General features: G+C 68.0%; 53 protein-coding genes and 1 pseudogene (2 of these 54 cut by a window edge). 23 read left to right on the top strand and 31 right to left on the bottom strand.

Annotated elements, in window-relative coordinates:
- Positions 1-1,071, bottom strand: partial view of an ergothioneine biosynthesis protein EgtB gene (gene egtB, locus IDF66_RS09905; RefSeq protein ID WP_190266715.1) — the 5' portion only. The gene continues 186 nt to the left of window position 1, outside the view; only the first 1,071 of its 1,257 coding nucleotides appear in the window; it begins with the start codon at positions 1,069-1,071; its stop codon lies beyond the left edge, outside the window.
- 227 nt (positions 1,072-1,298) lie between these two features.
- Between egtB and IDF66_RS09910 the strand changes: the two genes are divergently transcribed.
- On the top strand, positions 1,299-2,036 hold the full coding sequence (locus IDF66_RS09910) for a Clp protease N-terminal domain-containing protein (RefSeq protein WP_190266716.1): 738 nt from the start codon (positions 1,299-1,301) through the stop codon (positions 2,034-2,036).
- Between the two features lie 39 nt (positions 2,037-2,075).
- Here the strand turns inward: IDF66_RS09910 and IDF66_RS09915 are convergent, their stop codons facing one another.
- Positions 2,076-2,594, bottom strand: a complete 519-nt coding sequence (locus IDF66_RS09915; RefSeq protein WP_164308231.1) for a DUF5709 domain-containing protein — start codon at positions 2,592-2,594, stop codon at positions 2,076-2,078.
- 660 nt (positions 2,595-3,254) lie between these two features.
- On the opposite strand from IDF66_RS09915, the gene IDF66_RS09920 reads away from it, so the two are divergent.
- Entirely contained in the window at positions 3,255-3,905 is a 651-nt protein-coding gene (locus tag IDF66_RS09920; protein WP_190266717.1) for a DUF2189 domain-containing protein, read from the top strand.
- Positions 3,906-4,021: 116 nt separating this feature from the next.
- On the opposite strand, the gene IDF66_RS09925 is transcribed toward IDF66_RS09920, so the two are convergent.
- A complete protein-coding gene (locus IDF66_RS09925) occupies positions 4,022-4,597 on the bottom strand; it encodes a DUF4282 domain-containing protein (RefSeq protein ID WP_190266718.1) in 576 nt (191 codons plus the stop codon).
- A 106-nt stretch (positions 4,598-4,703) separates the two neighbouring features.
- Here IDF66_RS09925 and IDF66_RS09930 point away from each other — a divergent pair, with 106 nt between their 5' ends.
- A complete protein-coding gene (locus IDF66_RS09930) occupies positions 4,704-5,297 on the top strand; it encodes a hypothetical protein (protein WP_164308228.1) in 594 nt (197 codons plus the stop codon).
- 42 nt (positions 5,298-5,339) lie between these two features.
- Here the strand turns inward: IDF66_RS09930 and IDF66_RS09935 are convergent, their stop codons facing one another.
- Complete coding sequence (locus IDF66_RS09935) at positions 5,340-5,909, bottom strand: HdeD family acid-resistance protein (protein WP_190266719.1); 570 nt, start codon at positions 5,907-5,909, stop codon at positions 5,340-5,342.
- Between the two features lie 67 nt (positions 5,910-5,976).
- On the opposite strand from IDF66_RS09935, the gene IDF66_RS09940 reads away from it, so the two are divergent.
- Together IDF66_RS09940 and IDF66_RS09945 are read left to right on the top strand one after the other, a co-directional pair.
- Entirely contained in the window at positions 5,977-6,855 is an 879-nt protein-coding gene (locus IDF66_RS09940) for an acyl-CoA thioesterase domain-containing protein (protein ID WP_190266720.1), read from the top strand.
- Positions 6,856-6,907: 52 nt separating this feature from the next.
- Entirely contained in the window at positions 6,908-7,981 is a 1,074-nt protein-coding gene (locus tag IDF66_RS09945; RefSeq protein WP_190266721.1) for a DUF4185 domain-containing protein, read from the top strand.
- Positions 7,982-8,046: 65 nt separating this feature from the next.
- Here IDF66_RS09945 and IDF66_RS09950 read toward each other — a convergent pair whose 3' ends face one another.
- From IDF66_RS09950 to IDF66_RS09960, 3 genes are all read right to left on the bottom strand, one after another.
- The gene (locus tag IDF66_RS09950; protein WP_190266722.1) at positions 8,047-8,667 is read right to left on the bottom strand and encodes a DUF305 domain-containing protein; all 621 of its coding nucleotides are present in this window, start codon (positions 8,665-8,667) and stop codon (positions 8,047-8,049) included.
- Between the two features lie 106 nt (positions 8,668-8,773).
- On the bottom strand, positions 8,774-9,196 hold the full coding sequence (locus IDF66_RS09955) for a hypothetical protein (RefSeq protein WP_190266723.1): 423 nt from the start codon (positions 9,194-9,196) through the stop codon (positions 8,774-8,776).
- Positions 9,197-9,206: 10 nt separating this feature from the next.
- The gene (locus IDF66_RS09960) at positions 9,207-10,514 is read right to left on the bottom strand and encodes a phosphatase PAP2 family protein (RefSeq protein WP_387998860.1); all 1,308 of its coding nucleotides are present in this window, start codon (positions 10,512-10,514) and stop codon (positions 9,207-9,209) included.
- Positions 10,515-10,690: 176 nt separating this feature from the next.
- Between IDF66_RS09960 and IDF66_RS09965 the strand changes: the two genes are divergently transcribed.
- Together IDF66_RS09965 and IDF66_RS09970 are read left to right on the top strand one after the other, a co-directional pair.
- The gene (locus IDF66_RS09965; protein ID WP_164308222.1) at positions 10,691-10,906 is read left to right on the top strand and encodes a hypothetical protein; all 216 of its coding nucleotides are present in this window, start codon (positions 10,691-10,693) and stop codon (positions 10,904-10,906) included.
- A 26-nt stretch (positions 10,907-10,932) separates the two neighbouring features.
- On the top strand, positions 10,933-11,703 hold the full coding sequence (locus IDF66_RS09970) for a deoxyribonuclease IV (protein ID WP_164308221.1): 771 nt from the start codon (positions 10,933-10,935) through the stop codon (positions 11,701-11,703).
- Here IDF66_RS09970 and IDF66_RS09975 read toward each other — a convergent pair.
- A complete protein-coding gene (locus IDF66_RS09975; protein ID WP_387998855.1) occupies positions 11,686-12,267 on the bottom strand; it encodes a TetR/AcrR family transcriptional regulator in 582 nt (193 codons plus the stop codon). The two genes, IDF66_RS09970 and IDF66_RS09975, sit on opposite strands and share 18 nt — an antisense overlap.
- An 84-nt stretch (positions 12,268-12,351) precedes the next feature.
- On the opposite strand from IDF66_RS09975, the gene IDF66_RS09980 reads away from it, so the two are divergent.
- Positions 12,352-13,290, top strand: a complete 939-nt coding sequence (locus IDF66_RS09980; protein ID WP_190267425.1) for a DMT family transporter — start codon at positions 12,352-12,354, stop codon at positions 13,288-13,290.
- Positions 13,291-13,413: 123 nt separating this feature from the next.
- Entirely contained in the window at positions 13,414-15,258 is a 1,845-nt protein-coding gene (locus IDF66_RS09985) for an acyl-CoA dehydrogenase (protein WP_164308220.1), read from the top strand.
- A gap of 92 nt (positions 15,259-15,350) precedes the next feature.
- On the opposite strand, the gene IDF66_RS09990 is transcribed toward IDF66_RS09985, so the two are convergent.
- Complete coding sequence (locus IDF66_RS09990; RefSeq protein WP_190266724.1) at positions 15,351-15,968, bottom strand: malonic semialdehyde reductase; 618 nt, start codon at positions 15,966-15,968, stop codon at positions 15,351-15,353.
- Between the two features lie 99 nt (positions 15,969-16,067).
- Between IDF66_RS09990 and IDF66_RS09995 the strand changes: the two genes are divergently transcribed.
- A complete protein-coding gene (locus IDF66_RS09995) occupies positions 16,068-16,451 on the top strand; it encodes a winged helix-turn-helix transcriptional regulator (RefSeq protein ID WP_164308218.1) in 384 nt (127 codons plus the stop codon).
- A 74-nt stretch (positions 16,452-16,525) separates the two neighbouring features.
- Here the strand turns inward: IDF66_RS09995 and IDF66_RS10000 are convergent, their stop codons facing one another.
- The 3 genes from IDF66_RS10000 to IDF66_RS10010 all read right to left on the bottom strand — a co-directional run bounded on the left by IDF66_RS10000 (position 16,526) and on the right by IDF66_RS10010 (position 20,569).
- Positions 16,526-17,302 (bottom strand): SDR family NAD(P)-dependent oxidoreductase, encoded by a 777-nt coding sequence (locus IDF66_RS10000; RefSeq protein ID WP_164308217.1) that lies wholly within the window; start codon positions 17,300-17,302, stop codon positions 16,526-16,528.
- 79 nt (positions 17,303-17,381) lie between these two features.
- Positions 17,382-19,082 (bottom strand): VanW family protein, encoded by a 1,701-nt coding sequence (locus tag IDF66_RS10005; protein ID WP_417398483.1) that lies wholly within the window; start codon positions 19,080-19,082, stop codon positions 17,382-17,384.
- A 191-nt stretch (positions 19,083-19,273) separates the two neighbouring features.
- Positions 19,274-20,569: an acetyl-CoA C-acetyltransferase gene (locus tag IDF66_RS10010; RefSeq protein ID WP_190266725.1), complete on the bottom strand. Its 1,296-nt coding sequence runs from the start codon at positions 20,567-20,569 to the stop codon at positions 19,274-19,276.
- A 145-nt stretch (positions 20,570-20,714) separates the two neighbouring features.
- On the opposite strand from IDF66_RS10010, the gene IDF66_RS10015 reads away from it, so the two are divergent.
- Together IDF66_RS10015 and IDF66_RS10020 are read left to right on the top strand one after the other, a co-directional pair.
- A complete protein-coding gene (locus tag IDF66_RS10015; protein WP_164308215.1) occupies positions 20,715-22,070 on the top strand; it encodes a 3-oxoacyl-ACP reductase in 1,356 nt (451 codons plus the stop codon).
- The gene (locus IDF66_RS10020) at positions 22,070-22,984 is read left to right on the top strand and encodes a MaoC/PaaZ C-terminal domain-containing protein (RefSeq protein ID WP_190266726.1); all 915 of its coding nucleotides are present in this window, start codon (positions 22,070-22,072) and stop codon (positions 22,982-22,984) included. Before IDF66_RS10015 ends, IDF66_RS10020 begins: the two co-directional genes overlap by 1 nt.
- Before the next feature lie 65 nt (positions 22,985-23,049).
- Here IDF66_RS10020 and IDF66_RS10025 read toward each other — a convergent pair whose 3' ends face one another.
- The 6 genes from IDF66_RS10025 to IDF66_RS10045 all read right to left on the bottom strand — a co-directional run bounded on the left by IDF66_RS10025 (position 23,050) and on the right by IDF66_RS10045 (position 26,130).
- Positions 23,050-23,661 carry a DedA family protein gene (locus IDF66_RS10025; RefSeq protein WP_164308213.1) on the bottom strand — a complete coding sequence of 204 codons (612 nt, stop codon included), beginning with the start codon at positions 23,659-23,661 and terminating at the stop codon, positions 23,050-23,052.
- A gap of 163 nt (positions 23,662-23,824) precedes the next feature.
- A complete protein-coding gene (locus IDF66_RS10030; RefSeq protein WP_190266727.1) occupies positions 23,825-24,355 on the bottom strand; it encodes an acetyltransferase in 531 nt (176 codons plus the stop codon).
- 22 nt (positions 24,356-24,377) lie between these two features.
- Entirely contained in the window at positions 24,378-24,557 is a 180-nt protein-coding gene (locus tag IDF66_RS10035) for a hypothetical protein (RefSeq protein WP_164308211.1), read from the bottom strand.
- A 2-nt stretch (positions 24,558-24,559) separates the two neighbouring features.
- Complete coding sequence (locus tag IDF66_RS23765) at positions 24,560-25,096, bottom strand: hypothetical protein (protein ID WP_223309405.1); 537 nt, start codon at positions 25,094-25,096, stop codon at positions 24,560-24,562.
- The gene (locus tag IDF66_RS23770) at positions 25,093-25,662 is read right to left on the bottom strand and encodes a hypothetical protein (protein WP_223309406.1); all 570 of its coding nucleotides are present in this window, start codon (positions 25,660-25,662) and stop codon (positions 25,093-25,095) included. Before IDF66_RS23770 ends, IDF66_RS23765 begins: the two co-directional genes overlap by 4 nt.
- A 72-nt stretch (positions 25,663-25,734) precedes the next feature.
- The gene (locus tag IDF66_RS10045; protein WP_190266728.1) at positions 25,735-26,130 is read right to left on the bottom strand and encodes a hypothetical protein; all 396 of its coding nucleotides are present in this window, start codon (positions 26,128-26,130) and stop codon (positions 25,735-25,737) included.
- A gap of 155 nt (positions 26,131-26,285) precedes the next feature.
- On the opposite strand from IDF66_RS10045, the gene IDF66_RS10050 reads away from it, so the two are divergent.
- Positions 26,286-27,953, top strand: coding sequence for an HNH endonuclease signature motif containing protein (locus IDF66_RS10050; RefSeq protein WP_190266729.1), 1,668 nt, complete (start codon positions 26,286-26,288; stop codon positions 27,951-27,953).
- Between the two features lie 68 nt (positions 27,954-28,021).
- On the opposite strand, the gene IDF66_RS10055 is transcribed toward IDF66_RS10050, so the two are convergent.
- Both IDF66_RS10055 and IDF66_RS10060 read right to left on the bottom strand, forming a co-directional pair.
- Positions 28,022-28,636, bottom strand: a complete 615-nt coding sequence (locus IDF66_RS10055) for a TetR/AcrR family transcriptional regulator (protein WP_164308208.1) — start codon at positions 28,634-28,636, stop codon at positions 28,022-28,024.
- 101 nt (positions 28,637-28,737) lie between these two features.
- Entirely contained in the window at positions 28,738-29,943 is a 1,206-nt protein-coding gene (locus tag IDF66_RS10060) for a glycoside hydrolase family 3 N-terminal domain-containing protein (protein ID WP_190266730.1), read from the bottom strand.
- Positions 29,944-29,972: 29 nt separating this feature from the next.
- Here IDF66_RS10060 and IDF66_RS10065 point away from each other — a divergent pair, with 29 nt between their 5' ends.
- The 3 genes and pseudogenes from IDF66_RS10065 to IDF66_RS24190 form a co-directional block, all read left to right on the top strand.
- Positions 29,973-30,479: a universal stress protein gene (locus IDF66_RS10065; protein WP_164308205.1), complete on the top strand. Its 507-nt coding sequence runs from the start codon at positions 29,973-29,975 to the stop codon at positions 30,477-30,479.
- Positions 30,480-30,534: 55 nt separating this feature from the next.
- The gene (locus IDF66_RS10070) at positions 30,535-30,735 is read left to right on the top strand and encodes a DUF2613 domain-containing protein (RefSeq protein WP_161060666.1); all 201 of its coding nucleotides are present in this window, start codon (positions 30,535-30,537) and stop codon (positions 30,733-30,735) included.
- Positions 30,736-30,812: 77 nt separating this feature from the next.
- Positions 30,813-34,115 (top strand): annotated as a pseudogene (locus IDF66_RS24190) (alpha-(1->3)-arabinofuranosyltransferase domain-containing protein); the annotation flags it as partial.
- An 845-nt stretch (positions 34,116-34,960) separates the two neighbouring features.
- On the opposite strand, the gene IDF66_RS10080 reads toward IDF66_RS24190, so the two are convergent.
- The gene (locus IDF66_RS10080) at positions 34,961-36,226 is read right to left on the bottom strand and encodes an acyltransferase family protein (RefSeq protein WP_190266731.1); all 1,266 of its coding nucleotides are present in this window, start codon (positions 36,224-36,226) and stop codon (positions 34,961-34,963) included.
- A gap of 119 nt (positions 36,227-36,345) precedes the next feature.
- On the opposite strand from IDF66_RS10080, the gene IDF66_RS10085 reads away from it, so the two are divergent.
- Entirely contained in the window at positions 36,346-37,620 is a 1,275-nt protein-coding gene (locus tag IDF66_RS10085) for a DUF3068 domain-containing protein (protein ID WP_190266732.1), read from the top strand.
- On the opposite strand, the gene IDF66_RS10090 is transcribed toward IDF66_RS10085, so the two are convergent.
- A complete protein-coding gene (locus IDF66_RS10090; RefSeq protein WP_190266733.1) occupies positions 37,547-38,782 on the bottom strand; it encodes a polysaccharide biosynthesis protein in 1,236 nt (411 codons plus the stop codon). The two genes, IDF66_RS10085 and IDF66_RS10090, sit on opposite strands and share 74 nt — an antisense overlap.
- Positions 38,783-38,899: 117 nt before the next feature.
- Here IDF66_RS10090 and IDF66_RS10095 point away from each other — a divergent pair, with 117 nt between their 5' ends.
- Both IDF66_RS10095 and IDF66_RS10100 read left to right on the top strand, forming a co-directional pair.
- The gene (locus IDF66_RS10095) at positions 38,900-39,820 is read left to right on the top strand and encodes an HpcH/HpaI aldolase/citrate lyase family protein (RefSeq protein WP_164308203.1); all 921 of its coding nucleotides are present in this window, start codon (positions 38,900-38,902) and stop codon (positions 39,818-39,820) included.
- 20 nt (positions 39,821-39,840) lie between these two features.
- A complete protein-coding gene (locus IDF66_RS10100) occupies positions 39,841-41,544 on the top strand; it encodes a hypothetical protein (protein WP_190266734.1) in 1,704 nt (567 codons plus the stop codon).
- On the opposite strand, the gene IDF66_RS10105 is transcribed toward IDF66_RS10100, so the two are convergent.
- Positions 41,459-42,649: a glycosyltransferase family 4 protein gene (locus tag IDF66_RS10105; protein ID WP_190266735.1), complete on the bottom strand. Its 1,191-nt coding sequence runs from the start codon at positions 42,647-42,649 to the stop codon at positions 41,459-41,461. The genes IDF66_RS10100 and IDF66_RS10105 overlap by 86 nt on opposite strands.
- A gap of 242 nt (positions 42,650-42,891) precedes the next feature.
- Here IDF66_RS10105 and IDF66_RS10110 point away from each other — a divergent pair, with 242 nt between their 5' ends.
- From IDF66_RS10110 to IDF66_RS10120, 3 genes are all read left to right on the top strand, one after another.
- The gene (locus tag IDF66_RS10110; protein WP_190266736.1) at positions 42,892-43,650 is read left to right on the top strand and encodes a TetR/AcrR family transcriptional regulator; all 759 of its coding nucleotides are present in this window, start codon (positions 42,892-42,894) and stop codon (positions 43,648-43,650) included.
- 8 nt (positions 43,651-43,658) lie between these two features.
- Entirely contained in the window at positions 43,659-44,414 is a 756-nt protein-coding gene (locus tag IDF66_RS10115; protein WP_164308199.1) for a class I SAM-dependent methyltransferase, read from the top strand.
- A gap of 90 nt (positions 44,415-44,504) precedes the next feature.
- A complete protein-coding gene (locus IDF66_RS10120; RefSeq protein ID WP_190266737.1) occupies positions 44,505-46,160 on the top strand; it encodes an acyl-CoA synthetase in 1,656 nt (551 codons plus the stop codon).
- A 27-nt stretch (positions 46,161-46,187) separates the two neighbouring features.
- Here IDF66_RS10120 and IDF66_RS10125 read toward each other — a convergent pair whose 3' ends face one another.
- Together IDF66_RS10125 and IDF66_RS10130 are read right to left on the bottom strand one after the other, a co-directional pair.
- Positions 46,188-46,910 carry a hypothetical protein gene (locus tag IDF66_RS10125; protein WP_190266738.1) on the bottom strand — a complete coding sequence of 241 codons (723 nt, stop codon included), beginning with the start codon at positions 46,908-46,910 and terminating at the stop codon, positions 46,188-46,190.
- The gene (locus tag IDF66_RS10130; protein WP_190266739.1) at positions 46,907-47,572 is read right to left on the bottom strand and encodes a TetR/AcrR family transcriptional regulator; all 666 of its coding nucleotides are present in this window, start codon (positions 47,570-47,572) and stop codon (positions 46,907-46,909) included. The genes IDF66_RS10125 and IDF66_RS10130 overlap by 4 nt, the downstream gene beginning before the upstream one ends.
- A gap of 58 nt (positions 47,573-47,630) precedes the next feature.
- Between IDF66_RS10130 and IDF66_RS10135 the strand changes: the two genes are divergently transcribed.
- The gene (locus IDF66_RS10135) at positions 47,631-49,259 is read left to right on the top strand and encodes an MFS transporter (RefSeq protein ID WP_190266740.1); all 1,629 of its coding nucleotides are present in this window, start codon (positions 47,631-47,633) and stop codon (positions 49,257-49,259) included.
- Between the two features lie 18 nt (positions 49,260-49,277).
- On the opposite strand, the gene IDF66_RS10140 is transcribed toward IDF66_RS10135, so the two are convergent.
- From IDF66_RS10140 to IDF66_RS10165, 6 genes are all read right to left on the bottom strand, one after another.
- Positions 49,278-51,836: an ABC transporter permease gene (locus IDF66_RS10140; RefSeq protein ID WP_190266741.1), complete on the bottom strand. Its 2,559-nt coding sequence runs from the start codon at positions 51,834-51,836 to the stop codon at positions 49,278-49,280.
- A 4-nt stretch (positions 51,837-51,840) separates the two neighbouring features.
- Entirely contained in the window at positions 51,841-52,710 is an 870-nt protein-coding gene (locus IDF66_RS10145; RefSeq protein WP_190266742.1) for an ABC transporter ATP-binding protein, read from the bottom strand.
- A 110-nt stretch (positions 52,711-52,820) separates the two neighbouring features.
- Complete coding sequence (locus tag IDF66_RS10150; protein ID WP_190266743.1) at positions 52,821-53,840, bottom strand: esterase-like activity of phytase family protein; 1,020 nt, start codon at positions 53,838-53,840, stop codon at positions 52,821-52,823.
- A 61-nt stretch (positions 53,841-53,901) separates the two neighbouring features.
- The gene (locus tag IDF66_RS10155; RefSeq protein ID WP_190266744.1) at positions 53,902-55,731 is read right to left on the bottom strand and encodes a phosphoenolpyruvate carboxykinase (GTP); all 1,830 of its coding nucleotides are present in this window, start codon (positions 55,729-55,731) and stop codon (positions 53,902-53,904) included.
- A gap of 176 nt (positions 55,732-55,907) precedes the next feature.
- Positions 55,908-56,357, bottom strand: coding sequence for a DUF6802 family protein (locus tag IDF66_RS10160; RefSeq protein ID WP_190266745.1), 450 nt, complete (start codon positions 56,355-56,357; stop codon positions 55,908-55,910).
- Positions 56,358-56,513: 156 nt separating this feature from the next.
- A protein-coding gene (locus tag IDF66_RS10165; protein ID WP_190266746.1) for a hypothetical protein crosses the window boundary here: on the bottom strand, positions 56,514-57,094 show its 3' end. 904 nt of this gene lie beyond the right edge of the window; 581 of the gene's 1,485 nt are visible here — the last part of the coding sequence; its start codon lies off the right edge, out of view; its stop codon occupies positions 56,514-56,516.

The raw sequence follows: 57,094 nt of genomic DNA on the forward strand, positions 1-57,094 counted from the left end.
CAGGTACGCGCTGGCGGTCCATTCCCAGACGTCACCGACCATCGACGTCGCCGCCCGGCCCGGATGGCATCGCGCCGGATCGAGCAGTTGTCCGCGCGCCTCACCCGCGGTGGCCGCAGCTGCCTCCCACTCGAACTCGGTTGGCAGGCGCGCACCCGCCCACCGGGCGTAGGCGTCGGCCTCGTAGAACGAGACGTGTACGACCGGCTCGTCGAGCGCCAGACGACGACGGCCGGACAGCGTGAACGTGGTCCACTCGCCGTCGCTGTACTGCCAATACTCCGGTGCTTGCCAACCGGTTTCGTGGATGTGTGCCCAGCCGTCGGACAGCCACAGCTCGGGTCGGCGATACCCGTCGTCGGCCATGAACTCGAGCCACTCGGCATTGGTCACCGCTCGTTCGGCGATCTCGAAATCCTCCAGGAAGACGCGGTGGCGCGGGCCCTCGTTGTCGTAGGCGAACGCTGCGTCGGGTCCTCGGTGGGCGCCGATCTCGGTGATCCCGCCGCTCAGTGACCGCCATGTGAGGGGTTCGGAGACCTCGGCGTCATCGGCCTCGCGATCGACGTAGGCGGGCGCGAAGGCGTGTGTGGAGAACAGATGCTTGATGTCCATCAGCAACAGTTCCTGGTGCTGTTGCTCGTGGTTGCACCCGAGCTCGACCAACGCGAGCAGGTCGTCGTCGAGGGCGCCGCGCTCGAGCGCGTCGACCATCGCACTGTCGACGTATTCGCGGTAGTGGGCGATGTCGGCGACGCCGGGACGCGTCACCAATCCACGCTCCGGACGCGGATGCCGGGCACCGACCGCCTCGTAATAGCTGTTGAACAGGTACCGGTAGGTCTCGTCGTACACCGCGTACGACGGGTCGGCGCGGAGGATGAACTCTTCGAAGAACCACGTCACGTGGGCGCGGTGCCATTTGGCCGGACTGGCGTCGGTCATCGACTGCGGCGTCTGGTCCTCGGCGGACAAATTCGCGGTCAAGGTGTCGGTCAGAGCACGGACATCGAGGAATCTGCCGGCCTGGGTCGGCGTAGACGTCGGTGTCACACGATTGGTGATGCTCACTGGTACCTCCCGTATGTCTGTGTGCCCCGGCACCTATTCGACCGGGAGGACGGGCAACCCTGGCATCCATCGTTGCGACGGTGTGCGCCGCTGTCAACGACGATGCCGGGACCGAAGCCCATCGCATCACATGGCACCGACAAGTTCGGGCCACCGGGATGGACCGCGACCGCATTCATCGTCAACTCAAGGTTGACCCGGTGTGCTCGTCAACCTAGTGTTGACGCATGCCGAAACCAGAGAAGCCCATCGTCCTGCAGAACACCCGCCTCGACGACCTGATCGCAGGCATCCGGACCGTGCACGACGATCCGCTCGACCAGCTCGCCTCCGCCGTCGTCACCGCCGAACACCTCGGCGAGGTCGCCGATCATCTGATCGGACACTTCGTCGACCAGGCCCGCCGCGCCGGGGCGTCGTGGACCGAGATCGGGTCGAGCATGGGCGTCAGCAAGCAGGCCGCGCAGAAGCGGTTCGTCCCGCGCACCCCGGATACACCGCTCTCCGAGGAGTCGAACCCGTTCGGGCGCTTCACCCCTCGAGCCCGGAACGTGGTGGCCGAGGCCAACAACCTCGCCATCGGCGAGTACAGCGAGTCCGTGACCCCGGAACACCTCGCCCGCGGCCTGGCCGTCGCGCCCGAGTCGGTGGCCGACCTGACACTGCGTGCGCAGGGCGTCGAACTGACGGAACTGGCCGCTGCGTGCACGCCGGAGACCCCGGCCGCGGGGCAGACCGACGGCGACCGGAAGTCACTCGTACCGTTCGACGAGCGGTCCAAGGCCGTGCTCGAGACGACGGTCGGCATCGCGCTGGAGATGGGCCACAACTATGTCGGCACCGAGCATCTCCTGCTGGCGCTGTTCACGGACCCGCCGGTCGCCGGCACCCTGCGATCACTCGGCGTCGGGGTCGAGCCGGCGCGGACCTTCATCCAGGAGACCCTCGCCGAGTTCACGAAGTGAACCGGTGAGAGATGATCCGGGATCAGACGTGAGCCGGGATCAGTCGCCGTCCCGGTCGGCCTCTTCGGATTCCTCGACTGTGTCGACGTCGATGTAGTGCACCGCGGCCTCCTCGGCCGAGGCGCCCGCCCCGTCGATACCGGCATCGGTGGCGATGGACTCCTGCTCGTCGTCCACCCCGGTGCCCTCGTCGGGCGCGATCAGCCGGCCCGCCCGGCCGCCGCCGGCCTGATCGGTGTCGTCGTAAGCGTCGTCACGATCGGAAGCGTGTGAGCGCCAATCCTTTTCGATGTCGTCGAGCGGGTCGCTCGCGCCGATGTCGGGTTCCTCCTCGGAGAGCCGCTCGTCGAGGGTCTCGCCATCCCGCTGTTCCTGTGCGGTCAGCCCTCGACGTGCGCCGCTCGGACGGTGATCCGGCGGCGAGTAACCCTCGTCGAGGACGTCGTCCACACCACGATCGTCGAGGGTGTCCTCGGGCTGGAGCTGGTCGTCGTCGTCGAGGCTGTATTCGCCGTCGGACCCTTCCGGGGTGCTGCCGATGTCACTCACGACCTTCACGATGCCAGTCCCGACGGGCGGGATCCACCGCGACGGAGAATCGTCGCACCGTCGACACGACACGCATGGACCGTCGTCGAGCGTCCGAAGCATTGTTGTCACTGACACGCCGCGGCAAACCGGAAACACCGTGGTCCGCGGCCGAGGTTCCGTATCCTCCGACCCATGACCACACCGCCCGATCCACGCAATCCCGGCAACCCCGAGCCCGACGACGGTGCCGGATACCCCGGGCAGGCCCCGGAACCCGCTGCCGGAAATCCGCCACCGTCCTCTCCCCCTCCATCCTCTCCGCCTCCATCCTCTCCGCCTCCATCCTCTCCGCCTCCCGGGTCGTACCCACCCCCCGGATCGCCGCCACCGGGATCACCCCCGCCCGCGTCGGGCCCCCCAGCCGGGTCGACCCCGCCGCCTCCCGGCGGCTATCCGCCGCCCGGCTCGTACCCGCCGCCGGGTTCACCGCCACCGGGATCGGGATACCCCCCTCCGGGTGGCAACTACCCCCCGCCCGGCGGCAGCTACCCGCCTCCCCCGCCCCCCGGTGGTCAGCCGGGCGGATACGGGCCGCCCCCGGGTGGGTACGGTCCGCCCCCGGGCGGTGCGTACGGCGCGGTCCCCGGGGCCTCGGGCTACGGCGCACCCGCGACATCGCAGTTCTCCGTGGGTGATGCGATCAGTTACGGCTGGAACCGCTACAAGGACAACGCTCTTCCGTGGATTCTGATGGTCCTGATCGCGGTCATCGTCTCGGGTGTGATCAGCGGGATCGGCAGGGCGTCGTCCGCGCTGTGGATCGAGCTGGTGTTCGGCATCATCAGCGCGATCGTCGGCTACGTGTTCCAGGGTGCGTTCGTCCGAGGCGCACTGGATGAACTCGACGGCGGCAAGCCCGCGATCGGGAACTTCTTCCGGCTCAACTTCGGACCGGTGATCATCACCGCGCTTCTCGTGGCGATCGGCACCTACATCGGCCTGATCCTGATCATCATCCCGGGCATCATCTTCGCCTTCCTCGCCTACTGGTCACTCACCTTCGTGGTGGATCGCGACCTGGACGCGATCGCAGGCATCAAGGCGAGCTTCTCGGTGATCAGCAAGAACGCCGGTCCGCTGTTCCTGCTGGCCCTGGCATGCATCGGACTCAACATCGTCGGCGCCATCGTCTGCCTGGTCGGCCTCCTGGTGTCGATCCCGGTCACCGTGATCGCGAGCACGTACGCCTACCGGTTCTTCACCGGCGGACAGATCGCGGCCGCCGGCCTCGCGGCGCCGCAGGCACCGCCGCCCTACCCGCCCAATCAGCAGTACTGATCTCGCGGTACGGATCTCGGCGCCACCGCAACGGACGAACCGGCCGCCACCCTCGGGTGGCGGCCGGTTCGCCGTCTCGGCACCCGGACGTCAGCCCGTGGCCATGGCGTTGGCTCTCACAATCGTCCGTTGCCACGATGGTGGACGTCTTCGGACAGCCGGACCACGGCGTAATAGAGCTCCAGGGTCACCCGCAGGAATGCGAGGTAGATCAGCCCGATGATCGGGGCCAGGATCAGCGCGACGATGCCCGCACCGATACTCTCCGCGAACCCCGCGATGATGAAGACGATGACGCCCAGGCCGAGGACGATCGTGCCGAGGATGTACACGACCTTCACCAGCGCGGGTGTCACGAAGGAGTTGAACCCGAAGTCGAACAGGGCGGCGAAGAAGCCCTTCGACGACGCCTGGCCGGGGCCGGTCGGCGGCGCGGCGGGGTATCCACCGAACCCACCGGACGGTTGCGCGCCATGACCCGCGCCCGACGGCGGCCCGTAACCGCCACCGGCGGGCTGTGTCCCGTAACCGCCACCGGCGGGCTGTGCCCCGTAGCCGCCACCGGCCGGCGGTGTCCCCCAGCCACCTCCGGGCGGCTGGGACCCGTAGCCGGGCGGCGGGGTGTGACCACCGGGTGGGTTGTACCCGGGGCCGTTCGGATCGTTCGGATTCGTCGGATCTCCTGATGTCATGGCGCGAGGCTAGCAACGGAGTGCGTGATGCGCGGGAGTCGGAACACTTTTGCGCCTTCTCGGACGAAAGCGCTCGCATCCGGGCAGTTTGCGGAACAATCGAGGAATGATCGAGGAGATGCAGGACGAGGCCGAGGCCCTGCTCTCGGCGGGCGAATACACCCATGCCCTCGCCGAATTCTCGGTGCTGCGCGAGATCCGGTCCCGTCGCGAGGGCCCGTACTCGATCAAGTACCTGTCGAATCTCCACGACTGCGTCCGGTGCATGTCGCAGCTGCATCTCTGGGCGGACTCGACGCCGTTGTGCCGTGAACTCCACGGGAAGTACGTGCGGACCCATGGACCGGGCCAGACCGACACCGTCGACGTGGCCAAGCACTGGGCGTGGGCACTGCTCAACCTGCACGACTATCCGCCGGCCGTCCGCCTCTACCTGACCACCGCCGACGCACTGTGGGATGCCGACCCCGACCAGGCCCGGCGGCTGCTGGCAGCGGCGGTCGCCCACCGTACCGACGCCGATCCGCTGGCGATGATCGCCACCGACGACGCCCTCGTCGGCAACACCCTCATCGACACCGCACGGCTGACCCACAGCCACGACGTACTGGTGATGATCAACCGGCTCGTCGACGAGCTCCCGGCCAACGCGGAGTCGGCGCGCGCGTCGGTGACCTTCGACGGGCTCGCCATCGCCTGAACTCCGGGGCGACGGCGAGCCTGCCGGCTCAGATCGTCTGGCTCAGATCGTCGGTTCCTCGATCTTCTTGGGCAGTGTCACCAGCGTGACCACGCTGACCACGATCAGCATGATCGCGGCGACCCACAGGAAGGTGGCCAATGCGAGTCCGGGGATCGCCATCATCACGATGCCCGCGATGATCGCGACGACACCGGAGAGCACCAGCAGCCACCGCGGCGTATGCACCGAACCGGCCACGGCGTGCGCCAGATCGGCGACGCCCTGGAAGATCCAGCCGATACCGATGAAGATCGCCAGGAACACCAGCGACTCCTCGGGATTGAACAGCGCGATGATGCCCGCCGCGAGGATCAGCACCCCGACGAGGCCGAGGACGAACCGCCAGCCACCGGACAACAGGTTGGCCGCGAAGGCCGTATAGATCCGGAACAGCCCGGCCACGATCAACGAGATCCCGAACAGGACACCGATCACGAGCAGCGTCGCGCCCGGCCATATCAGCGCGATGATTCCCAAGACGATTCCCACGATGGACGTCGCGATCATCATCGAGCGAACGGCATTCACCAATTCGTTCGGAATCTGCCTTGCGTAATCTGCAATTGTCATGGAGGCAGGTTAGTACGTCTCGGAGGGTGCGACACCACATTCACCCGCCGAACAGAAGGGAAAATCAGTGTCGCTGATCGCATTCTTCTCGCACGATTCCGGGACGGCCGATTCCAGTGCGGAAGAATCCCGCGGATACACCCCCACCCGATTCGCGGCCAGCCTCTGGGCGCCGTCGACGTTGAACGGTCCCGCGGTGTGCGCGCTCGCCGCCCGCGCCGCCGAAGACGAGTTCGCGACGGAGGGATTCCGCACTGCACGGTTCACCATCGAACTGTTCAAGGTCGCCAGGGACACCGTCACGGTCACGCGGGGCCGACTCGTCCGCGACGGCAGGCGGATCAAGGTCGCCGAGGTCGACGTGATCCAGGCCGCCGACGGTGTCGAGGTGATCGTCGCGCGCAGCACCACCGTGTTCGTCAGGGAGAGCACCGATCCACCGGGCGAACGCTGGAGCAGGCCTGCCGACGCAACCCGGTTCCGGCCGCCCGAGACCGATGCCGACGATCATTTCCCCTGGTACGGGACCACATCGGAACACGGCGGGGAGATCATCTGGAGCCAGGACATGGCCGCCCAGCAGCACGGGCAGCGGAAATGGCTGTGGACCCGTGCCGTCTCCACCGTCGTCGGGGAGGATCCGACGCCGTTCCAGCGTGCGGTGATCAGCGGGGAGTCGACCAGCCTGGTCTGCAATTGGGGCACCGCGGGCATCGCCTACATCAACTGCGATCTCACCGTCGCGTTGTCCCGATTGCCGGTCGGCACCCGGATCGGTGTCGAGGCGGCCACCCACCTGGAGACCGACGGGATCTCGACGAGCACCGCCAACCTCTACGACGTCGACGGACAATTCGGGGTCGGCATGGTCACGGGCGTGGAGAATGCGGCGGCGACCATCGATTTCACATCGGTGAAACCCGGCGAAAGGTATGCCGAAGGCTGACAGACCTTATGTCGCGCTCCGATGACTATCAGGTCTTGATAGGGTCTCGCTCATGATGCGGCGTCTAGGACGATGGAGAACGGCATTCGCGGTTTCCGCCCTCGCGACCACTTTGACGGTGAGCCTGGCAACCACGCCATCCGCCGACGCTTTCCCGGTCGCAGCCGGTAACGGCAAGGTCGTCGCACGCCTCACCGGGCCGGGTTCGATCAACGACACGGTCGGCAGATACAACATCGTCGGTACCGACCTCGGTGTCATGTGGGACAACGGTCACGGCGAGATCATGACCGCCTTCGGGGACACCCAGTCGTTCAACGGATGGTCACTGCTCTACGGCCAGCTCTGGTACTGGCGCTCCAACGTCCTGCTGCGCAGCACCGACCACAATCTCTCCGACGGCATGACGTTCACCGGCCACGCCGGCAGCCCGGGCAACGCCAAGCGACTGCTGAAGCCGGATCTGCGCCGTGAGGTCACGATCATCCCGACCGCGGGCATCGCGGCGAACGGCAAGCAGTACATGAACGTCATGTCGGTGAAGCACTGGGGACCGCCGGGGATCTGGTTCACCAACTGGTCCGGTCTCGCCGCTTCCACCGACAACGGCCAGAACTGGAAGGCGGTGAACGCATTCCGGCCGAACGGCGGCGGCAACCACAAGTTCCAGATGGCCGCCTACCTGAAGGTCGGCAACACCGTCTACACGTACGGAACACCCGACGGACGCTGGGGTTCGGTCTACCTGGCGCGGGTCAACGAGAAGGACATCGAACATCTCGGCAAGTACGAGTACTTCTCGTGGGGTCACTGGGTCAAGAACAATCCGGAGTCGGCCACCCCGGTGATGGCTGCGCCGACCGGCGAGTTGTCGGTCGCCTGGAACGACTATCTCGGCAAGTACATCTCGCTGGGCACCAAGGACAACGGTGTGGTGTTGCGGACCGCCGACAATCCATGGGGTCCGTGGAGCTCCGGTGAGATCGTGGTGCCGGCAAACGACCCGTACTCCGGGTACGCACCCTTCATCCACCCGTGGTCCAAGGGCAGCTCGCTGTACTTCACCTACTCGATCTACACCGGGTATCAGGTCTATCTGATGCGGCTTCCGCTGAACAAGCCCTGACGCGCGACCCGCATCGGGCCGCCACGGCCGGGCACCCCGCCGTGGCGGGGCACCCGGCCGACGGGTCACTGCCCGAGCATCTGCTTCATCTCACCGATCTCCGCCTGCTGAGAGGCCTTGATCTGTTGCGCGAGAGCCCGTGAGGGACCGTCGATGCCACGCGCGAGTTCGTCATCGGCCATCGCGACCGCACCCTGGTGATGGCGGATCATCCCGTCGAGCCACAATCGGTCGAACTCCGTTGCGCGCGCGTCGGTGAGCGCGGCCATCTCGTCGTCGGCCATCATGCCCGACATCGAGTGGCCGCCATCGCCGCCGTGGCCGGCGTGCTCATTCGACTCGGCCGGTTCGGCCGGGACGCCCCAGTCGGCGAGGCGGGTGGTCATCTGGTCGATCTCGGGTTGCTGGGCGTTCTCGATCCGCTCGGCGAGGGCACGGATCGCCTGCGTCGTGGTGCGTTCGTCGACGAGTTCGGCCATCGCGAGCGCCTGACGATGATGCGGGATCATCATCTGGTTGAAGGCGATGTCGGCGTCGTTGTGCGACACCGACTCCGACCCGGCGACGGCCGAAGCGGAGGCCGAGGTCGCGGGCGAGCTCGTCGCCTGGTCGTCTGTGCCGGTCGAACACGCCCCGAGAAGGGCGGTCGCGAGCAGGATCGAGCATGCGGTTGTCTGTCGTTTCATCGAAGAATCCTCTGCAGGAGTGGTGAATCCGACCCGCGCGGCATCCGGGTGGACGCGCGCAGGCAGGGCTGATCGGCGACCGGACACACAGTCCGGCACGAGCCCATCAGCAGCGGATCACCTGCAATCGCAGATGTGTCGGGATGGCCCACGGAGGGGGTCGGCCCGCCCGCAGACGCAGCCACCCGCGCACCGAACGGAGCAACGGCGGGATGGGGAAGCCCCAGGCCAGTACGAGGACGGCCAGGATGATGACGTCGGGATCACCGGCACGGATGAACACGCACGCATGCTGATGCAGCCCGCAGTCGGTACCGCTCATCGTGGTGTCGTCGAGGACCCCGTGCTCTGCCGCTTGCATCACCGACGAGGACGGCGGATGGCCGGCGCCCGAGGGCTCATGATGACCGCCACCGGTCGCGCAATGCGCAACGACGGTGTGCATGATCAGGATCGCCGTCGCCACGGTCAGCAACAGACCGGCTCCGGGCGCGCTGCGGGGCAGCCTGCGGAGACGGACGATCGACACGCCGACGAGCCTACCGGGGCGCAGTCACCCCGGCCTCGGCCCCGGCTTCCGGCTGGGCCTCGGCCTCGGCCGCCTCACGTCGCTGCTTTCGCGGGATCAGCCAGTACTTGTCGACCAGATTCGCGACGACGATGACGAATGCCGCCAACGCCCAGCCGAGCAGGATGTCGAACACGTAGTGCTCGGCGGTGTAGACCAGCGTGAAGGCCATCGCGAGCGCGTAACCCATGAACAACGTCTTGCCCAGCGCCTTGACCCGAGGCCACATGAACAACGCCAGCAACATCGTGAGACCGGCGTGCAGCGACGGGATCGCCGCGACGAGGTTTGCCTTGCCCTGCCCCACCTCGACCAGCGTCGAGGCCGCGTGGATGTTCAGGACGTTCCAGCCGCGGGCCGAGATCCGCTCGACGTACGGCGCCGCGCCGGGCTGCGTGGGCGTGACGTCACCGAGGATGCCGCCACCCGGTGCGCCTGCCTCGTTGGTCATGCACATCGGCTCGCGCGGATGGTCGACCACCTGCTCGGCGGTACAGCGAGCGGCCGCCCACGGCGGTGCGGCCGGGACCAGCGTGTAACCGACCAGCGCGAGGAATGTCGTCGCCACGAAACACGCCGCGTAACGGCGCCACGCCGATCGATCACGCAGCCAGAGCACGGCCGCGGCCGCATACGGGACGATGAAGTACGACATGTAGACGACGCTGGTGATGACCTCCCACCAGGGCGGGGACGCGCCTTTCAGGTGCTCCTGCAGCCACACCGTCGGATTGACGCCGAACAGTGCATGGTCGACGTCGGGTGCCAGATGCCACTGTGTCGGCATGTCGACGATGCGCGCGACGTCGCGGGTCCAGTCGTAGAGCACGAGGATCAACGCGAACGGCAGCCAGTCGATGATCACGCTGATCGCCTTGCGCCGCCCGATGGTGGCGGCCAGCATGCCCAGACAGAGCAGGACGATCAGTTGCGTACGGTCGAAGGCCAGCCCGTTGAGGGCGACCTCGACGACCATGAACACGACCCAGGCAGCGATCGCGACGCGTCGGACCATGGTGAGGTCTCGAGGACTCCCTGGTTCGGGATCGGTCGACGCAGCGGCCGCGATGTCGTCGAGCACCGGTTCGACGCCGGACGGCTCGGTTTCCGGCGCAGATGTCTCGCCGGTCTCGGGTTCGCCGGCATCGGCGGCCCCGGAGTTGTCCGATCCGCTTGTCCCGTCGGGGTCCTCCCCGGACTTCTTGCTCACGGCACGGCGAGACTTCGATCTCGCATCATCGTCCGAGTCCTGGACGTCGACCGCGTCGTCAATGCTCACCCGAGATTCCTGCCCACCCACGCCCCCGCTCGGGGCACCCTGCGTATTCACTTGCCGTCAGCCTAGTGATCATCGGGCGTTTGGTGACCAGCAAACCGCCGCGCGCCCGTCGCGGCCGCCGATTTCCCCTAGGATCGTGATCGGTATCACACCAATCGGACCTGGGGAGGAGTGCCGTGCCCGACCGTTACCTTCGATACGGCGACCAGCGCTACATCATCACCAAGGAGGCCGAGGCGAGACTCGATCGCGCCCTCGACTCGGTGTACGCCGAGGGCAGCCGCGGCCACGAATGGCTCAGTCTCTACAACGGTTCGCAGGCCCCGTGCCGACTCCTGATCGCGACCGGGGTCCCGATCACGATCGAGACGGTGCCGGCCGTCGGCGAGTGACGGCCGGCGCACACTATCGTTGGCCCATGCGCATCGGAGCACATCTGCGTGAGGACACCGACCCGCTGTCCACCGCGAACGAACTCGGCATCGACGTCTTCCAGATGTTCGTCACCGATCCGCAGGGCTGGAAGAAGCCCGCGCCCCGACCGGATGCCGAGGCGATCCGCGATTCGGCCATCGACGTCGTCGTGCACTCGAGCTATCAGATCAACGTCGCGAGTCTGAACAACCGGCTGCGGATGCCGTCCCGTAAAGCGGTCGAGCAACAGGCCACGGCCGCGGCCGAGCTCGGCGCGTTCGGACTTGTCGTGCACGGCGGCCATCTCCGTGACGGCGAGGATGCACGAGAGGGATTCGCAAACTGGCGCAAGCTCTTCGATCGCCAGGTCGACAAGGGCGGTTTCGGCGTGCCGATCCTGATCGAGAACACCGCGGGTGGTGACCACGCGATGGCCCGCACACTGGAGGCGATCGACCGCCTCTGGGAGTCGGTCGGCGATTTCGATCAGGCGGGCTTCTGCCTCGACACCTGCCACGCCTGGGCCGGCGGCGAGGACCTCGTCGGACTGGTGGAACGGGTCAAGGGCATCACCGGTCGCATCGACCTGGTGCACCTCAACAATTCGCGCGACGAGTTCGACTCCGGGCGGGACCGGCACGCGAATCTCGGCGACGGCCACATCGAACCAGCCGTCCTGGCCGCGGTCGCCAAGGCCGCGGGCGCGCCGGTGATCCTGGAGACGCCCGCCGAGGGCATCCCCGACGACCTGAGGTATCTACGCGACGCGCTCTGACCGCAGCAGCTCGACGGCAAGCGATCTCGCCTCGTCGAACGCGTCCTCGACGACGCCCATCCCCGCGGCGACGAGCGCCCCTTCGTGCAGCAGCATCAGTCGCGCCGCGATCGCCCCGGGTGCCCGCGTCCCCGCGGAGTCGACGATCCTGGTGAACAGCTCCAGCATCCATCGCTTCTGTCCGACGATGACGGGATAGGCGGGATGCGCGGGATCGCTGATCTCTGCATGGGCGTTGATCATGCTGCAGCCCTTGGGACCTCGCTCCGCGGCCCAGACGTGGCTCGCGTCGAAGACGGCGGACACCTGTGCGACCACACTGCTGTCGGCGGCCGCCAGCCGGTCGGCCAGGAATGCTCGCCATGAAGCGTCACGGGCGAGCAGGTACTCCACCACGAGTCGCTCCTTCGACCCGAATCGGTCGTAGAGCGTCCTCTTGGTGACGCCCGCCCGCTCGGCGATCGCCTCCACGCCGACGGCGTGGATTCCCTGCGCATAGAAGAGTTCCGACGCGGCGTCCAGAATCGCCCTCGCCTTCGGCGTCCAATCGATCTCGGTGGTCACATGACACAGACTACACCGATCGGTAAAGTCGACCCAATGCCAACTTCACCGATCGGTATATCGGCACGCAGGTCGACTGTGTGGATCAGCGCCTGCCTCTCGATCCTGTTCGTCGCGTCCTGGTCGTCGGGGTTCATCGGGGCCAAGCTCGCAGCGTCCGACGCTCCGGCGACCACGCTGCTGATGTGGCGCTTCGTGCCCGTCGCCCTGGCCCTCGCCGTTGTCGCCGCAGTTCTCGAACGCCGCTCACCCGGCACCCGCCCGGCCCGGCGCGGCTGGGCGGTCCAGGTCGGGGTCGGCGCACTGTCGCAGTGCGGATACACCCTGACCGTGTACTGGGCGATCGGACTCGGCGTCAGCACCGGGACCACCGCGCTGATCGACGGCGTGCAACCGCTGGCAGTGGCCGTGCTGGCCGGACCACTCCTCGGCGCCGCCGTGAGCGGACGGCAGTGGATCGGACTCCTGCTCGGCGCCACCGGAGTGGTGATCGTGACGTGGACAGATGCCGCCACGTCGGCCACGGCCGCACCCTGGTGGGCCTATCTGGTCCCCCTCGCCGGGATGGCGAGCCTGGTCGCGGCCACCTTTCTGGATCGACGCGCGACCACCACCCTGACCCGTACCGAGTCGCTCGCGGTCCACTGCATCACCTCGGCGATCATCTTCACCGCGATCTGCCTGGTCACCGGCACCGCGACGCCGCCTGCCGTGGCGGGGTTCTGGCTGGCGATCGCCTGGCTCATCGGAATGTCGACGCTCGGCGGATACGGCCTCTACTGGATCCTCGTGGACCGCCTCGGCATCACCTCGGTCAACGCATTGATGTTCCTCATGCCGCCGGTCACCACCCTGTGGGGCGCGGCGATGTTCGGCGAACCCCTCACTCCGACGACGGTCGTCGGACTCACCGTCGCCCTTGGTGCCACGATCACCGTCGTTCACCCCCGCCGACGGCGCGAAAACCGTCCGTTTCGTCCGGCCCTCACGGCCGAAGTCCCTGCTGGTGGGCGTCAGTGCTGATCACACCCTGATCGAGTTGGTCTGCGCACGGGATCGGAGGTATCCTGAGGTTACCGGCGAGTAACATATGCGATCGCCGAACGACTCGTAGCCCACCCGGACTTGTCAGAGAAGGAAACTTTCATGGGCCATTACAAGAGCAACATGCGCGACCTCCACTTCAACCTGTTCGAGATGTTCGACCTCGACAAGGTGCTCGAAGAGGGTGACTTCGGCGATCTCGACCACGAGACGGCCGTCGACATGCTTCGCGAGGTCAAGACCCTGGCCGAGGGGCCGATCGCCGAGTCGTTCACCGAGGCCGACCGCAACCCGCCGGTCTTCGACCCGGAGACGCACAGCGTCGCGATCCCCGAGGGATTCACGAAGTCCTACAACGCCCTCGTCGAGGGTGGCTGGGACAAGATCGGCATCGCCGAAGAGCTCGGCGGCCTGCCCGCACCGCGGTCGCTCTACTGGGCCATCGGCGAGATGATCCTCGGCGCCAACCCGCCTGTCTTCATGTACGCCGCGGGCTCGGGCTTTGCGAACATCTTCTTCGACAACGGCACCGACGAGCAGAAGAAGTGGGCCGCCATCTGCTCCGAACGTGGCTGGGGCGCAACGATGGTGCTCACCGAGCCCGATGCAGGCTCGGACGTTGGTGCGGCCCGCACCAAGGCCGTCAAGCAGGAAGACGGCACCTGGCACATCGACGGCGTGAAGCGATTCATCACCTCCGCCGACCAGGACATGACCGAGAACATCTTCCACCTGGTACTCGCGCGTCCCGAGGGCGCAAAGCCGGGCACCAAGGGCCTGTCGCTCTTCTTCGTGCCGAAGTTCCACTTCGACCACGAGACCGGCGAATTGGGCGAGCGCAACGGCGTTTTCGTCACCAACGTCGAGCACAAGATGGGCATCAAGGCCTCGGCCACCTGCGAACTCAGCTTCGGCCAGCACGGCACGCCTGCCGTCGGCTGGCTCGTCGGCGAGGTGCACGACGGCATCGCGCAGATGTTCGACGTCATCGAGCATGCGCGGATGATGGTGGGCACCAAGGCCATCTCCACTCTGTCGACCGGGTACCTCAACGCGCTGGACTACGCCAAGGAGCGTGTGCAGGGCGCCGATCTGACCCAGATGACCGACAAGACCGCGCCGCGCGTCACCATCACGCATCACCCGGACGTGCGTCGTTCGCTGATGACCCAGAAGGCCTACGCCGAGGGTCTGCGCGCGATCTACCTCTACACCGCATCGCATCAGGATCCCGTTGCCGCTCAGATTGTCTCGGGCGCGGATGCCGAGATGGCGCACAAGGTCAACGACCTGCTGCTGCCGATCGTCAAGGGCGTCGGCTCCGAGCGCGCCTACGGCACCCTCGGCCACGAGTCGCTGCAGACCCTCGGCGGTTCCGGCTTCCTGCAGGACTACCCGATCGAGCAGTACATCCGCGACTCGAAGATCGACTCGCTCTACGAGGGCACCACGGCCATCCAGGCGCAGGACTTCTTCTTCCGCAAGATCATCCGCGACAAGGGCCAGGCCCTCGCCCATGTCTCGGGAGAGATCCAGAAATTCCTCGACAGCGAGGGTGGCAACGGTCGCCTGAAGACCGAGCGAGCCCTGCTGAAGACCGCCGTAGACGACGTGCAGGCGATGGCCGCGAGCCTCACCGGCTACCTGATGAACGCCCAGGAGAACCCGCAGGAGCTCTACAAGGTGGGCCTCGGCTCGGTGCGTTTCCTGCTGTCGGTGGGCGACCTCCTCATCGGGTGGCTGCTGCTGCGTCAGGCCGAGGTGGCCCTCGCCGCTCTGGATGCCGGCGCCGGGAGCGCAACGGATGACGACAAGTCCTTCTACGAGGGCAAGGTCGCCGTCGCCAGCTTCTTCGCGAAGTCCATGCTCCCGCTGCTGACCGCCGTCCGCGGCACCGTCGAGAACATCGACGCGGACATCATGGAGGTCGACGAAGCGGTCTTCTGATCGGTTCGTCGCTCACGACACACACCGAGAACTCCCACTCACACACGAAACATCGTGTGTGAGTGGGAGTTTTTCGTGTCGCCGCGGAGGCGTCAGGCCCAGGCCACGGCGGTCTCGGCGGGCACCCGGGGCAGCCGATCGAACCATGGGTTCTCACCGGGATGGCCGATGTTGACCACCAGATGGCTCTTCCACGTCGTGCCGGCAAAGAACTCGGCGTCGACACCCGCGCGGTCGAATCCGCCCATCGGGCCTGCCGCGAGACCGTGCGCCCGCACCGCGAGCAGGAAGACCCCGGACTGCAGAGCGGCGTTGTATTCGGCCATGCTCTCGACGATCTCGTCGGGCATCGACCCGAAGCGTTCGGCGAGCATCTCCGCGCGATCGGGGAAGGTCGTCGAGAAGTGGTCGTGGAACCGGCTGTCGTAGGCGAGCACCGCCACCGCGGGCGAGGCGAGGACCTTGTCGCGGTTGCTGTCCAGCATGTGGGGCGCCAACCGCTCCCGCCCTTCGGACGTGCGGATGAACAGTGCGCGCAGCGGCTGTCCGTTGCCGCCGGACGGCGACCACTTGGCGAGGTCCCAGATGCCGCGCAGTTCCTCGTCGGACACCGGGACATCGGCGAACGAGTTGGCGGTGCGTGCGTCGGTGAACAACAGCGACCGGCCGGTGTCGTTCAGTGGTTCGAGGTCGCTACGGACGTCGATCATGGCATTGCTCCTGTGTTGAATGTAGCTTGCTTTTGCGATGCTACTACTAAATTAGAAGCTACACCGATCCGGATGGTGTTCGTTGATACCATCGACTCCATGACCCCTCGTCGCGCGCCAACGGTGACCCCGGCCCCCGAGGCCGAACCACCTGCCTGCGACGCGACGCTCTCCCGGGCATTTCTGTTCCTCGGCAAGCGCTGGAACGGGCTGCTGCTCGGTACCCTCATGCACGGTCCGGCCGGTTTCGCCGAACTCAAACGCGGCCTGGGGATCAGCGATTCGATGCTGTCGGACCGCCTCAACGAACTGACGAGGGCCAACCTCGTGGAACGCAGCGTCGACCCGGGCCCCCCGGTGACCGTGACCTACGCACTCACCGCCGACGGCAAGGCGATCTCGCCGGTTCTCGAGGCGCTCATCGAATGGGCGAGAAACCACCTCACCGAGGGCGCCTGCAGCGGCGACGACCTCAAACCCTGATCAATGGAAAAATCCCACTGGCACACGAAACATCGTGTGCCAGTGGGAGTTCCGTCCGGATCGAGTGGTCGGGACTACTTCGGTGGCATCCGGATGCCACCGTCGACGCGGATGACCTCGGCGTTCATGTACGAGTTGGTGACCAGCTCGACGACCATCGACGCCAGTTCGTCGGGCTTGCCGAGACGATGCGGGAACAGCACGGACTCGCCGAGCTTCGCCTTGAACGCCTCCGAGGCCTCTCCCTCACCGTAGATCGGGGTGTCGATCAGGCCGGGGGCGATGGTGTTGACGCGCACGCCCACCGCGGCGAGGTCACGCGCGACCGGCAGGGTCATGCCGACGACGCCGCCCTTCGACGACGAGTACGAGGCCTGGCCGATCTGACCGTCGAAGGCCGCGACACTGGCCATCGAGACGACCGCACCGCGTTCGCCCGACTCGAGCGGCTCGTTGCGGCTCATCGCGGTCGCGGCGAGCCGGATGCAGTCGAAGGTGCCGATCAGGTTGATCGCGATGACCTTCTTGTAGGCATCGAGATCGTGGGCCGACGAGAACTCGCCGTCCTTGCCGATGGTGCGCTGGGCCCAGCCGATGCCTGCCGAGTTCACCAGGGCCCGCAGCGGGCCGAGCTCGGTTGCCTTGGTGACGGCCGCCTCGATCTGCGCGGTGTCGGTGACGTCGACGCGCACAAAGGTGCCCCCGACCTCTTTGGCCAGCTCCTCGCCCTTGTCGGCCTGCAGGTCGGCGACGACGACCTTGGCCCCCTTGGCCGCCAGCTGGCGAACCGCCGCCGCACCGATACCGGATGCGCCGCCCGTGACAATTGCACTTGCTCCATTGATATCCACGAGGTGGAGATTACATCGCAGGATGGCATCGCCGACACCCGCACCGAGCGATTGCTCGGTGGCACTCACCAGCGGGCCGTCAGACGCAGGCGACCTTCGGTTCCGGATCGTATTTCACGGTGCGGGTGTGCCGGCGAACCTCCGCGCCGCTCGTCGCGTCGGAGATCACCCGGGTGTTGGACGTGGTGAATCCGCGGCTGCCGCTCGAGGCCATGCAGTCGTCGCCCTTCGGCAGCTTCACCAGCGGCGGCTCGGTGTAGGCGTGGCGGGTGCCGGTGATCGACTCGACGTCCATGGTGGTGGTACTCCACATCCGGACCGTCACGTCCGACGGCGTCCAGTTCGTCTCGATGTAGACCCCATGCGGCGTGTTGTTGCGGAACACGAGGTCGATGGCCCCCTCGAAGACGGTGGCCTCGCGTGCTTCCGGATAGCGGGAGATGTAGTAGGAGTGCTCGGTGTGGTCGACGTCCTCGAGGCCGGCGAAGTACGACGCGTTGTAGAGCGTCGTCGCGAACTGCGAGATGCCACCGCCGACCGCCTTGGCGGCGTGGCCGTGGTCGATGATCGTCGACGTCACGTAGCCCTGTGCGGTCCCACGGGGTCCGGTGTGGGTGTTGAGCGAGAACGTCTTGCCCGGCAGGACCAGCGCACCGTCGACCTCCTCTGCGACGAGCCGGATGTTCTCACCCGACGCGCTGGTGAATCCCGACGTCGTGAACTCGCCGACCACCTCGCGGACACCGAGATTGCGAGCAGCGTCCGTCGTCAGACGCGCCGGGAGAGGCTTGTAGGCCACCGCGACGACACGTTCGTCTGAGGCATCGGCACCGGTCGCCACCGCCGCTATCGAGGCGAAGGTCTTCGTCCAATCGACCCGGGCGCCGTCACGGGCCGGTACCACGGTCGGACTGCCCGTCCGCACCGAGAACGTGGCATCGACGGGCTTGCGCTCGGTGGCCGCGAGCCGGGGACCGAGCAGGGCCGCACCCTTCTCGGGGTCGATGACCGGCCGCAGTCCGCCCTGACCGTCGGGGCCGAAGGACAGGATCGATCCGAGCTGGGCGGGCTCCACGCGCACGGACTTGCCGTCGGAGCCCTTGAGTGTGAGCGGTCCGGCGACGGCGCGGGCGGCGGGGCCGGCCGCGGTGGCACGGACCACGTCGGCCGACACCGTCGGATCGAAATCCTCGAGCGGCAGATCGATCGGCTGCCCGTCGAGCCATCTCTCGGCGAGCGTCGCGGCAGCAGCATCGTGGGCGACCCGCTCGCCCGCGACCGGCATGACCTCGACCGGAGTGACGCCCTCATACCGCACCGCACCCTCGACGGCCGCCTTCTCGAGGGTCGGTTGTCGGTCGTCGAGCGTCCTGTCGAGCGCCGCGCGATCGATGTGCACGACGGGGTCGACCGTCGCAGACATGCCGACCATGCCCGCCAGCCGTGTGAACGGATTCTTCGGCTGTTCCATCAGTCGGTCCAGCGTCGCAGCGGGGTCGAAGGTGAGTCCGAGCGCCTCGGCGTCGACCATCGCGGTGCCCGACTCCGTGCGAAGCCAGACCGGTTCGGTGGTGCGGGCCGACAGTTCGTCGACGACCTTCTGGGCCTCGTCCCGGTCGAGATGCCCCGCAGGCACACCCGCCACGACAACGCCGCGTGCGGTCTGGTCCTTGGTCAGAACGAGATCGGTGGCGAGTACCACGCTCACGACGGCGAGCGCACCGACCATGGTGCGCACCGCGGTACGCGCTGTCGGAAACGTGCTCACGAAATCAACCATATGTGGAGAACCGCAGAAGGGGGTGGCGAGAGGCGCCGGAAAAAGTAGGCGCCCCGGCCGAGCTGCCGGGTCGGGGGTCTGGCAGCTCAGCCGGAGCTACTCGTATATCTACGCTACTTTGCGTTGCGTTACATCTATCCCGGAATTTTTTTCACCGAGCGTGATCGGATCGATGTCGGGGCTGGTGAGGCCTACCCCTCGACGATCGCGGTGACGCCCTGACCACCGGCCGCGCAGATCGAGATCAGCGCGCGACCGCCACCGTTCTCCTTGATCGTCTTGGCCGCCTGCGCGATGATCCGGCCGCCGGTGGCCGCGAACGGGTGGCCCGCGGCGAGCGACGATCCGTGCACGTTGAGCTTGGTGCGGTCGATCGCACCGAGCGCGTTGTCGAGGCCGAGGCGCTCCTTGCAGTACTCATCGGATTCCCACGCGGCCAACGTCGCGAGCACCACCGAGGCGAATGCTTCATGGATCTCGTAGAAATCGAAGTCCTGGAGCGCGAGTCCGTTGCGCTCGAGCAGACGCGGCACCGCATAGGTCGGTGCCATCAGCAGACCGTCGGGCCCGTTGACGTAGTCGACGGCCGCGCTCTCGCTGTCCACCAGATAGGCCTGCACCGGCAGACCCTTCGCGTCGGCCCACTCGTCGGTCGACAACAGCACCGTCGAGGCGCCGTCGGTGAGCGGGGTCGAGTTGCCCGCGGTCATCGTCGCGTCGCCCAGCGAGACCCCGAACACCGGCTTGAGCGTGGCGAGCTTTTCCGCGGTGGAGTCGCCACGCAGATTCTGGTCCCGGGTGAGACCCAGGAACGGCGTGATCAGGTCGTCGAAGAAGCCACTGTCGTAGGCGGCGGCCATGTTCTGGTGACTGGCCGCGGCCAGTGCGTCCTGATCGGCCCGCTTGACGCCGAACTCCTTGGCGGTGATGGCGGCATGTTCACCCATCGACATACCCGTGCGCGGCTCGCCGTTGCGCGGGATCTCGATGCCCAGTTTCGGGAGCAGCTTCAGGGCGGCGAGGGCCTGGTCCTTGACGCTGCGGGCACGGTTGACCTCGAGCATCTGACGACGCATCGACTCCGAGACACCGATCGGCGCGTCCGAGGTGGTGTCCACACCGCCACCGACCGCGACGTCATAGCGACCGGACGCGATGCCGTCACCGACGGCGACGATCGCCTGCAGGCCGGTGCCGCACGCCTGCTGGATGTCGAAGGCCGGCGTGTACGGGGAGAGCGACGACCCCAACACACACTCACGGATGAGGTTGAAGTCACGCGAATGCTTGAGCACCGCGCCGCCTGCGACCATGCCGAGCTGCTCGCCCTGCAGGTTGAAGCGGCTCACCAGCCCGTCGAGGGCTGCGGTGAACATCTCTTGGTTGCTGACCTTTGCATAGGCCTTGTCCTGGCGGGCGAACGGAATCCGGTTGCCGCCGAGGATCGCGACCGGACGCGTGCTGCGGGTCTTGGGTGCTTGAGCCACTTCGATCTCCCAGGGGGTGTAGTTCGATGTCTATGAGCTATTCTTACTCATGAGTAAGTTAGTTGTCGAACGACGCTCACTCAGGCGTCGTCGCACATACCGCACCGTCTGACCGACCTGCCGAAGAAACCTGAGGAGATATCCCGTGGCAGCCACTGGCCTGTACTCGAATTTCGTCCACTCCGCCCCCGGTTCGTTCATCGCCAAGCAGGCGGGCCTGCCGGTCCCACCCACCTTGCGTCGGTACAAGCCCTCCGAACCCGCCCTGCCGGGCCCCGTGCTGCTCGGCGGCGCCGGCCGCGTGGTCGAGCCGCTGCGCGAGATCCTCACCTCGCCCGACTACGACGTGATCCAGAACGCCACCACCGGCCGCAGCGCCGACAAGTACGGCGCCCTGGTCTTCGACGCGACCGGGATCACCTCGCCGGCGGAGCTGCGTGAGCTGTTCGAGTTCTTCGCGCCGAACATGCGCTCACTCGCGCCGTCGGCGCGGTTCCTGGTCATCGGCACCACGCCCGAGCTGATCAGCGATCCGAACGAGCACGTCGCGCAACGTGCGCTCGAGGGCTTCACCCGCTCGGTGGGCAAGGAACTGCAGAAGGGCGCCACGGTCCAGCTGGTCTACGTGTCCCCCGACGCCAAGACCGGGCTGACCGGGCTCGAGTCGACCATCCGGTTCGTGCTCTCCGCGAAGTCGGCATTCGTGGACGCGCAGGTCATCCGGGTCGGCGCCGACGATGCGAAGGCCCCTGCCGACTGGGACAAGCCGCTGGCCGGCAAGGTCGCCGTGGTGACCGGTGCCGCCCGCGGCATCGGTGCCACCATCGCCGAGGTGCTGGCCCGCGACGGCGCCCATGTGATCGCCGCCGACGTCCCGCAGGCAGGCGAGGCCCTGTCGGAGACGGCCAACCGCATCAAGGGCACCGCGTTCCCGCTCGACGTCACCGCCGACGACGCAGGCACCAAGCTCGCCGAACACGCACTCGAGCGCCACGGCGGCATCGACATCATCGTCAACAACGCCGGCATCACCCGCGACAAACTGCTCGCCAACATGGACGCATCGCGTTGGGACGCCGTCATCGGGGTCAACCTGATCGCACCGCAGCGGTTGGTCAACGACCTGCTGGAGAAAGGCGCACTGCGTGAGGGCGGTTCCGTGGTCGACGTCTCCTCCATCGCGGGCATCGCAGGCAACCGCGGCCAGACCAACTACGGCGCGTCCAAGGCGGGTGTGATCGGACTGGTCGACACGTATGCGCCGATCCTGGCGGAGAAGGGCATCACCATCAACGCGGTGGCCCCCGGCTTCATCGAGACCAAGATGACCGCGGCCATCCCGGTGGCCACGCGCGAGGCCGGACGCCTGATGAGCTCGCTGCAGCAGGGCGGCCAGACCGTCGACGTCGCGGAGACCGTGGCCTACTTCGCGAGCCCGGCGTCGAGCGCCATCACCGGCAACGTGGTCCGCGTGTGCGGCCAGGGATTCCTGGGTGCGTGATGGCCAAGACGATCACGCTCCCGAGCGCACCGGGCACCGCGGAGGTGTACTCCAAGGCCGTCGGCGCCATGCTGCCGGTCATCGGCAAGCCGGCCACCGTGCGCGCCGACGCCACCATCCCGGACCGGCGCTACCGCCTGGAGAACATCCGCGTGGATGCGCAACGGCTGCACGCCTACACGCGGGTCACCGGGCAACGGTTCGGCTCGACGCTCCCGGTCACGTACCCGTTCGTGCTGCAGTTCCCGCTGGCGATGAAGGTCATGACCGACAACGACTTTCCGTTCGGCGCCGTCGGTTCGGTGCATGTCGAGAACAGCATCCACCGGCTTCGGCCGATCGGTGTCGACGAGCCGCTGACCATCGACACACATGCGGAGAACCTGCGCGAGCACCGCAAGGGCCTGCTGGTCGACATGATCTCGGAGGTCCGCGTCGGTTCGGAACTCGTGACCACGCAGGTGGCGACGTTCCTCAAGCAGCAGCGAACCAGCCTGTCCGACGAACCGCGTGGGCCGGCGCCCAAGGAGATCGCGCCGCCGCCCCCGGACGCGGTGCTCTCAGTCGACCTCGGGCGCATCCGCCAGTACGCCGAGGCGTCCGGTGACCGCAATCCCATCCACATGGGCAACCTGACGGCCAAGGCATTCGGCTTCCCGAAGGCCATTGCGCACGGGATGTGGAGTGCGGCAGCGGCAATCGCCAACGTCGAGGCACAGTTACCCGACGACGTCACCTACACGGTGCGCTTCGGCAAGCCGATCCTGTTGCCCGCCAAGGTGAATCTCTACACGCGGCGGATCGACGGAGCCGGCGCCGGGAGCGGAGCGAATATGAGCGGCAACTTCGACCTGTCGATCCTCAACCGGCGCAAGGGGTATCCGCACCTCACGGCGACGACTCGGAGCGCCTGAACCTCGTTCACGCAGAACTCCCACGAACACCGGATGCTTTCCGTGATCGTGGGAGTTCTCTGTGTTCAGTCGGTCTGCCGCGACCGCACCTTCCGCCAGACATACCAACTGACTGCGCCGACGATCAGCGCTGCGGTCGCATAGAGCAACAGCGTTGCGCCCAGTGCCGCACCGGCGAAGTAGCCCACCAGCAGCACGGTGGTCGCCCAGGTGGTGGCACCGATGACGTCGGCGATGCCGAAACGGAGCGGGCGCATCCGGGTCATCCCGGCCACCGGCGGCACGAGGGTGCGCACGTATCCGATCCACCGTCCGGTGGCGACTGCGACCATGCCGTCCCGGTCGATGCGTGCCTCGGCACTCCTCCACCGCTCCTCGCCGAACCGACGACCCGCTCGCGACGCCTTCACCCGATGCCCGGAACTGTGCCCGATCCAGTAGCCGGTGACGTCGCCTGCGACCGCGGCCACGCAGACCGCCACCACGAGCGCGCCGATCGAGGTCGGTCCGACGGCCGCCGCGACGCCTGCCGCCAGCAGTGTGGCCTCGCTGGGCAGGATCAGGCCCAAGATGAGGGTGGAGGTCTCGGCGTAGACGACCGCACACGTCACCAGGTACACCGCCCACGACGGCACCGATTCCACCAGCTCGACGAGCCAGTCGGCGATTACGTGCACTGATCGAGGATACTGGGCCGTCCTTCGACAGCACTCGGGGCCGGTACCGGCACCATCGAGCACCCCACGGATCAGCCGGCGAGGTATCCGATGAGCATGCCTGCACCGAAGCCCAGGATCGGGTAGGTGACGAGCATGGAGAACTTCCCGGTGAAGTACGTCTTCATCTGACGCCACTTGCTGGGATTGTCGTCCTGATCCAACGCTCCTCCATGTCTCTGATCTCGAATTCCGTGCTGTCCCAATCGTCGACTGCGGTCGTGGCCGTCACGATCGACAACATGGAGTGGCCGACTGGCGTGAGGTAGGCGAGTTGCGAACGTCGGACACGTAGTCCCTCGCCGTCGGCCCGATACGTGCCCTCGTCCACGCTGAGGTTCCCGTCAGGTCGGACGTCACTAGTCAGGATCCTGCCGCTGTCGAGAGCGCCGATGTCGAAACCGGTGTCGATCTCCGCGAGGTCTATCACGTCGGTCTGGCCGAGATCGAAATACTGGACGGCCACGTTGGGCACAAACCTCGGGGTCGGAGTGGCCGAACGCAGCAGCACTCGACTCGCCATCGCGGCGTGAGCCGACTCGGCATCCAGCTCATACCAACCGGGCGCAGGCGTGAAGTCCAGGGATTCCGTTGTCGCGCACAATGTCACCGTGCAGCCAAAGCGGGCGATCGCGTATTCGGTGGCGGCGATCATGAGTTGTCGGCGATCCTTCGTCTCAGTGGAACAGCGCATCGCCGAAGTACAGTCCGACGATGAACGCGAGACCGGTTGGCAGTACCACCAAGCGGTTGGTGACAAAGCTGATGGACTCCGTGGTGTAGTACGAGAATCCACGGGGAAACGACTTCGCGAGATGACGGGGTTCACGCGTGCGCTTCTTGGAATTGCGAGTCACCACTAGTCGAACCAACCTTTCACGATCTTCGCCGCATCGGATCCGGCCTTGCTGCCAATTGCGGCACCGATACCGGCACCGATCGCGGTACCGACGGGTCCCGCGAAAGACCCGACCACCGCTCCAGCCGCCGCACCGCCGACCATACCGCCGGCGAGCGCCCCGCCCGTCGCGGCGGCAGCGTCGCCTCCGTCCTGCTCACCCCTGTCGTACTTGCTGAATTCGTCAAACCCTGTGACGGCTACTCCAAGGAGACCAGAACCGCGCGCCATGGTTTTGCCCAGTCCATTGAGCCTGGCGATATCGTCAGCGCTCATCCCCGCCTGACCCACCGACCTCCTGGGCCGACTGTAGGCATCGCGGACATCTTTACCTCGCTGTTCAGCGGCAGCCATGGCCGCCGTTACCGCCGGGCTCGTCAGATCACCGTGTGCAGGGTCCGCCGCCAACGCATTCTGGATGTAAGCCAGCCGGGACGGATCGATGTCGACAGGCTCACCGGCCTGCAGCTTGGCCAACTGGTCAGTGGTCAAGTTCATCGCTCGAGCAAATCGGCCGCGTTGCTCCGGAGTGGCCGTGCCATTGCGGATTGCCTCGCTGTCACCGGCGGCCAACGTCGGGTCGATCGCTCCGCGGTTGGCCGCGATCGAGGCGGGCGTGATCCCCCGATTTCCGCAAGCGCCGCGTTGATGGCATCCCTGGAATTGGTCACGGCGGTATCCGCAGCAATGCCCAGGTCATGCAAGGCCGTCTGGTGCTCATGCGCTGTGCCGGTGTCGAACTCGGCGCCGTCGGGTGCGCGACCGGGCTGGAAACTCACGGTGTAGCTACGGCTGCCTCGGTCGAGGATGTAGCCGTCCGCATCGGCGAGCGTCGTCCGATTCGCCAGTGCGGTCATGGCCCCACGGATGTCCGGTGCCCCGGCGTTGAGTGCGGCAGCGAGGTCGCCGTACTCATCGGCCACTCCCTTGAGCCATCGGGTGATCCCGGCGGCCCGGTTGTCGGCGGGCCCGCGTGCCTGCCCCGCCCACTGCCTGGCCGTCAGGTTGAGGACCGGGTCTCCGGCCTTGGGCGCTTCGACCTCGAGATGTGCCTGAACTCTCACGATTCCGTTTGCTATGGAGGTCAAGACGTCAGGATTCCATGCCATCACCTCGTTGTAGCTGGGTGGCATTCGTCACTTCACCGAGAGCAAGACGTCGATCGGGACCGGACGGTCTGTCTGTTGCCCCTGACGAGTGGGATAGGGGACGGTATCTCGCAGCCTGCCGGCGTTCTGCGCGTCGGTGTCGACAGTCGTGTTCTTCACGCCGACGACCAGTTCCGAGAACGCCGAAACCGCGCCAGACGCGTTGGCCAGTGACGCAGAGATCTTCCGGTCCGCGGTCGCGGCGACTGCGGACATATCGCTCGTCGCGCCCTTGAACTGTCCCGCCAGTTGACTGAAGGTCGACGTGGCCCCCTCGAGGCCGGCGTGCGAAGTGAGTTCGAGCGCCATCAGCCGCGAGGCGCAGCGTGATATCTCCGTCGCCGCCGCACCGACGGCGGATGGATCGACCACCAGATCAGACATTGCTCCCCCTTGTTGAATCAATCTCCTGCATAAAGGAGGGGTGCAAATCTGTCAAATCCGACACGGGCATCAGCCGGAGAGGTGGCGTGCGGCTCGGATCCACCGCTGCGACCGAGCGACCAGAGTTTGTCGGTGGTCGAATGTATGTTCGATTCATGTCCACAGGAATGCTGCTCGAGCAGTTGCGTGCCGATGAGGATCATCGCGCCGCCGAGTTGATCGAGGTGTTACACCATTGCGTGGCGGTGAGCGCCTCTGCCGACTTCCGAATGTTGCAGGCCGTCAGCCTGATTCATGACGAGTACGAGGAGGATTACCTCGCAACGGTTGCGGCCGCGGTCGGTTCGGGTGAGGCCACCCCACAGACCATCTCGGCCACCGCGATGCTCGGTCGTGCCGGCGACGACCCTCGCGGACGCTACGGCCCCAACGGACTGGAGAAGACGATCGCCGAAATCGGTGCGGCCCTGACCGTCACACCCGCGCGGGCGCGTGAGTTGATCGTCGCCGGCAGCGTGATGCGCAATCAGTTGCCCTTCGTCGGTGGCATGCTGGCCATCGGACGCATCGACCTGCCGCGGTTCCTGATGGTGGTCAAACGCAGCGAGCTGGTCGATCAGGAGAAGATGGGGTCACTCGACACCGCACTGGTGGGTGAGATCGAGAATCGTGGGCCGATGTCGATGACACGTTTCCTGACGATGCTCGACGCGACGATCGCCCGGACCGATGCCGGGGCCACCCGCAGACGTCGCGAAGTCGTCGCCAAGGATCGGGCGATCACAGTGCGCTCGGATCGGCACACACCGGGCCAGGCGCGGATGTCGGCAACCCTGCCCGCCGAACACGCTGCTGCCGTCAACGCACGACTCGACGCGATGGCCGCCGACGTCCACGACGAAGACCCGCGTACCAGAGCACAACGGCGCCTCGACGGACTCGTGGCCCTGGCCGGCGGACACACAGTGCTCGAATGCCGTTGCCAGGACTGCCTGAGCGGTACTCCCGACACCGCCGACGGCACTGTCGCACAGCCTGATGCATCCGACCAGCCCGAGGAGGCTGCGGCCCCTCGGACAGATTCATGCGATGCATCCTCGGCCCAACCCCGTGACGGCGCACCGCGACCCACATTCCACATCGTCGTGAACCTGTCCACACTGCTCGCACGCGACGACGACCCGGCGTTCCTCGACGGGCACGGTGTCATCGACGCCGCGACCGCTCGCGCTCTGCTGACCGAGGCCCACCGGTCCTACGTCCACACCGACCACGGCAACACCGACGACCACAGACACGGCGACCACGGACACAAGGGCAAGGACAAGGACGATCGCTGGCACAATCCTGCTCACGCCCGGCGTGCGAGGGCCGAACGTCGCTACAAGCCGGGCCGCAAGCTGGCCGAACTGATCAGGTGCGGCGAGTTGTGCTGCACCTTCCCCGGATGCACCAACCCGGTCTGGCGCGCCGATCTCGACCACACAACGCCCCACGGCAAGGCCAGCGGAAGAACCAACCGGCGAAACCTCAAGCCGCTGTGCAGATTCCACCACCGATTCAAGACCTTCGATCCAGGATGGCGCGACTACCAGGACGAGATGGGCACTGTGTTCTTCCAATCACCGGACGGCCACATGTACCTGGGCAACGCCTACACGGGCCGCGACCTGTTCACCAGTCTCGCACCACCCGAACAACCGGCCGACCAGCTCGCGCGACGACGCATCGACCAGATACGTTCACGCCGAGCAGAATCGGCGAAACGCGCCGACAAACGTGAGATCGACCGCTGGAACGCGGAGAATCCGCCGCCGTTCTGATGTGGGTGTGACATCCGGGCCGACGCCTCGGGCGACTGCTCTGGGTGTCGCGCGGGGGACGGAGCGGTTCACTCCGCGACGACGTCGGCGGTCCCCACACCTTTCAGACCGCGCCAGGTGATACCGACCAGCAGATCCGTCGCCGTCTCGAGGTCGACGTCACCCTCGGTGATCCGGTCCGCGACGGCCTCGCCTGCACCCACCAGCGCGACGGCGGTGAGTTCGAAGTCGATGTCGCGAGCGCCCTCGACAGTGGTGCCTGCGCGGATCAGTTCGGTGACCATCTCGGTGACGCGGGCCCGACTGTCGGAGACGAAGTGCGAGAAGCTCGCCGTACCGACCGCGACGCGATAGAGAACCTTCCACGATTGCCGGTTCTCATCGACATAGCGCAGGAACTCCTTGACGACGGTGCGGGCCTGCTCGCGCTGGCGCAACGACGGATCGAAACCGACGCTCATCGCATCGATGAAGCGGCCCGACTCACGCGCGATGCAGGCGCTGAACAGCTCGTCCTTGGAGCCGTAATAGAGGTACAGCATCGGCTTGCTGATCTCGGCCTGCGCGGCGATGGAATCCATCGATGCCTCGCGGAAGCCGTTTTCGGAGAAGACCTTGACGGCGGCGTCCAGCATCTGTTGCTCGCGCACCGCGCGGGGCAACCGTTTGGTCCCGCCTGCCATCACCCCTCCTTGACACCCACACACATTGGACACCCACACACACTTGAGACCCACACACTTGAGTGTCAGAAGCTTACCGGATTACTTACCAGCCGGTAAGTTCAGCAGGTGAGAACGCCCTTCGACCGCAGAATCCGCACCACCGAGCGGTCCACCCGAGCCATCGTGAGCCGCTTCGCCGCGACCTCACGTTGCAACGAGTCGAGAACCGAGCTCACGCGGTCCGTGGCCAGCCACAACGCGATGTCCGAGCCCGCCTTGATGGCCATCGGGACCGCCTGCTCGATGGGATAACGAGCGCTGATGGCGGCCATTCCGGACAGGTCGTCGGAGAAGACGACGCCGTTGAAGGGGGGACCGCCGTAGGGCTGCCCGGTCCGCAACATGCCGATCGCCCGCGGGCTGATGCTCGACGGGGTCTCCGGGCCGGTCAGCCCCGGGACGATCAGGTGGCCGACCATCACCGCGGCATTGCCCGGGTTCTTGAGCAGCGTGCGATACGGCACCAGGTCGCTGCGCTCCAGCGACGACAGCGGCGGCGTCACCACGACACCCAGATGCGAGTCGCCGGAACCGTGCCCATGGCCGGGAAAGTGCTTGTACACCGGGGTGATCCCCGCCGACTGCAGACCGGCGGCGAAGGCCCCCGCGTATTCGGTCACGACGGCCGGATCGTTGCTGAACGACCGGTCGCCGATCACCTCGTCGTCGGCCTCGGCGCTCACATCGGCGTCGGGCGCGAAGTTCACGGTGACGCCCAGTTGCCGCAGCTGCCGGCCCATCGACTGGGCGATGGCCTGCACCTGGGCGGGCGTCTTGGTCTCCGCGAGTTCGCGGGCCGACGGGCTGTCGATGCCCAGCGACGACAAGCGCGAGACGCGCCCGCCCTCCTGGTCGACGGTGACCATCAGCGGAATCCTGCTGTTCCGCGAGATCCGGGCGGCAGCGCCGCTGGACAGGATCGACATGTCGGTCCAGCTGCCGACAAATATCCCGCCGACCTGTTCCTTGTTGACGATGGCCTGCGCATCGGCCGCCCCGGTGACCCCGACGACGAGCATCTGCGCAAGCTTCTGCCTCAGCGTCATCTTTGCGAGTTCAGCTGTGCCACAAGCTGATACCGGTGCAGCAACGGCGCTTGACCGCGGCGACGAGACCGCCGACGAGCTGCGGTACGCCGACGTCGAGCTCTCGGCGGAGCCCGGCGACTCCTCCGACGCACATCCCGCGCCTGCGATCACGACCACTGCGACCATCGTCAGTATCAGTACGCCACGCACCCGTCGACCTCGCTGAGATGAGCCCATGCCTCGAGTCTGGCATGTAATCTGGGCCCATGGACCAGGGTGTCCACCAGACGCTGATGATCGCCTACGACGGCTCGCCGAATGCCGATCGCGCGATTCGTTACGCCGCACAATTCCTCCGCGCCGCAACTGCGCACGTGGTGACCGCCTGGCAGCCCGGCGGGATGTCGCCGGCACGTCTGTCCACCCTCTCCGGCGGGATGCAGCCCTTCCTCGACACCCAGCTCGAGGCCGGCGTCGACCATGCGCTCAAGGAAGAAGCAGAGACCCTCAACAAGAGCGGTGTGGAACTGGCCGTCTCGGTCGGGATGGCTGCGCACGGATCACTCGTCGAGGTGGAGTCGACGGTGTGGGCCGCGCTGGTCGCCGCCGCCGACGCCCTCGACGTGGATCTGCTGGTCACCGGGACACGAGGGGCGTCGGGGCTGAAGGCACTCTTGCGGTCGAGCGTGGCCGAGGCCGTCCTCAAACATTGCCATCGTCCGGTGTTCATCGTGCCCGCCCAGTGCGAGAAGCAGCCGCCGGTGACTCTGTAGTGCAGTTTCCACGCACACAGCAGGGACCTATGTGGTCAATGGTATTTTCGTCGCCATGACCAACAACCGCCTCGTCGCCGGAGCCGTGGCCGGAGTCGCCGGCATCCTGGTGGGACTCGGCGCCGTGTTCCTCGGTGGGTTCCTGTCCACCGAGACGAGCCCGTCGACAGACGTCAACAGCGTCAATCCGAACAGCGGTTTCGTCCAGGGTTCGGTCGACTACGGCACCCGGGGCGATGCCGGGGCCGACAACTGACCTTCGGGCCTGACCTGACCACCGCGGTCGATCGGTCCGACCCGGCACGGATCCGCGATCCCGCCCTCGACCGGACCCTGTCGAAGCGGGGCGTCGCCGTCGCCACGCTCTGCGCGCTCGTCGTATCGTTCCTGCAGTCCCCCGGGCGGATCGCCGCCGACACCAAGCTCGATCTCACAGCCGATCCGATCGGCTTCCTGAGCCGCGCCGCGCACCTGTGGTCCCCCAATGCGCCGATGGGCCAGGTGCAGAACCAGGCCTACGGCTACTTCTTTCCGCATGGCGCCTTCTTCGCGCTCGGCGACCTCGTCCACATCCCGCCCTGGATCGTCCAGCGCACCTGGTGGGCGCTGCTCCTCGTCATCGGCTTCGTCGGCATCGTGCGCCTCGCCGAGGCGCTCCGCGTTGGTTCGCCGGGATCGCGGGTGATCGCCGGGCTCATCTTCGTGCTGAGCCCTCGCGTCCTGACCACCATCGGCTCGATCTCGTCGGAGACATTGCCGATGGTGCTGGCCCCGTGGGTCCTGGTGCCGCTGGTCGGCGTCCTGCGCCGCGAACGCGGCCCGATCTGGCGGCCTGCACTGCAGTCGGCCGCGGCAGTCGCGCTGATGGGCGCCGTCAACGCGGTGGCGACGCTGGCGGCGCTCGGCGTCGCCGTCGTGTGGTGGCTGCTGCACGCGCCCGCCCTCAGCTCTGTCGCGCCGGCGCGCTGGTGGCGGTTCGGGGCATGGTGGGCCCTCGGAATGGCGATGGCGTGCGCCTGGTGGGTGGTACCGCTGCTCATCCTGTCGCGGGTGAGCCCGCCGTTCCTCGACTTCATCGAGTCGTCGCGGGTCACCACCGAGTGGACCTCACTCACGGAGGTGTTGCGAGGCACCAGTTCGTGGACCCCGTTCGTGTCGCCGGAACGCGTCGCCGGCGCGGTGCTGGTGGACCAACCAGCCGCCGTGTTGGCGACCGGCGTACTCGCCGCCGCCGGTCTCGTCGGATTGTGCATGCGGCACATGCCGTTCCGCGGGCGACTGGTCACCGTGTTGGTGATCGGCCTGCTGCTGATGTGCCTCGGATTCGCCGGCGAGCTCGGTTCGCCCATCGCCGAACCGGTCCGCGTGTTCCTCGACGGTGCCGGCGCGCCGTTGCGCAACATCCACAAATTCGAACCCTTCATCCGCATCCCGCTGGTCCTGGGCACCGCGCACCTGCTCGCCCGCGTACCGCTGCCCGGCACGGCCCCCCTGCGGGAGATGTCGGCCGCCTTCGCCCACCCGCAGCGTTCCCGTCCCGTGGCCGCCGCGATCGTCGTGGTGGTTGCCGCCATCGGCGCGGGCTCGTTGATCTGGACAGGACAGCTGGCTCCGGCAGGCACCTACCGCGCGATCCCCGATCACTGGTCGGCCGCATCGAAATGGCTGTCCGCACACGGCAGCCCACCGGGCAGCACCGCACCGGTCCGCAGCCTCGTGGTCCCGGGCGCGCCGTTCGCCGACCAGCTCTGGGGCCTCACCCGCGACGAACCGATGCAAGCCCTCGCCGAGGACCCCTGGGCGGTGCGCGACGCGATCCCGCTCACCCCGCCGGGCGCGATCCGGGCACTCGACTCCGTACAACGCGACATCGCCGCCGGCCGCGGCTCCCCTGGTCTCGCCGCCACCCTCGCCCAACAGGGCATCGGATATGTCGTGCTGCGCGCCGATCTCGATCCGGACACGTCGCGGTCCGCACGGCCGCTCGTCGCCCAGCAGGCCATGGACAACTCGCCCGGGCTGGACCGGGTCGCCACCTTCGGCGACGACGTCGGCCAGCCGAGCGTGCCAGGGGTGGTGCGCGACAACGGTTTACGGCCGCCCCTTCCGGCGATCCAGATCTACGCGGTACACAGCCCGGCCCGATTCCCCGGTACCGGTCCCGTCCTCGTCGACGCCGACGCGACGCCGCGGGTGGCCGGTGGACCGGAAGCGCTTGCCGCCGTGCAGGAACAGCGCGCCCGCATGGGACTCCCACCGCTTGGTCCGACAGTCCTCGACGCCGACGCGCGCCGGGCGGGCCTCGCCGACGGCCGCGGCGTCCTGCTCACCGACACCCCGACCGACCGGGAAACCGACTTCGGCCGGGTCGACGACCACAGCTCGGCGATCCGCGCCCCCGGGGATCCGCGGCGCACCCAGAATGCGGCACCCGACTACCCGGTCGCCGGTCAACCCCTCGTCGAGGGCCAATGGCTCCTGAACAACCAGCCGGGACAGGTCCGGGTATCGACGTCCGGGTCGGCCTCGGATGCAACACAATTGGGGCAGACGTCGCCGGCCAACGCGCCGGCCGCGGCATTCGACGGCGATCCGGACACGGCCTGGGTGAGCAGCGGCCTCGACTCGGCCGTGGGCCGCTGGATGCGTCTGGACTTCACCAAGCCACGCTCCGACCTCGCGGTGAGCATCACGACGAGCAAGGCCCTCGGCTCGGACGTCAGCGGGATCCTGGTGTCCACCGAGGCGGGCAGTTCCGTCACGCAGGGCGTCGAGCCCGGCAAGCCGGTCACCGTGACGGCGCCGAGCGGTCCCACCCGGTGGATGCAGATCCGGGCGATCAGCACGGCAGATGGCCGGGGCGGCAACCAGTTCGCCATCGGCGAGCTGTCGCTGGCCGATCTGTCGAGCCACACGCCACTCACCATCCGGCACCGTGTGGTGCTGCCGCCGCCACCTGCCGGGACCAGGGTGTCGGGGTGGCTGCTCGGCGAAGAACTCGGCGGCCGGTCGGCGTGTGTGACCGACGGCGACTCGCAGCGGTGCGCTCCCGGTCTCGGCCTGAGCCCGGAGACGCCCGGGATCTTCACCCGCTCGTTGTCGGTGCCCGACCCGACCGAGGTCGACCCGAGTGTGGTGCTGCGCCCGAAATCCGGGGACGCGTTGCGCGGGCTGATCTCCGCACCCGGGCAGATCACCGCGGACGGACCGACCGGCGTCGACGACCCCCGCGGCAACGCGGGGGCCGCGGTCGACGGCGACGTCGGTACCACGTGGACCGCACCGGAGACGTCGTCCGACTCCTCGACGGACAGGGCGTCCGGCGACAAGAAGCGTGGCGACAAACCGGAATTGGTGATCCGTCTCCCGCACGCACAGCGCGTCGACCGGTTGCGCATCGTCGCGCCGGAGCGCTACCCCGCCGCCCCGCGGCGGGTGAGCGTCGACCTCGGCACCGGGCCTCAGGTCCGCGACGTCGGGCGGGACGGTGTGGTCGAGCTGGACCCGGCGGTCACCGACCGCATCGATCTCACGGTGACCAAGACCGCCGACCTCATCGACGTCAACAATCTGGGGTTCGCCCGGCCGGCACCTGCCGGGATCAGCGAGGTGCAGATCAGCCCGGCACCGCAAGCACCCCCCGCCGACGATCGGATCGTCGATATCGGTTGTGACGCAGGCATCGGTCTCACCGTCTCGGGGCAGGTGGTCGCGATGTCGGTGCGCACCACGGCGGCCGCGCTGCGGGCCGGCGAACCGGTGGTCGCGCGGCCCTGCTCGCCCGCCGCGGTGAAACTCGGTGGCGGCGAACAGGAGTTGTCGGTCAACCCGGGATCGGCGTTCACCGTCGACCAGGTGGCCCTGCCGGTACACGGCGTGGCCACCGACGGCGGATCGTCTCCGGTCGTGCCGAAGGTCACCGATTGGGCGTCGACCCACCGCACCGTGCAGGTGGACTCCGATGCACACCGGCGTGTCCTGGTCGTCCCGGAGAGCACCAACGACGGATGGCAGGCGAGTCTCGACGGCCGCACGTTGAAGCCCGTGGTGATGAACGGCTGGCAGCAGGGCTGGCTGGTCCCGCCCGGCGCGGCGGGCACCGTGACACTGACATACCGCTTCGACTCGCTCTACCGGTGGTCACTCGGGGTCGGGCTGGCGCTGGTCGCGCTCCTCCTCGCGCTCGCCTGGTGGCCACGTCGCGGCGTCGAGACGCCCGACGACGGCCCGGCGGACTGCGCGGACCGCACGACCCCGGCGTGGGTCACCGCGACCGCGGTCGTGTCGTGGCTGGGCGCATCGTGGCTCCTGACCGGTTGGTGGGGTCTGGCGGTATCGGTCCTGTTGGGCGGCGCCTATCTCTGGATGCGCCCGCGGATCGGTGTCGCGGCGGTGTTCGCCGCCATGCTGCTCGCGACCCTGGGCCTGGCGAGCGGGCCATGGCATGCGGCGGGCGGGTACCACGGCTTCGACTGGTGGGTTCAGCTTCCGGCGTTGATCGCGGTGTCGCTCACGGTCTGGTCGGTCACGCTCGATGGTGAATCCGTGCGGACGCGTCTTCTCTCGCGGCTGCGGAGCCATCGGCGCGCCGGTTCTTCGACGAAGGCATAGCTCGCGGCCGAGACGCCGATGGTCAGCGCCACCGTGATGGTCCACACCAGCAGGAAGTCGCCGCCGAACGGGACGATGCCGAAGAGGGGAAACACCACCGCGAGCACGGCGAGATGCCAGATGAAGATCCCGTAGGACCAGCGGCCGAGGGCGAGCATCGGCGGCGAGTTCAGCAGGCGGAACGGACCGCGCGACATCACCAGTGGCGCCAGGATCGCCAGGCCGCAGATCGCGCCGAGCACCATCTTGGTGGCGAACTGCAGCGGCGAGAGGTCCCCCAGCCCGGTCGGTCCCGCGAGCGGAGTGCAGGCCAGCACATACGCCACCACCAGCACCGCCGCCATCAGCCATCGTCGCGCACCGAGACGTGCCACGACGCGCATCCACCGCGCCACCGGCCGATGCTCGTGCAGCTCGATCGCCCCGACCAGCTCGGCCAGGATCAGTCCGGCGATGAACCACGGCAGGTGTCCGAACACCCAGTTCTTCGGTTCCACACCGGCGGGGACGGGCAATGTCATGGCCACCCAGGCCCAGCCGAGACTCAGCAGCCCCAGTCCGAACAGGGCCGGAATCCGCGCGCGGACCCGCCCGACGCCGTCGTCGCGCACCCGGAGCCGGACGAGGGCGAAGCCGATCAGCGGGAGCAGCGCATAGAACGCCACCTCCACCGACAGGCTCCACATCTGCGTGAGCCCTGCCGTCAGCGACAGCGGGACGAAGACCTGCGTCAGCGTGAGGTTGGCCAGCCAGACCGTGAGGTCGGCGTTCTTCGCATCCGGCAACAGGGTCAGAACCAGGATCACCACGACGACATAGGCGGGCCAGATCCGGATCACCCGATGGGCGAGATAACGCCCGACCGCAGGCCGCGGCAGCGTCGTATGGGCGGCGGTCACCCACGGCCGCCAGAGCAGGAACCCCGAGAGCCCGAAGAACAGCGCCACCGCGAGGTCGAGGCGGCCGAGCGCCGGACCGACGACGGGCAACTCCACGGCGCGCGTCTGGAAGGCGACATGCGTGGTCAGCACCCCGATGGCGGCGAGTGCGCGCATCCCCTCGAGTTGCGGGAAGAAGCGTCGGCTCTCGCCGACGACGTCGGGAGTGTTGTCGGCACTGCTGGCGGTGGTGGTCATGCTGGTCAACCAGGGTACCGACCCGCGTCGTCGGATCGGCCGGCCGCGCGCGATCGGCGGGAACCGGGCACGGTCGGCGGGTTGGGGTGCTCGTCGGGGCGGCCAGTACGCTCGCCGTTATGTCGTCAGCGGGGGAAACGTCGTCGCCGGATGATCGGTCATCGCCCGAGCGCGCGTCGTCAGCGGAGGATCTGACGGCGGAGAATCTGACGCCATCGCGACCGAGCCGACTCTCGACCAAGGACCTCGTGGGACCGGTGCTGATCTTCGTCGGCGGTTTTCTGCTGGCGGCCGCCATCGCGCTCCCGACGCTCTTCGTCGACAACCTGCGCACCATCCCGCTGAGCACCGACGTCACCACCGTCGCACCGGCCGCCTCACCCGCTCGGGTCCTGGACCGGTGTTCGCTGGCCTCCCCGACGGCCCGCGTGGTCGACGCCGACCTGACCCGGCAGCAGCGCTTCGTGGCGGTGCGCCCGGCCGACGCGGATCGGGTGACGCTGCAGGCCGGGACGTCGGTGCGGGCCGAACACCTGAGGATCGACGGCCGTGAGGTCGATCCCGAGGCCCCACGCGCGGGCAGCGACGCCAGACCGGCGGCAGGCGCGTCGGCGTGCACCGATCCGATCATGGGTGCCGTACGCGACCGCATCACCCTCGATCGGGTCACCGCGCTCCCGGACCTGACCGCCGCAGCCGGTCAGCAGGGCAGCTCGGAGATCCAGTACGACAGCAACTCGGCACCCGTCCGCGTTCCCGATCGCGACGGCTACACGTACCTCATGCCGTTCGGGGTGTCGACCGCCGACCACACCTTCTTCGACGTCACGACCCGGCGCACCGTGCCACTGCGGTACACCGGGGACACCACGGTCGCGGGCCGCGACGTCGCGCGGTTCGTCGCCGTCGTCCCCGACACCGACCTCCACCAGATCGACAACGGGGACGCGCAGAGCACTCCGCCGACGATCATCACTCGCCCGGCCGGATGGTTCGGCGTCCCGGGCGTCGACCCCGCACGCAGCGTGAGTGCGACCCTGCACCACAGCGGCCGCTGGGAGCTCGCGGTCGACACCACCACGGGCACCATCGTCGACGCGCACATCGCCGTCGACGAGACTTACCGCTTCATCGACACCACCCTGCCCGACCGGCGGCTCACCAGCATGTCCGCGACATTCGCCTATGACGACCGGACCCAGCGCAGGCTCACCGAGCACGCCACCGCACTCGCCGCGCCGATCACCGTCTGGGGCCGGGTCGTCCCGCTGATCGCCGCGGTCGTCGGTGTCGCGACCATCGTCGCCGGTCTGGCCGTCATCAATCCCGCATGGCGGCCGCGCCGATGGCGCCCGAGTGCTGCCCCGGACGCAGACCCACCAGCGTCGTCGTGACCGCCGCGACCGTCGCGGTGACGGCCGCAGTCACCGCCAGCGCCACGATGCCGTGCACGACGGTCAGGATCACGGCGACCTCAGCACCCACCGACACCCAGGTCACCAGGGAGATGGCGGTGGCCTGCCGGGCGATCGCCGACAACAGCGCGACCTGGAGCACGGCGAGCATCGAGCCCGTGTAGGCGAATAGCCACAACACACCGACCAGGGGCTGATAATCGGGCCGGACGACGATGGGGACCAACGGACCGGCGACCGCGGCCCCGGCCGTGAGGACCACCCCGATCGCCGCCACCACCATCACCGCGTGGGCCAGTGATCGTCGGGAGATCGCGGGATCGGCCAGCCGCGGATAGAAGACGACGCCGACCGCCTGTGGCAACCAGAACGCGACCTTGGTGGCGATCGCCCCCAGGGCATAGATCCCCGCGTCGTCGGCCGACAACACGGTGCGGGACAGGAGCAGATCGACCGACGCCGCGACGATAAGCACCAGTTGCACCCCCGAGGCCCGGACCACGTCGAGCAGATCGAGCCCGCCCGGGATCGACGGACTCACCGCTCCTCGCGCCTGACCTGTCGACCGCACCGCCCAGGCCACCAGGACGACACCGACCGCGGCGCCGAGCGCACCGGCCGCCAGCGCACCGGTCGGTCCGGCACCGGCGGCCAGCACCGCGATCACCGGCACCGTGCGCAGCACCCCGACGGCGGCGAGTACCCAGCCGAGCAGCCGGAACTGTCCCCGACCCTGCAGCACTCCCTGGGCTGCCCCGATCACGGCCAGCATCGGTGCCGCGGACAAGGCTGCCAGCGCCGCATCCACCCCCATCGACGCCGACCAGGCCATCAGCGGGGCGGCCACACCGACGAGCACGATCACCACACCGACGGTCAGCAGGCAGACGCGGCGGATCCGGGCCGGGTCGGCGTGCTGGACGACGGCCCGGGCGACCACGGCCTGCAAGGCCAGGGCCGCCACCCCGAGTACCAGCATCGCCGAGAGCCCGACCGCGAACTCCCCGTACTCTGCGGTGCTCAGCCACCACCGGCTCGCGGTGAGGTGGATCAGGTAGGCACAGACGTTCGCGACCATCGATCCTGCGGCCACCCAGCCGAGGGCACCGGCCAGCGCGCCGCGGTCGGTTCGCTCCACCATGCGGTCAAGTGTGCATGTCGGATGCGTCGCGGAGCCGGAAGGGGCGCTTTGCACCCGACGACGCCGATAGGCAACGATGGTGAGGACAGTGAGCCCATCCGAACGTGAGAAAGCCCGATGTACGACCAGAACACGACCGACGACGTGGCCGACGGGCCGGCCGGATTCCGCATCGATCCCGTACTCGCGCGCAGCTGGCTGCTGGTCAACGGCGCGCAGGCCGGCCGATTCGGGCCCGCCGCGCAGTCCCGCGCCGACATCGTGGTGCTCGACATCGAGGACGCCGTTGCGCCGAAGGACAAGATCGCGGCGCGCGACAACGTGATCCGGTGGATGGCCGACGGCCACTCCGACTGGGTCCGCGTCAACGGCTTCGGGACGCCCTGGTGGGCCGACGATCTGGCGGCCCTCGCGACGACATCGGTTGGCGGCGTGATGCTCGCGATGGTGGAGTCCGTCGACCACGTCAGCGAGACGGCGAAGCGGCTCCCCGACGTCCCGATCGTCGCTCTCGTCGAGACCGCCCGAGGCCTCGAGCGGATCAGCGAGATCGCCTCCGCCAAGGGGACCTTCCGACTGGCCTTCGGCATCGGCGACTTCCGGCGCGACACCGGATTCGGCGACAACCCGGCCACCCTCGCCTACGCCAGGTCACGGTTCACCATCGCCGCCAAGGCCGCTCACCTGCCGAGCGCGATCGACGGGCCGACCGTTGGCTCGAGTGCCCTGAAGCTGTCCGAGGCGACCGCGGTCAGCGCCGAGTTCGGGATGACCGGCAAGATCTGCCTGACCCCGGACCAGTGCCATCCGGTGAACGAGGGCCTGTCCCCGTCACACGACGAGATCAGTTGGGCGAAGGAGTTCTTCGCGGAGTTCGAGCGCGACGGCGGTGAGATCCGCAACGGCTCCGACCTCCCCCGCATCGCACGCGCCACCAGGATCCTCGATCTGGCCCGCGCGTACGGGATCGAGTCGTCCACCGTCTACGAAGACGACCCGGATCACGTGCCGGCGCCGTCGGACACCTACCACTACTGAGCAAGCGACGCCGAGACGAGATGACCTCCCCGCGGCATCTGCTGCCCACTCTCTGTCTCGTCTCCGCCGCGCTGTCGGCGCTCGTCCTGGGCCCTGTCCTGCGCTCCGGTCATCTGCTCTACCGCGATGCGGTCTCCACGCCCCGCTCCTTCGTCACCGATCCCGCCCTCGGCCTCGGCGACGTGGCCGCGCGCGCGGTGCCACAGGACTGGGTGGTCGCGACGCTGAGTCGCCTCGTCGACGGCGGCGCCGTGGTCGCCGCACTCACCTTCGCGGCGCTGACCCTCGCCGGGGTCGGCTACGGCCGGATGGCGATCCGGCTCATACCCTCCGCACGCCTCAGCGGCGCGGTGGCCGCTGCACTCGTCGCGATCTGGAATCCGTATGTGGCCGAGCGCCTGCTGCAGGGTCACTGGAGTCTGATGGTGTCGTATGCGGCGCTCGGCTGGATCGTGGTCGGGGCGGTCGAGGTCATGCGCAGACCCGGGTGGCCCGGGTGGGCGCAACTCGCCGCCGCCACGGCATGCGCCGGTTTCACACCAACCGGATCGATCCTCGCCGCCGCTCTGCTCCTCGTGGTCCTGATGATCCCACTGGTCCGCACACGACGATGGCGCCAGATCGGAACCCTGTGCGGGATATGGCTTCTGGGTGCTCTCCCGTGGCTCACCGCCACCCTCGTCGGGACCGCGCCCGCCACCACCGGCTCCGACGGTTTCACCGTGTTCGGCGCGCGTGCAGAGTCGGGGCTGGGCACGGTCGGTACGGTGCTCGGTCTCGGCGGCATCTGGAATGCCGACGCGGTGCCTGCGAGCCGGACCATCTGGTGGGCGGCGGTGGCGACCCTGTTGTTGCTGACGGTGGTCGCCGTCGGGGCGCGGTGGCTCTGGGCTCATCGGGATCGGCACGACCGGCTGATCGGCGCACTCGCCGTGCTCGCCGGGGTGACCGCACTCGCCGTGACCATCGCCGCGCTCGGCCCGGTGGCCGCCGGACTGTCGCGACTGGCCGCCGACGTCCCCGGCGTCGGGCTGTTCCGGGACACCCAGAAGTATCTCGCCCTGATGGTGCCCTTCTTCGCGGTGGCCGCGGCGGCCGCGGTGCTCGCCGTCCGACGTTGGGTGCCTGCGGGTTTCGCACTCGCGGCGACGGCATTGCTGATCGCCGCGCCGCTCCCGGATCTCGCTTGGGGGGTCGGCGGACAGATCCGTACCATCACGTATCCGGCGGACTGGGCCACCGTGGCGCGCATCGTCCCGGCCGACCGCGGCGCCGTCGCGGTGTGGCCGACCGGTGCGGTACGTCGGTACGCGTTCACCGACGTCCCGTCGCTCGACCCGTTGCCGCGGATGGTGCGCGCGCCGGTCACCGATTCGGGATTGCTCACCGTCGACGGGGTCGTGGTGGACCCGGCGTCTGGTCGTGGTGCCGACGTGGATGCGGTTCTCCACCACGGCGGCTCACCGTCGTCGCTGGCCGCACTGGGCGTCGGCTGGGTGGTGGTGGAGAACCACGCCCCGCCGACTGCACTCGCCGGCCGGGCGACCGCCGTGTTCTCCGGCCCGGACCTGACGCTCTACCGTATCGATGATCCGGTCGCCGGCGCGGGCGCATCGGCGGCGTCACGCGCGGTGGTGATCAGTGCGCATCTGCTCTGGTCGGCGACGGTGCTGCTCGGCGTGGGCGCCGCGATGTGGGCAGCACGTCGTCGAACACCTCGATGAAACCGTCCGCGGTCGCCGACCACGAGTAGCCATCCGCCTTGCGTTGAGCGTTGCCGCCGAGCCGGGCCGCCTCATCCGGGTTGTCGATGAGTTTCCTGGTGGCACTGACGAGTTCGTCGACTCCATCCACCAGAAGTCCGGTCTCACCGTGCTCGATCGACTCGACCAACCCGACCGAACTCCGGTAGCCGATGGTCGGGACCCGGTGCTGTGCGGCCTCGATCACGGCGAGGCCCCACCCTTCCTTGCGGGAGGGCATGAGGTGCACATTCGCCTGGGCCAGAAGTCGGTGTTTGCGGGCCTCGTCGACGTGACCGTGGAACGTCACGTGCTCGTCGACGCCCAGTTCGGTTGCACGTCTGCGTAATTGATCCGACCACCACCCGCCGCCGATCACGTCGAGGTGGACCTCCGGTCGCGCGTGGGCCAGCTCGGCGACCACGGCAAGGGCGTCCTCGACCTGCTTGTGCGGCACGAGACGCGACAGCACACACAGCCGGGTGGCCGTCTCGGCTGCGTGCGAGGCATCGGCGACCGGTCCGGACAGTGGGTCGATCCCGTTGCGGATCACGGTGATCCGACCCTCGTCGACACCGAGGGAGGCGAGCTCGGCGGCCGACGGACCGGAGACCGTGACGTACCGGTTTCCGCGATGCACGCGCGGTGAGACCCACGACTCGAGGAACCAGCCGAGCCGGCCGAGGAGCCGGCCGGCCACCGGCCATTGCTCGCGATGGCAGTGGTGCACGAGGACGATGGTGGGCGCACGCGAGACGAGTGCGGAGAAGAACGGGATGCCGTTCTGGGTGTCCACCACGACGTCGGGGGCGATCCGACCCAGCCGACCGCGACCGAATCTGCCTGCCACGATCGTCGCGAGGGCTCGCGGATAGACCGTCAGACGACCGCCCGCTCGCAGGATGCGGACACCGTCACGGACATCTTCGGCCGGAGCACCGACGTAGGCGGCCGTGAGAAGGGTGACCCGCATACCCCGGGCCACCAGCTCGGCGCCGACGCGTTCCAGATAGCGCTCACTGCCGCCACCTTGCGGGTGGGCGGTGTCGCGCCAGCACAGAAGCAGGACATGGGTGGGATCGGTCATCGCAGAACAAGCGTACCGATCGGGATCAGCTCATCGGAAAGGTTCCCAGGGCCCGTACGTGGCGTCCCCTCCACATCGCGTCCGAACCCTGGGGACCTCATCCAGATGCAGGCTGCATTGCCATTGCGGCTACACTGTAGCCGAAACCCCGACGCGCGTCTACAACAGTAGTTGAGTCGGACCCGTCGCTCCATAGGTGATTCCGCCGCCTCCACCGACAGCTAGGACCACCAGGCCACCCGATGCCCGAAACCACCGAATCCCCCGAATTCGGATCACCAGACTGGTGGCACGAGCCCCCGTCGGAGCCGGCCGACGCGCACCGCGCTGCCGGCGGCCGACCTCCGTTTCCCGTCGACGAGATCCTCACCGAGGCCCTCGGGCTGCTCGCCGCAGGCGGGATCGACGGCCTCGGCATGCGGGCCCTGGCGCGACGACTCGGGTCGTCGACCTCCACCCTGTACCGCCAGCTCCCGGGTGGTCGGGAGGAGCTGTGCACCAGGCTTGCCGAACGCGTGATGTACGAGACGGTGACCGAGATCGCCGCGGCCGACCTGGGTGACGAGTGGAGTTCGGTGATCGAGGGTTCCGCCGTCATCGCGTTCGACGCGCTGTGCCGGAACCCGCACTCGGCCGCATTGTTCGCCGGACAGGTCCACTTCGGCCCGATGGGTCTGCTGCGGTACGAGGAATCGCTGCGCCTGCTGCTCGGCGCGGGACTGTCCCCCACCAGGGCGGCGGCCGCCGACCACGCGCTGGCCAGGCTCATCGTCGGTTATGCCCTGCAGGAGTCCCACGACGCCGCACCGAGGCGTGCGACGATCACCGAGTACTACCGCAGGCTCGACGCGACCCGGTTTCCGTCCGTGACCACGGTCCTGCCTGCCCTGCCCGAGGATCTGCGAGCCGAGTTCGTCTTCGCGCTGCGGACATTCGTGGCCGGCCTGAGACAACTCGTCGCGCAGTCGGCCGGCGATCCGGACGCGGACGAGGAAGGCTGAGACCACCGATGGCCCGCTCCACCAGTGGGTTCGCCCGGCACGCGACATTGTCCAGGGCGGCCCGCCTGCTCAACGACTTCCGTTTCGAACAGAGCGACCCGGCCCGCTTCTACGGCGCCATCGCCGACGACACGGCACAGATGGTCGCGGACTGGCATCCGGCCCCCCTCGACGGCGCAGTGATCCTCGACGTCGGGGGCGGCCCCGGCTATTTCGCCGACGCCTTCGACGATCGCGGTGCGCATTACATCTCGGTCGAACCGGATCCCTCCGAGATGCACGCAGGTGGTCTGGACCACCGCGCGTCGGTCCGGGGGGACGGTCGGCATCTCCCGTTCGCCGACGCGTCGATGGACGTCACCGTGTCGTCGAACGTCGTCGAACACACCTCGGCGCCCTGGGCGATGGCCGAGGAGATGCTGCGCGTGACCCGGCCGGGCGGGACGGTGATCATCAGCTACACCCTGTGGTGGGGCCCCTTCGGCGGACACGAGATGGGTCTGACGCACTACGCAGGCGGGCATCGCGCGGCCCGCTGGTACACCCGCAGGCACGGACACCCACCCAAGAACCTGTTCGGCACCTCCCTGTTCCCGGTGACCGCGGCGCAGGGGCTGCGATGGGCCGCCGACGCCGCCCCGCGGGCATCGCGCGTCGCCGCCTTCCCGCGATATCTGCCGCACCGGCTGTGGTGGGTCATGCGCGTGCCGGGCCTACGTGAGGTGCTCGGGACGAATCTCGTTCTGGTGCTGCGGAAACGCTGAGTTCGACCCCACGAGTCGCCGGGCGCGCCAGAATGTTGTGACGGGGGACACAGCCGATGGTCCCCGAACGCCGGGGAAAGGACGGGCCGCATGTCAGGTGCGCTCGACGCCGTGAAGGACCGATTCGACGACATCGCCCGCAACATCAAGAGTGCAGTGGTGCTGCAACGGACCGGCATCCTCGACTTCACCGATCTCACCGGGATGCTGCGCGGGATCAAGTGGGCCAACACCATGGGTGCGCAGGCGTCGCTGATCCTGCGGAACGCGCAGGAGTATCCGGATGCTCCGGCACTCGCCGACGAGCGTGGGGAACTGACCTACCGCGAGCTCAGCGACCAGGCCAACGCCCTCGCGAATGCGATGCTCGGCGCAGGCATCGGGCCCGGGTCGGTCGTCGGCGTGCTGGCCCGCGACCATCGCGGCCTGCTGCTGGCGATCACCGCCGCAGGCCGGGCAGGCCACAAACTCGCGCTGATGAACACGGGCTTCGCCAAACCCCAGTTCGCGGAGGTGGCCAGACGCGAGAACCTCCGGGCGGTGCTGCACGACAGCGAGTTCATCGACCTGCTCAGCGCGCTCCCGGCCGACATCCCACGCTATCTGACGTGGTCCGACGGCGACCACGACGACTACACCGCCCCACTGATCGAGGACATCGCCGCGACCGGCGACACGTCGTTGCCGCCGCTGCCGAAGAGTCCTGGCGGGTTCATCATCCTCACGAGCGGCACCACCGGCCTGCCCAAGGGTGCCCCGCGCGGCAAGATGAATCCGTTCGCCTCGGCGATGTTCGTCGACCGCATCCCCTTCCCGGAACGCGGCAGCGTGGTGATCGTCTCTCCGATCTTCCATTCCACCGGCTTCGGTATGTGGGGGGTGTCCACGGCGAAGGCCAACAAGGCGGTCCTGCTGCGCCGGTTCGATGCCGAGAAGACGCTGGCCGCGCTCGCCGAGCACCGGGCCGAGATGCTCGTCGCGGTCCCGACCATGCTGCACCGGATGATCGCGCTGGGTCCGGAGAAGATCGCCGAGTACGACCTGAGTGCGTTGCAGGCCATCGTCATCGCCGGGTCACCGCTGACCCCTGCTCTGAGCGAGGCCGTCCAGGATGCGTTCGGCGACGTCCTCTACAACATGTACGGCTCCACGGAGGTCGCCGTCGCATCGGTCGCCCAGCCGCAGGAACTCCGACTCGCACCGGGCACGGTCGGACGATCGACCGTCGCCGGTCGCCTACGCCTCTACGACGACGCCGACCGGCAGCTCACCGACAACCATCAGAGCGGCAGGCTGTTCGTGCGGAGCTCCGCGCCGTTCGAGGGCTATACCGACGGACGACACAAACAGATCATCGACGGCTACATGTCGACCGGCGACATGGCACATTTCGACGAGCACGGACTTCTGCACATCGACGGCCGCGACGACGACATGATCCTGTCCGGCGGCGAGAACGTCTACCCCGGTGAGGTGGAGAACCTCCTGGCCGAGCACGCCGACATCGACGATGTCGCGGTCATCGGGGTCGACGACGACGAATTCGGTACCCGCCTACGGGCATTCGTCGTTCCCACGCCGGGCGCACATCCCGAGGCGCAGGACATCCGCGACCACGTGCGAGCCCATCTCGCCCGCTACAAGGTGCCGCGCGACGTCATCTTCCTCGACGAACTGCCACGCAACCCCACCGGCAAACTGCTGCGGCGGGCGCTCGTCACGTGGCGCGACGAGGGCCGGACGTAGCGTCGTCGCACGCGTCACGCGACGTGATCAACCCGCGGGTATCGGCGCCGAGCAGGTCAGGGGGCCGCCGTTGCTCGTCGACGACGCCAGTAGGTCCCGGCCGTGCAGGATGTTGCAGGTGACCGGGCCACGCACGACGATCGCGTTGAGTTCGGCGGTGGCGCCGGTGACCGTCGCGGCCTGCGACCAGGGGGCGCCTGCCGCGGCGACCACCGTCGACCGGGTGCCGTTGATGTACCGGATCCCGATGACGTCGCCGTTGCCGGTCAACTGATAGACCACCGCGCCCGGTGCCACCGTCGGTGTCGGTGTGGTGGTGGTCGTCTCCTCGGTCGTCGTGGTGGTGGTCGCCGCCTCGGAGGTGGTGGTGGCGGCCGACGACGAGCTCGCGCCCGCGGTCTGCTCGTCGTTGTCGCCGGAGCCACGCGCGATCAGGATGCCGACCAGCGCCAGCACCACCACGGCCGCGATCACCGCGATCACCAGCCCGACCGTGCGTCCGGTGTTCTTCGGTGGTGGCGGGGGCGGCTCACCCGGGCCTGGCTCCCCGTACGGCGAACCGTAGGCGGCGGCTTCGGTGTAGGCCTGAGGCGGGCCGTACGGACCCGGTCGGCCTGCCGCCTCCGGCGGCTGGTCCGCGGGACCGCGGTCGTCGGGTCGGTAGGCGGCCGTCTCGTCGGCGGGGTCGAATCGTCGCGTGTCGGGATGCTCGCGATTCGGGTCCCAACGATCGTCGGGTGGCTGGGTCATGGGACCGATTGTGTCATTGTCTCCGTCTGCGGCCGCGCTCGCGCGCCGCGAGTTCCGAGGTGGGCCGCCTCGATCGACGGCCGCATCCAGACCGAGAGATATGCCCGCAATTCGGCCGGTGCCGGGATCTCGTCGTCGGGGCGATGGATGTAGGCGCCGATCACCAACAGACACCACTCGACGAGTTGGTCGAACATCTCGTCGTCGAATCCCATCCTGCGCCAGTCGAACTCGAGCTCGTCGAGGATCGCCCTGGCCTGATCTCGCGCTGCGGGCCCCGTCATCGACCCGCCGAGGAGGCCGGTACTGGCCCCCGGTCCGAGCAGGAAGACCAGCACCCGGTCGGTGGTGAGGATCTCGATCGCCGACGCCACGAGCTCCACGACGGCCGCGGCCGGATCGGTGATCGCCCGGACGCGATCGATGATGGTCGGTGCGGCCGTCCGTCCCGAGTCGAGGGCCACCGCGGCCAGCAGCTCCTGCACACTGCCGAAGTACCGGTAGACGGTCTGCCTGGTCACCTGGAGTTCCTGCGCCACCAGGGTGACGCTGACCGCGGCGCCCTCGGATTCGATCACCCGCCGCGTCGCCGACAGGATCCGCGCGACGGCCTCCGCGTCGTCGATGGGGAGTTCGCCACCCCAACCCGTGCGTCGTGCCATGACGTCACCCTAATCGCAGCACTGAACATACAGTGGCCTACACATGTATGGTCAGACGATGATCTCGGATCAGCAACGAGCGGATCGGCAGAGCGAGGGCACGGAAACGACGAAGGACCGGATCGGGGCGCGCGGGATCTGGCTGATGTGCGTCGCCTGCGGAGCCCTCTCGGTGGTGGCGGGTGCGATGACGGCACTCAACGTCGCGCTGCCCGAGATCGGACCGTCCATCGGCGCGAGTTCGACGCAGATGACCTGGCTCGTCGACGCCTATACCGTCGCGTTGGCCGCCTTGCTCCTGCCGTGCGGGGCACTCGGCGACCGATACGGCCGGCGCGGACTGCTCGTCGTCGGGCTGGTGGTGTTCGCGATCGCGTCGCTGCCGCCGCTGTGGATCGACGACCCCATGATCGTCATCGCCAGCCGTGCACTGGCCGGCGTCGCCGCTGCGATGATCATGCCGGCGACGTTGTCGTTGCTGACCTCCGAACTCCCCGAGTCCCGACGCCCCCTGGCCGTCGCCATCTGGGCGGGGGTCGCCGGCGCAGGCAGTATCGGCGGCTTCTTCGTGAGCGGATTCCTCCTCGAGTGGTTCACCTGGCGGTCGATCTTCGTCACGTTCGCCGCCGTCACATTCGTGCTTGCCGTGGCGTCCTGCACGATCGCGACCTCCCGCGACGACGAGCCCCGACGGTTCGACTTCCCCGGCGCCCTGCTGTCCACCTCGGCTGTGTTCCTGTTCGTCCTCGGGCTGCTCGAATCACCGAGCCGTGGCTGGGACGACGCCATCGTCATCGGGGCGCTGGCCGCCGGCCTGGTGCTGGCCGTGGTGTTCGCGTTCGTCGAATATCGGCGGGATGCACCACTTCTCGATGTCCGCCTGTTCTCGAACCGGGCGTTCTCCGCAGGCGCGTTCACCATCCTGGTGCAGTTCTTCGCGTCGCTGGGGCTGTTCTTCGTGGTGCTGCAACGCCTGCAGCTCGACTTCGGGATGTCACCGCTGATGGCCGCCACCGCGATGCTGCCTCTGATCGCGGTCATCATGGTCCTGTCCCCGATCGGCGGCTGGCTCGCGGTCCGCTACTCGCTGCGCACCATCCTCGTCCTGGGGGTGGGGCTCACCGGCGTCGCGCTGATCCTGATGGGCGTACTCGACTACTCGAGCTATCTCAGCCTGCTCCCGTTGCTGCTCCTCGGGTCGGCCGGACAGGGCTTCGCCACGGCACCGCCCACCACGGCCATCATGGCCAACACGCCGTCGGCGAACCAGGGCGTCGGATCGGCCGTGAACGACACCTTCCGCGAGGTCGGCGCAGCCATCGGCATCGCCCTGGCCGGAAGCATCGTGGCCGCAGGCTACAGCCGCAACATCGCCCCGATCGCCGACAAGGTGGCCGCGACCACCGGGTCGGCCGAACTCGGCGACCACATCTCGCGCTCCCTCGCCGAGGCACTACACGCCCTCGACGCCCTGGTCACCCAGTACCCCGCGCAAGCCGGTGCGCTCGGGCAGGTCGCCGACCAGGCACGACACGCCTTCGTCGCGCCGCTGAACACCGCCTGCATCGTGATGGGCGTCGTGATCCTCGTCGGCGCCGCCGTCCTGGCCTTCCTGAGTCCCGACGCGATGACGCCTGCCGCCGACGAGCCTGCCGCCGAACCCGAGCGCCAGCCGGCCGCCCGCTGACCCGGTTCCCGGTCGCGATCAGGCCTCGGCGATCGCCTCCAGCGGTCGGGTGCGTGCCGCGCGAACCGCGGGCCACAGCGCGGCGAGGACGCCGACCACCGCCGACGCGACCAGGGTGATCACGATGAGGCTCCACGGTAGGACCGGTGTGCCCAGACCCCACTTGGCCAGAGTCCGCACCAATGCCCAGCCGATGACACTGCCCAGGATCACCCCCAGGATCGCGCCGAAGATCGCGATGAGCACCGACTCCAGATAGATGCTGCGCCGCACCTGGGACCGCAGCATGCCGACGGCCCGCAGCATGCCGATCTCCCGTGTCCGCTCCACCACCGACAGCGCCAGGGTGTTCACGATGCCGAGTACGGCGATCAGCAACGCCAGGCCGAGCATCGCGTAGAGCGTCGCCAGCATCTGGTCGATCTGACTGGAGACCGAGCTCTTGAACTCGTCGCGGTCCTGGACCTGGACGGTCAGATACGAGTCGGTGGCGTTCTCCAGATTCGTGCGCAGCACGTCGGCCTGCACGCCGGGTGCGGGCGTGACGAAGATGGTGGCGCTCACCCGTGCCGACGGCGGCACGAGTTTGTCGTAGACCGTCGGGCCGACCATCCACGGTTGCAGCGCCTCGTTGTCGGCGTACACGCCGGACACCGTCACCGGGATCCGCTCCCCGGTGGGGCCGGTGAAGGTGACGACGTCACCGCGATCCCAGCCCTGCGTGTTCCGGGTGCGTTCGCTGACCAACATGCCGTCGGCCGGAAGGTTCGGGGAGGCACCGTCTTTCATGTCCATGATGGCGACGTCGTCCGGCTGGCCGCCGAGCGCCCCGTATCCGGCCACCGTCTTGTCGTTCACCTCGGCGCGGACGACACCGAAGCTGACCGACGACCCGACGCCGTCCACGCCCTCGACGGCGGTGGCGACCGAGCCCGGGATCGGCAGCTGATTGGCGCCGGCGACGATGAACTCGGCGCGCAGACCCGTGTCGACTGCCGTGTCGATGGTGCCCTTGAACGAGGTGCCGAGGGTACCGATCACGGCGACCAACATCAGTCCCAGGGTGAGCGCGAAGGCCGTCGCCGCGGTGCGGCGCGGGTTGCGCACCGCGTTCGTCCGGGCGAGCCTGCCGATCTTGCCGAAGGGTGCGCCGATGACCGTGCCCAGGCCCCCGACGATCGGCCGCGACAGGGCAGGCCCGGCCAGGACCACCGCGGCGATGGCCGCCGCCGAGCCGCATCCGACCGCGATCGCCGGTCCGAGGCCGACGCCCATGGCACCGATGATGATGGCCGCGAGGCCTGCGACGCCCAGGACGGCCCCCGCGATCGTGCGGGTGCGCAACGGCGCCGAACCCTCGGCCATGCCGGACCGCATCGCCTCAACCGGCGGCACCTTCGATGCGCGCAGAGCAGGCACCCACGCACTCACCATCGTCACGACCACGCCGACGAAGAGTGCTGCCAGCACCGCCCCCGCGCTGATCTGCAATGGCGCCTGGGGCAATCCGGACGCCGAACTCGTCAACGCCTTCAGCAGCGCGGCGAGCCCGATACCGATTCCCAGGCCGACGACACCGCCGATCACGCCGACGATGAACGCCTCGAACAGAACCGAGCGCGACACCTGCTTGCGGCTCGCGCCGACCGCGCGCAGCAACGCCAGCTCACGGTTGCGCTGCGCCACGATCATCGAGAATGTGTTGTAGATGATGAAGGTTCCGACGATGAGCCCGATCGCCGCGAACGCCAACAGGATTCCGGTGAAGATGCTCAGGAACTGATTGACGTTGTCCTTCTCGTCCTGCCGGACCTGATCTCCGGTGCGCACCTTGTACAGGTCCGGGGGCAGGGCCTTCTCGACGCGCTCCTGCAGCTGGGCGGGTGTCACCCCGGCGGCCGCGGACATATCCACCTGGGCCACGTGCTGCCCGTCGGAGAACAGCGTCTTCGCGGTGGTCTGATCGAACTGGACGTTGACGAAACCGCCGGTGGAGCCGGGCAGGTCGAGCAGACCCACCACGGTCACCTCGCGGGGCTGGGCGGAGCCCTGTCCCAGGACGACCTTGGACTTCGAGCCGACCTTCAGGCCTGCCTTCTCCGCCGCCGAGGCGTTCAGCGCGACCTCACCCGGGCCGGTGGGTCCACGACCGCCGGGCTCGAGTTTGCTGGTGTCCGGCGAGAGCGCGACGTCGGGCGGCAGGTACGCGGTGCCGACGCTCGGGGCACCGCCGGTCTGCAGGGCCTTGCCCTCGGAATTGGCGATCGTCACCAGACCCGAATAGTTGGCGACGATGCGGTCGATCCCGAGCTCCGATTTCCGGGCCTCGAGATCGTCGACGACCGTTTGCGGAACGCCCGGCGACTGATTGTTCTCCGGGGTGATCTGCACCGAGACCCCGGGAGCGACGGAGTCGAAGATGTCGTTGAACGCCTTGGAGACGGTCGAGGTGAACACGATGGACCCGGCCACGAACGACGTGCCGAGCACGATGGAGAAGACCGTCAGGAACAGACGGAGCTTGTGGGCGCGCAGGTTTCGCAACGAGACCCGGCGCATCACCGATGACGATGCCATGGTGTCAGCGCACCTCGGAGGTGTTCTCGTCGGCCGTGGCATCAGCGGCCGTGGCATCAGCGGCCGGGGCATCGGCGGCATGCTTGGGCGCATGCGGCTCCGATGCCGCCGGCTCGTCGAGGTTCTTCATGACCTCGAAGACGTCGTCGGCCGACGGGCGCGCCAACTCGCGCACGATCAACCCGTCGGCGAGGAACACCACCCGGTCGGCGTAGGAGGCGGCGCGCGGATCGTGCGTCACGATCACCACGGTCTGGCCGAACTCGTCGGTCGCCGCTCGCAGGATGTCGAGGACCTCACCCGAGGAGCGTGAGTCGAGATTTCCGGTCGGCTCGTCGCCGAAGATGATGTCCGGCTTGCCGACCAGTGCACGCGCACATGCCACGCGCTGCTGCTGACCGCCCGACAGCTCGCTGGGCAGATGGGTCAGCCGGTCGGTGATGCCGAGGCGATCGACGACCGCGTCGAACCACTCCTTGTCCACCTCCCGGCCCGCGATGTCCACGGGCAGCGTGATGTTCTCGGCCGCGGTCAGGGTGGGGACCAGATTGAAAGACTGGAAGACGAACCCGATCCGGTCGCGCCGCAACATGGTCATCGCCTTGTCGGAGAGTCCGGTGAGGTCGACGTCGCCGATGTGCACCTTGCCGTCGGTGGCCACGTCGAGGCCTGCGAGGCAGTGCATCAGGGTCGACTTGCCCGATCCCGATGGGCCCATGATCGCGGTGAACTGGCCGGCGGCGAACTCGATGGTGACCCCCCGCAGTGCCTCGACGACGGTGTCACCCGTGCCGTAGACCTTGGTCAGATCGGCCGCGCCGGCGGCGATCGGGTGTGCTGCGACGTGTGGGCTGTCCGTATGGGCCGATGTCATGGCCTCAACGGTGCCAAATCTCCGGTCCGTTGGCTATCGGGAATATCCCTGAGTGACCACCCCGATGTCCGGGGGTCGGTCGAACACCGACGGATCAGTGTTTGGGCGGATCAGCGTTTGGGCAGCCGGACCTCGAGGACGTGTACGCGCGTCGGGCCCGAGAAGGCGTCATTGGTCACGATGTAGAGCGCCCGCGCCCGATAGGTCATCCACGGATGGTCGGGGAACCAATTGCCCCAGGCCAGTCCGGACATGTTCCCGGCGACCAGACCGGTGAGCGGTTCGGTCGAGAAGATGGACTTCTTCGGCATCGCCGCCTCGCGGCCGGAGAGCTGCTGTTTCCCGGTCACCGACTGCGCACCGCGGGTGGTGGTCCAGTAGATGCGGGTCGCGCGGCCCTTGCCTCGTTCGAGCACCAGGTAGTCGGTGTTGTTGACCGCCAGCACATCTGCCGCGACCTTGTCGCCGTCGGTGCGGTACACGTGCTCGGAGGTGCCGCGGCCGGCCCAGGTGAGCAGGCGGGCAGACGTCCCCGGATCCTGTTTCAGCCCGCCCGCGGTGATGGCGCTGACCCGATCACCGGGTGCCACCGCGACACCGGTCAGTCCGCGCTGCCCGTTCAGGCCGCTCTTGGCGGTGGTGCGGTAGGCGGCCGGGAGCGGCAGATCACGCAGGTGATTGCCGAGCCCGCCGACCACGCGGACGAATTGCTGGTTGCCGCCGCCGACGACGACGTAACCGCCGCCGAGGCGACGGAGACCCTCGAACTGCGCGCCCCCGGGCAGGATCGGCAGATTGCCGGGGCCGAGGACGGTGCCGCCGCCGGTGATCCGGCCCTGGCTCGCCACGCCGGTCGTCGAGCTGAACGGGATCGTCGCGTTGTAGTACCGCGCCGGGCCGAATCGGCCGACATCGGTGGAGATCAGCGCGAAGGTGCCGTTGCCGGTGCGGTCGATGCCCGAGATCCCGCCGAAGGTCGGCAGCCCGGAGATCGTCGTCGAATCCCGATAGAACGACGTCACGCCCGACGACGGGCTCGCCGGCGCCGCGCTGACCCCACCGACCGACACAACGGAAAGTCCTACAGCACAAGCGGACACGAGTGCCGCCCCCCACAAGCGAAACCTCATAGGGGGAGACCTTACCCGATGGCACGACGTCGAGAGAACGTCGAGAGATCGGTGACGTGGTTCAGCCCAGGCGCTGCTTGAGCTGATCCAGCTCGTCCTGCAGCGAGGTCGGCAGCTTGTCGCCGACGAACTCGAAGAGCTCCTCGATCAGCGGGATCTCCTGGCGCCACTCGTCGGCGTTCACCGCGAGCGCCGCCTCGATGTCCTCGGCCGGGAGATCACCCAGACCGTCGACGTCGATCTCCTCGGGCTTCGCGACGATGCCGATCGGCGTGGAGATGCCCTCGTTCTCGCCCTCGATCCGGCCGACGATCCACTCGAGCACGCGGCTGTTCTCGCCGAATCCCGGCCACAGGAAGCGGCCGTCGTCGCCGCGGCGGAACCAGTTGACGTAGAAGATCTTCGGCAGCTTGGCGGCGTCGGCGTTCTTGCCGAGGTCGATCCAGTGCGCGAAGTAGTCACCGATGTGGTAGCCGAGGAACGGCAGCATGGCCATCGGGTCGCGACGGACGGTACCGACCTTGCCCTCGGCCGCGGCGGTCTGCTCCGAGCCGACGGTGGCACCCATGAACACGCCGTGCTGCCAGTCGCGGGCCTCGGTGACCAGCGGGACGGTGGTCTTGCGACGGCCGCCGAACAGGATCGCCGACAGCGGCACACCCTTCGGGTCGTCCCACTCGTCGGCCAGCGACGGGCACTGGTCCAGCGGAGTGCAGTACCGGGAGTTCGGGTGCGCGGCCTTCCCCTCGGAATCCGGCGTCCAGTCGTTGCCCAGCCAGTCGGTCAGGTGCGCCGGCTTCTCGCCGCCGATGCCCTCCCACCAGATGTCGCCGTCGTCGGTGAGCGCGACATTGGTGTAGAGCGTGTTGCCCGCCTCGACGGTCTTCATGGCGTTCGGGTTGGAGTCGTTGCTCGTGCCCGGGGCGACACCGAAGAACCCGAACTCCGGGTTGGTCGCGTACAGGCGGCCGTCGTCGCCGAAGCGCATCCAGGCGATGTCGTCGCCGACGGTCTCGGCGGTCCAGCCCGGGATGGTGGGCTGGATCATGGCGAGGTTCGTCTTGCCGCACGCACTCGGGAACGCGGCGGCGACGTAGTAGACCTTCTTCTGCGGGCTGGTGAGCTTGAGGATCAGCATGTGCTCGGCCAGCCAACCCTCGTCGTGGGCCAGCACCGAGGCGATGCGCAGCGCGTAGCACTTCTTGCCCAGCAGGGCGTTGCCGCCGTATCCGGAACCGAACGACCAGATCTCCCGGTCCTCGGGGAAGTGGGAGATGTACTTCTCGGAGTTGCACGGCCACGGGACATCGGCCTGACCGGGCTCGAGCGGTGCACCGACGGAGTGCAGGGCCTTGACGAAGAACCCGTCGTCGCCGAGCAGTTCGAGCACCTTCGGGCCGACACGGGTCATGATCTTCATGGACAGCACGACATATTCAGAGTCGGTGATCTCGACGCCCAGCTTCGGGTCGTCGGCGCCGAGGGGCCCCATGCAGAACGGGATGACGAACATCGTGCGACCGCGCATGCATCCGCGGTACAGGTCGTTCATCGTGGCGCGCATCTCCGCCGGATCGACCCAGTTGTTGGTGGGGCCGGCATCCTCCTGGGTCTTCGCACAGATGAATGTGCGCGACTCCACGCGGGCGACATCGGCGGGGTCGGACTGGGCCAGGAACGAATTGGGCTTCTTGTCCTCGTTGAGCTTGACCAGCGTGCCTGCGTCGACGAGATGGGTCGTGAGCCGGTCCCATTCCTCGTCACTGCCGTCGGACCAGACGACCCGGTCGGGCTGTGTCAGCTCGGCGACCTCGGCGACCCACGCCAGCAGTCCGGCGTGTTTCGTCGGGGCGGTGTTCGGGTCCAGTCCGGGAATTGTGGCTGAGGTCATGATTGGGTCTCCTCCGAGGTGACGGCCCGATGCATAGCCGTCGGCGATGTCGTCGTCAACTCAGGATACGTTCACCGAGCGGGCGCTAGGTACCGGGGCCAACAGATGGGTGATATCCCACAGTCGCATGTATCGCAAGAGCCCGCAGCCGCCGATTCCCCGAACGTGAGGGAGCCTCAGCCCAGCCGGCCGGTATCGGTCGGCACCCAGGCGCCGCTCTCGGGGTCCAGAGTGCGCGAGGAGAACATGCCCTGCGCGTCGATCTCGGTGATCTTGTCGACCTGTCCGTCGTGGTCGGAGTCGGTGTAGACGGTCATCCCGCCGGCACCGCTGCGGGTGAGTGAGTCCCGTACGCCGTCGTCGTCGGTGTCGACATCGGCCGGTCCGAGATCCCAGACCCGCCCGTCGGAATGCATCCACAGATGATCCTCCGGCGACGAGGTGCCGCCGAGGTCGTCGGAGGGGATGTCGGAGGGGATGAGGTGGGAGACGTGCTGTTGCGCCGCGAACGATCCGTCGTGGTCGACCGACACGCGATCGGCATCGCCGGACGCATCGCCACCGAACCCATCACCACCGAGCGGGTCGCCACCGAGCGGGTCGCCACCGAGAAATGCCATGTCCATCTACGCCGCCTCGATCCTGCTGGGTTCGATCCTGCTGGGTTCAGTCCTGCTGGGTTCAGTCCTGCTGGGTTCGATCCTGAGTCGCTCGGTGCGGCCCCTGCCGCACACCACCGTGATGATAGGACGCAACGCGAACCCGATCGGTTCCGATCGTGCTCAGATGCCCGCGTCGTCGCCGCTCAGCGCCTGCGCAAGCGTCACGAGTTCGCGGTGCGTGCCGCGCAGCCGGCCGAGCTGATCGCGTCGATCCCGGGTTGCCGATCCCGACCGCAGGTCGCGCAGTCTCACGTCGATCTCCGCGACCTCCGCCGACACCTGTCGCGAGCGCCGTTCGTGGAAACGGGTCACCTGACTGGCCAGATGGGCTTCGGCCGCGGCCAGCCGCAGCCCCACCCGGTGTTCGAGCCGCCCGCGCGTCTCGTTCAGCGCGTCGGAGCTCCAGCCGCGCAGGTCGGCGCGCAGTGCCGTGGTCCGGCGCACCCGGATCACCACCGTGGCGACGACGACCCCGAGCAGCAGCGTGAGCGGCATGCTCACCCACTGCAGAGTCTGAACCGCCGCCATCGGCGCGACGATCAGGCGTCCCACGCCGAGCCCGGTCGACGCACCGATCAGGACCAGGAGGGCGTCCTCGCCGCCCCGCCGGCCGGACGGCACCGCCCGCCCGAACGGTGGATCCGGCGCCCGATCATCTGGACCGGTACGGGGTCCGGCGTCGATCTGGGCCTCGATGCCGA

It is taken from the genome of Gordonia hankookensis (assembly GCF_014673215.1).
Lineage (GTDB): Bacteria > Actinomycetota > Actinomycetes > Mycobacteriales > Mycobacteriaceae > Gordonia > Gordonia hankookensis.

Excerpts from the sequence above, each read along its gene's own strand:
- IDF66_RS10115 (WP_164308199.1), top strand. The coding sequence starts at position 43,659 with ATGGCCCGCTCCACCAGTGGGTTCGCCCGGCACGCGACATTGTCCAGG.
- IDF66_RS10090 (WP_190266733.1), bottom strand. The coding sequence starts at position 38,782 with ATGGTGGAGCGAACCGACCGCGGCGCGCTGGCCGGTGCCCTCGGCTGG.
- IDF66_RS10100 (WP_190266734.1), top strand. The coding sequence starts at position 39,841 with ATGACCTCCCCGCGGCATCTGCTGCCCACTCTCTGTCTCGTCTCCGCC.
- IDF66_RS10140 (WP_190266741.1), bottom strand. The coding sequence starts at position 51,836 with ATGGCATCGTCATCGGTGATGCGCCGGGTCTCGTTGCGAAACCTGCGC.
- IDF66_RS10005 (WP_417398483.1), bottom strand. The coding sequence starts at position 19,082 with ATGGTTGATTTCGTGAGCACGTTTCCGACAGCGCGTACCGCGGTGCGC.
- IDF66_RS10085 (WP_190266732.1), top strand. The coding sequence starts at position 36,346 with ATGTCGTCAGCGGGGGAAACGTCGTCGCCGGATGATCGGTCATCGCCC.
- IDF66_RS09910 (WP_190266716.1), top strand. The coding sequence starts at position 1,299 with ATGCCGAAACCAGAGAAGCCCATCGTCCTGCAGAACACCCGCCTCGAC.
- IDF66_RS10060 (WP_190266730.1), bottom strand. The coding sequence starts at position 29,943 with ATGGGCTCATCTCAGCGAGGTCGACGGGTGCGTGGCGTACTGATACTG.
- IDF66_RS09945 (WP_190266721.1), top strand. The coding sequence starts at position 6,908 with ATGATGCGGCGTCTAGGACGATGGAGAACGGCATTCGCGGTTTCCGCC.
- IDF66_RS10045 (WP_190266728.1), bottom strand. The coding sequence starts at position 26,130 with ATGTCTGATCTGGTGGTCGATCCATCCGCCGTCGGTGCGGCGGCGACG.
- IDF66_RS10135 (WP_190266740.1), top strand. The coding sequence starts at position 47,631 with ATGATCTCGGATCAGCAACGAGCGGATCGGCAGAGCGAGGGCACGGAA.
- IDF66_RS10160 (WP_190266745.1), bottom strand. The coding sequence starts at position 56,357 with ATGGACATGGCATTTCTCGGTGGCGACCCGCTCGGTGGCGACCCGCTC.
- IDF66_RS10020 (WP_190266726.1), top strand. The coding sequence starts at position 22,070 with ATGGCCAAGACGATCACGCTCCCGAGCGCACCGGGCACCGCGGAGGTG.
- IDF66_RS10155 (WP_190266744.1), bottom strand. The coding sequence starts at position 55,731 with ATGACCTCAGCCACAATTCCCGGACTGGACCCGAACACCGCCCCGACG.
- IDF66_RS10150 (WP_190266743.1), bottom strand. The coding sequence starts at position 53,840 with ATGAGGTTTCGCTTGTGGGGGGCGGCACTCGTGTCCGCTTGTGCTGTA.
- IDF66_RS10145 (WP_190266742.1), bottom strand. The coding sequence starts at position 52,710 with ATGACATCGGCCCATACGGACAGCCCACACGTCGCAGCACACCCGATC.
- IDF66_RS10030 (WP_190266727.1), bottom strand. The coding sequence starts at position 24,355 with ATGATCGCCGCCACCGAATACGCGATCGCCCGCTTTGGCTGCACGGTG.
- IDF66_RS10120 (WP_190266737.1), top strand. The coding sequence starts at position 44,505 with ATGTCAGGTGCGCTCGACGCCGTGAAGGACCGATTCGACGACATCGCC.
- IDF66_RS10055 (WP_164308208.1), bottom strand. The coding sequence starts at position 28,636 with ATGGCAGGCGGGACCAAACGGTTGCCCCGCGCGGTGCGCGAGCAACAG.
- IDF66_RS09935 (WP_190266719.1), bottom strand. The coding sequence starts at position 5,909 with ATGACAATTGCAGATTACGCAAGGCAGATTCCGAACGAATTGGTGAAT.
- IDF66_RS09995 (WP_164308218.1), top strand. The coding sequence starts at position 16,068 with ATGACCCCTCGTCGCGCGCCAACGGTGACCCCGGCCCCCGAGGCCGAA.
- IDF66_RS09950 (WP_190266722.1), bottom strand. The coding sequence starts at position 8,667 with ATGAAACGACAGACAACCGCATGCTCGATCCTGCTCGCGACCGCCCTT.
- IDF66_RS09985 (WP_164308220.1), top strand. The coding sequence starts at position 13,414 with ATGGGCCATTACAAGAGCAACATGCGCGACCTCCACTTCAACCTGTTC.
- IDF66_RS10130 (WP_190266739.1), bottom strand. The coding sequence starts at position 47,572 with ATGGCACGACGCACGGGTTGGGGTGGCGAACTCCCCATCGACGACGCG.
- IDF66_RS10110 (WP_190266736.1), top strand. The coding sequence starts at position 42,892 with ATGCCCGAAACCACCGAATCCCCCGAATTCGGATCACCAGACTGGTGG.
- IDF66_RS09930 (WP_164308228.1), top strand. The coding sequence starts at position 4,704 with ATGATCGAGGAGATGCAGGACGAGGCCGAGGCCCTGCTCTCGGCGGGC.
- IDF66_RS09925 (WP_190266718.1), bottom strand. The coding sequence starts at position 4,597 with ATGACATCAGGAGATCCGACGAATCCGAACGATCCGAACGGCCCCGGG.
- IDF66_RS09970 (WP_164308221.1), top strand. The coding sequence starts at position 10,933 with ATGCGCATCGGAGCACATCTGCGTGAGGACACCGACCCGCTGTCCACC.
- IDF66_RS10065 (WP_164308205.1), top strand. The coding sequence starts at position 29,973 with ATGGACCAGGGTGTCCACCAGACGCTGATGATCGCCTACGACGGCTCG.
- IDF66_RS10095 (WP_164308203.1), top strand. The coding sequence starts at position 38,900 with ATGTACGACCAGAACACGACCGACGACGTGGCCGACGGGCCGGCCGGA.
- IDF66_RS10070 (WP_161060666.1), top strand. The coding sequence starts at position 30,535 with ATGACCAACAACCGCCTCGTCGCCGGAGCCGTGGCCGGAGTCGCCGGC.
- IDF66_RS10125 (WP_190266738.1), bottom strand. The coding sequence starts at position 46,910 with ATGACCCAGCCACCCGACGATCGTTGGGACCCGAATCGCGAGCATCCC.
- IDF66_RS10105 (WP_190266735.1), bottom strand. The coding sequence starts at position 42,649 with ATGACCGATCCCACCCATGTCCTGCTTCTGTGCTGGCGCGACACCGCC.
- IDF66_RS23765 (WP_223309405.1), bottom strand. The coding sequence starts at position 25,096 with ATGAACTTGACCACTGACCAGTTGGCCAAGCTGCAGGCCGGTGAGCCT.
- IDF66_RS09990 (WP_190266724.1), bottom strand. The coding sequence starts at position 15,968 with ATGATCGACGTCCGTAGCGACCTCGAACCACTGAACGACACCGGCCGG.
- IDF66_RS10050 (WP_190266729.1), top strand. The coding sequence starts at position 26,286 with ATGTCCACAGGAATGCTGCTCGAGCAGTTGCGTGCCGATGAGGATCAT.
- IDF66_RS10080 (WP_190266731.1), bottom strand. The coding sequence starts at position 36,226 with ATGACCACCACCGCCAGCAGTGCCGACAACACTCCCGACGTCGTCGGC.